The sequence below is a fragment of the Pseudomonas sp. p106 genome (genome assembly GCF_003936645.1).
In the GTDB taxonomy this organism is placed as follows: domain Bacteria; phylum Pseudomonadota; class Gammaproteobacteria; order Pseudomonadales; family Pseudomonadaceae; genus Aquipseudomonas; species Aquipseudomonas putida_E.
In genome coordinates this window covers 1-56,377 of record NZ_RHQR01000025.1, presented here as the reverse complement: position 1 = coordinate 56,377, position 56,377 = coordinate 1, and the positions used below count along the sequence as shown (strand labels likewise).

General features: G+C 61.5%; 50 protein-coding genes and 1 pseudogene. 23 read left to right on the top strand and 28 right to left on the bottom strand.

Translation table 11 applies throughout. The features are described from left to right. The first annotated feature begins 103 nt into the window (after window positions 1–103). The 4 genes and pseudogenes from EGJ09_RS23570 (at window position 104) to EGJ09_RS23560 (ending at window position 4,700) form a co-directional block, all read left to right on the top strand. Window positions 104–1,876, top strand: coding sequence for a GGDEF and EAL domain-containing protein (locus EGJ09_RS23570; protein ID WP_256658457.1), 1,773 nt, complete (start codon window positions 104–106; stop codon window positions 1,874–1,876). Between the two features lie 38 nt (window positions 1,877–1,914). After that, window positions 1,915–2,676: pseudogene (locus EGJ09_RS27100) on the top strand (PAS domain-containing protein); the annotation flags it as partial. 30 nt (window positions 2,677–2,706) lie between these two features. Beyond that, window positions 2,707–3,213 carry a methyl-accepting chemotaxis protein gene (locus EGJ09_RS27095; protein ID WP_256345758.1) on the top strand — a complete coding sequence of 169 codons (507 nt, stop codon included), beginning with the start codon at window positions 2,707–2,709 and terminating at the stop codon, window positions 3,211–3,213. 134 nt (window positions 3,214–3,347) lie between these two features. After that, window positions 3,348–4,700, top strand: coding sequence for an MFS transporter (locus tag EGJ09_RS23560; RefSeq protein WP_125924912.1), 1,353 nt, complete (start codon window positions 3,348–3,350; stop codon window positions 4,698–4,700). Window positions 4,701–4,804: 104 nt separating this feature from the next. Here the strand turns inward: EGJ09_RS23560 and EGJ09_RS23555 are convergent, their stop codons facing one another. The 10 genes from EGJ09_RS23555 to gloB form a co-directional block, all read right to left on the bottom strand. Next, complete coding sequence (locus EGJ09_RS23555) at window positions 4,805–7,282, bottom strand: TonB-dependent siderophore receptor (RefSeq protein ID WP_125924911.1); 2,478 nt, start codon at window positions 7,280–7,282, stop codon at window positions 4,805–4,807. Between the two features lie 88 nt (window positions 7,283–7,370). After that, entirely contained in the window at window positions 7,371–8,333 is a 963-nt protein-coding gene (locus tag EGJ09_RS23550; RefSeq protein ID WP_115274299.1) for a FecR domain-containing protein, read from the bottom strand. Continuing rightward, window positions 8,330–8,845 carry a sigma-70 family RNA polymerase sigma factor gene (locus EGJ09_RS23545; protein ID WP_115274300.1) on the bottom strand — a complete coding sequence of 172 codons (516 nt, stop codon included), beginning with the start codon at window positions 8,843–8,845 and terminating at the stop codon, window positions 8,330–8,332. The genes EGJ09_RS23550 and EGJ09_RS23545 overlap by 4 nt, the downstream gene beginning before the upstream one ends. A gap of 340 nt (window positions 8,846–9,185) precedes the next feature. Further along, a complete protein-coding gene (locus tag EGJ09_RS23540) occupies window positions 9,186–10,796 on the bottom strand; it encodes an ABC transporter ATP-binding protein (RefSeq protein ID WP_046785220.1) in 1,611 nt (536 codons plus the stop codon). A gap of 1 nt (window position 10,797) precedes the next feature. Then, the gene (locus EGJ09_RS23535; protein WP_046785219.1) at window positions 10,798–11,817 is read right to left on the bottom strand and encodes an ABC transporter permease; all 1,020 of its coding nucleotides are present in this window, start codon (window positions 11,815–11,817) and stop codon (window positions 10,798–10,800) included. 1 nt (window position 11,818) lies between these two features. After that, window positions 11,819–12,892, bottom strand: a complete 1,074-nt coding sequence (locus EGJ09_RS23530; protein WP_039603181.1) for a microcin C ABC transporter permease YejB — start codon at window positions 12,890–12,892, stop codon at window positions 11,819–11,821. Window position 12,893: 1 nt separating this feature from the next. Further along, the gene (locus EGJ09_RS23525) at window positions 12,894–14,729 is read right to left on the bottom strand and encodes an extracellular solute-binding protein (protein WP_119687470.1); all 1,836 of its coding nucleotides are present in this window, start codon (window positions 14,727–14,729) and stop codon (window positions 12,894–12,896) included. Continuing rightward, entirely contained in the window at window positions 14,726–16,555 is a 1,830-nt protein-coding gene (locus EGJ09_RS23520; RefSeq protein ID WP_218567560.1) for an extracellular solute-binding protein, read from the bottom strand. Before EGJ09_RS23520 ends, EGJ09_RS23525 begins: the two co-directional genes overlap by 4 nt. A gap of 120 nt (window positions 16,556–16,675) precedes the next feature. After that, the gene (locus EGJ09_RS23515) at window positions 16,676–18,097 is read right to left on the bottom strand and encodes a lytic transglycosylase domain-containing protein (RefSeq protein ID WP_046785216.1); all 1,422 of its coding nucleotides are present in this window, start codon (window positions 18,095–18,097) and stop codon (window positions 16,676–16,678) included. 100 nt (window positions 18,098–18,197) lie between these two features. Further along, window positions 18,198–18,977: a hydroxyacylglutathione hydrolase gene (gloB, locus tag EGJ09_RS23510; RefSeq protein WP_125924910.1), complete on the bottom strand. Its 780-nt coding sequence runs from the start codon at window positions 18,975–18,977 to the stop codon at window positions 18,198–18,200. Window positions 18,978–19,063: 86 nt separating this feature from the next. Here gloB and EGJ09_RS23505 point away from each other — a divergent pair, with 86 nt between their 5' ends. The 4 genes from EGJ09_RS23505 (at window position 19,064) to EGJ09_RS23490 (ending at window position 23,521) form a co-directional block, all read left to right on the top strand. Further along, window positions 19,064–19,837, top strand: a complete 774-nt coding sequence (locus EGJ09_RS23505) for a class I SAM-dependent methyltransferase (protein WP_046785214.1) — start codon at window positions 19,064–19,066, stop codon at window positions 19,835–19,837. Between the two features lie 13 nt (window positions 19,838–19,850). Beyond that, window positions 19,851–20,297, top strand: coding sequence for a ribonuclease HI (gene rnhA / locus EGJ09_RS23500; RefSeq protein WP_012315304.1), 447 nt, complete (start codon window positions 19,851–19,853; stop codon window positions 20,295–20,297). 51 nt (window positions 20,298–20,348) lie between these two features. Beyond that, window positions 20,349–21,107 (top strand): DNA polymerase III subunit epsilon, encoded by a 759-nt coding sequence (dnaQ, locus tag EGJ09_RS23495; protein WP_039602584.1) that lies wholly within the window; start codon window positions 20,349–20,351, stop codon window positions 21,105–21,107. A 164-nt stretch (window positions 21,108–21,271) separates the two neighbouring features. Next, entirely contained in the window at window positions 21,272–23,521 is a 2,250-nt protein-coding gene (locus tag EGJ09_RS23490; protein ID WP_125924909.1) for an Orn/Lys/Arg decarboxylase N-terminal domain-containing protein, read from the top strand. On the opposite strand, the gene EGJ09_RS23485 is transcribed toward EGJ09_RS23490, so the two are convergent. Further along, window positions 23,505–23,723, bottom strand: a complete 219-nt coding sequence (locus EGJ09_RS23485; protein WP_046785212.1) for a hypothetical protein — start codon at window positions 23,721–23,723, stop codon at window positions 23,505–23,507. The two genes, EGJ09_RS23490 and EGJ09_RS23485, sit on opposite strands and share 17 nt — an antisense overlap. 156 nt (window positions 23,724–23,879) lie before the next feature. On the opposite strand from EGJ09_RS23485, the gene EGJ09_RS23480 reads away from it, so the two are divergent. Beyond that, window positions 23,880–24,440 (top strand): NADPH-dependent FMN reductase, encoded by a 561-nt coding sequence (locus EGJ09_RS23480; RefSeq protein ID WP_046785211.1) that lies wholly within the window; start codon window positions 23,880–23,882, stop codon window positions 24,438–24,440. Between the two features lie 108 nt (window positions 24,441–24,548). Here EGJ09_RS23480 and phnX read toward each other — a convergent pair whose 3' ends face one another. Both phnX and EGJ09_RS23470 read right to left on the bottom strand, forming a co-directional pair. Further along, window positions 24,549–25,376: a phosphonoacetaldehyde hydrolase gene (gene phnX / locus EGJ09_RS23475; RefSeq protein WP_046785210.1), complete on the bottom strand. Its 828-nt coding sequence runs from the start codon at window positions 25,374–25,376 to the stop codon at window positions 24,549–24,551. A 34-nt stretch (window positions 25,377–25,410) separates the two neighbouring features. After that, the gene (locus EGJ09_RS23470) at window positions 25,411–26,517 is read right to left on the bottom strand and encodes a 2-aminoethylphosphonate--pyruvate transaminase (RefSeq protein ID WP_125924908.1); all 1,107 of its coding nucleotides are present in this window, start codon (window positions 26,515–26,517) and stop codon (window positions 25,411–25,413) included. Between the two features lie 134 nt (window positions 26,518–26,651). Here EGJ09_RS23470 and EGJ09_RS23465 point away from each other — a divergent pair, with 134 nt between their 5' ends. The 7 genes from EGJ09_RS23465 to EGJ09_RS23435 all read left to right on the top strand — a co-directional run bounded on the left by EGJ09_RS23465 (window position 26,652) and on the right by EGJ09_RS23435 (window position 34,322). Beyond that, a complete protein-coding gene (locus EGJ09_RS23465) occupies window positions 26,652–27,515 on the top strand; it encodes a LysR substrate-binding domain-containing protein (RefSeq protein ID WP_125924907.1) in 864 nt (287 codons plus the stop codon). Window positions 27,516–27,579: 64 nt separating this feature from the next. Beyond that, window positions 27,580–28,590 carry an AraC family transcriptional regulator gene (locus EGJ09_RS23460; RefSeq protein ID WP_125924906.1) on the top strand — a complete coding sequence of 337 codons (1,011 nt, stop codon included), beginning with the start codon at window positions 27,580–27,582 and terminating at the stop codon, window positions 28,588–28,590. Window positions 28,591–28,768: 178 nt separating this feature from the next. Further along, on the top strand, window positions 28,769–30,412 hold the full coding sequence (locus EGJ09_RS23455; protein WP_125924905.1) for an AMP-binding protein: 1,644 nt from the start codon (window positions 28,769–28,771) through the stop codon (window positions 30,410–30,412). Between the two features lie 13 nt (window positions 30,413–30,425). Further along, window positions 30,426–31,193: an SDR family NAD(P)-dependent oxidoreductase gene (locus tag EGJ09_RS23450; RefSeq protein WP_115274312.1), complete on the top strand. Its 768-nt coding sequence runs from the start codon at window positions 30,426–30,428 to the stop codon at window positions 31,191–31,193. Between the two features lie 12 nt (window positions 31,194–31,205). Next, window positions 31,206–32,399, top strand: a complete 1,194-nt coding sequence (locus tag EGJ09_RS23445) for an acetyl-CoA C-acyltransferase (protein ID WP_046785204.1) — start codon at window positions 31,206–31,208, stop codon at window positions 32,397–32,399. Window positions 32,400–32,407: 8 nt separating this feature from the next. Continuing rightward, window positions 32,408–33,535 (top strand): acyl-CoA dehydrogenase, encoded by a 1,128-nt coding sequence (locus EGJ09_RS23440; RefSeq protein ID WP_125924904.1) that lies wholly within the window; start codon window positions 32,408–32,410, stop codon window positions 33,533–33,535. 13 nt (window positions 33,536–33,548) lie between these two features. After that, entirely contained in the window at window positions 33,549–34,322 is a 774-nt protein-coding gene (locus tag EGJ09_RS23435; protein ID WP_115274315.1) for an enoyl-CoA hydratase, read from the top strand. Window positions 34,323–34,368: 46 nt separating this feature from the next. Here EGJ09_RS23435 and EGJ09_RS23430 read toward each other — a convergent pair whose 3' ends face one another. Next, entirely contained in the window at window positions 34,369–38,112 is a 3,744-nt protein-coding gene (locus tag EGJ09_RS23430; protein WP_125924903.1) for a DUF6543 domain-containing protein, read from the bottom strand. Between the two features lie 1,087 nt (window positions 38,113–39,199). On the opposite strand from EGJ09_RS23430, the gene EGJ09_RS23420 reads away from it, so the two are divergent. Both EGJ09_RS23420 and EGJ09_RS23415 read left to right on the top strand, forming a co-directional pair. Next, entirely contained in the window at window positions 39,200–39,604 is a 405-nt protein-coding gene (locus EGJ09_RS23420) for a TraR/DksA C4-type zinc finger protein (RefSeq protein WP_043213866.1), read from the top strand. A gap of 182 nt (window positions 39,605–39,786) precedes the next feature. After that, window positions 39,787–39,981: a hypothetical protein gene (locus tag EGJ09_RS23415; RefSeq protein WP_046785199.1), complete on the top strand. Its 195-nt coding sequence runs from the start codon at window positions 39,787–39,789 to the stop codon at window positions 39,979–39,981. Between the two features lie 7 nt (window positions 39,982–39,988). On the opposite strand, the gene EGJ09_RS27090 is transcribed toward EGJ09_RS23415, so the two are convergent. Then, window positions 39,989–40,174, bottom strand: coding sequence for a hypothetical protein (locus EGJ09_RS27090; protein WP_080952080.1), 186 nt, complete (start codon window positions 40,172–40,174; stop codon window positions 39,989–39,991). A 307-nt stretch (window positions 40,175–40,481) separates the two neighbouring features. On the opposite strand from EGJ09_RS27090, the gene EGJ09_RS23405 reads away from it, so the two are divergent. Both EGJ09_RS23405 and EGJ09_RS23400 read left to right on the top strand, forming a co-directional pair. Continuing rightward, window positions 40,482–40,952 (top strand): hypothetical protein, encoded by a 471-nt coding sequence (locus EGJ09_RS23405; protein WP_039602828.1) that lies wholly within the window; start codon window positions 40,482–40,484, stop codon window positions 40,950–40,952. Further along, the gene (locus tag EGJ09_RS23400) at window positions 40,949–41,161 is read left to right on the top strand and encodes a hypothetical protein (RefSeq protein WP_125924901.1); all 213 of its coding nucleotides are present in this window, start codon (window positions 40,949–40,951) and stop codon (window positions 41,159–41,161) included. The genes EGJ09_RS23405 and EGJ09_RS23400 overlap by 4 nt, the downstream gene beginning before the upstream one ends. A 12-nt stretch (window positions 41,162–41,173) precedes the next feature. Here the strand turns inward: EGJ09_RS23400 and EGJ09_RS23395 are convergent, their stop codons facing one another. The 7 genes from EGJ09_RS23395 to EGJ09_RS23365 all read right to left on the bottom strand — a co-directional run bounded on the left by EGJ09_RS23395 (window position 41,174) and on the right by EGJ09_RS23365 (window position 48,326). Continuing rightward, window positions 41,174–41,539 (bottom strand): Na+/H+ antiporter subunit G, encoded by a 366-nt coding sequence (locus tag EGJ09_RS23395; protein WP_046785197.1) that lies wholly within the window; start codon window positions 41,537–41,539, stop codon window positions 41,174–41,176. Then, window positions 41,536–41,814: a K+/H+ antiporter subunit F gene (locus tag EGJ09_RS23390; protein ID WP_012315284.1), complete on the bottom strand. Its 279-nt coding sequence runs from the start codon at window positions 41,812–41,814 to the stop codon at window positions 41,536–41,538. Before EGJ09_RS23390 ends, EGJ09_RS23395 begins: the two co-directional genes overlap by 4 nt. Next, entirely contained in the window at window positions 41,811–42,299 is a 489-nt protein-coding gene (locus tag EGJ09_RS23385) for a Na+/H+ antiporter subunit E (RefSeq protein WP_125924900.1), read from the bottom strand. The genes EGJ09_RS23390 and EGJ09_RS23385 overlap by 4 nt, the downstream gene beginning before the upstream one ends. After that, on the bottom strand, window positions 42,296–43,975 hold the full coding sequence (locus tag EGJ09_RS23380) for a monovalent cation/H+ antiporter subunit D (RefSeq protein ID WP_115274319.1): 1,680 nt from the start codon (window positions 43,973–43,975) through the stop codon (window positions 42,296–42,298). The genes EGJ09_RS23385 and EGJ09_RS23380 overlap by 4 nt, the downstream gene beginning before the upstream one ends. Continuing rightward, window positions 43,972–44,316: a Na+/H+ antiporter subunit C gene (locus EGJ09_RS23375; RefSeq protein ID WP_012315281.1), complete on the bottom strand. Its 345-nt coding sequence runs from the start codon at window positions 44,314–44,316 to the stop codon at window positions 43,972–43,974. The genes EGJ09_RS23380 and EGJ09_RS23375 overlap by 4 nt, the downstream gene beginning before the upstream one ends. Then, the gene (locus EGJ09_RS23370; RefSeq protein WP_125924899.1) at window positions 44,316–47,231 is read right to left on the bottom strand and encodes a monovalent cation/H+ antiporter subunit A; all 2,916 of its coding nucleotides are present in this window, start codon (window positions 47,229–47,231) and stop codon (window positions 44,316–44,318) included. The genes EGJ09_RS23375 and EGJ09_RS23370 overlap by 1 nt, the downstream gene beginning before the upstream one ends. Before the next feature lie 150 nt (window positions 47,232–47,381). Beyond that, the gene (locus EGJ09_RS23365) at window positions 47,382–48,326 is read right to left on the bottom strand and encodes a DMT family transporter (RefSeq protein ID WP_125924898.1); all 945 of its coding nucleotides are present in this window, start codon (window positions 48,324–48,326) and stop codon (window positions 47,382–47,384) included. A gap of 83 nt (window positions 48,327–48,409) precedes the next feature. Here EGJ09_RS23365 and EGJ09_RS23360 point away from each other — a divergent pair, with 83 nt between their 5' ends. Further along, the gene (locus tag EGJ09_RS23360) at window positions 48,410–48,973 is read left to right on the top strand and encodes a helix-turn-helix domain-containing protein (RefSeq protein WP_046785192.1); all 564 of its coding nucleotides are present in this window, start codon (window positions 48,410–48,412) and stop codon (window positions 48,971–48,973) included. Between the two features lie 4 nt (window positions 48,974–48,977). Here the strand turns inward: EGJ09_RS23360 and EGJ09_RS23355 are convergent, their stop codons facing one another. Continuing rightward, on the bottom strand, window positions 48,978–49,526 hold the full coding sequence (locus EGJ09_RS23355) for a cysteine hydrolase family protein (RefSeq protein ID WP_125924897.1): 549 nt from the start codon (window positions 49,524–49,526) through the stop codon (window positions 48,978–48,980). Between the two features lie 67 nt (window positions 49,527–49,593). Next, window positions 49,594–50,046 carry a redox-sensitive transcriptional activator SoxR gene (soxR, locus tag EGJ09_RS23350; RefSeq protein ID WP_046785190.1) on the bottom strand — a complete coding sequence of 151 codons (453 nt, stop codon included), beginning with the start codon at window positions 50,044–50,046 and terminating at the stop codon, window positions 49,594–49,596. Window positions 50,047–50,132: 86 nt separating this feature from the next. On the opposite strand from soxR, the gene EGJ09_RS23345 reads away from it, so the two are divergent. After that, window positions 50,133–50,513, top strand: coding sequence for an antibiotic biosynthesis monooxygenase (locus tag EGJ09_RS23345; protein ID WP_046785189.1), 381 nt, complete (start codon window positions 50,133–50,135; stop codon window positions 50,511–50,513). Here EGJ09_RS23345 and EGJ09_RS23340 read toward each other — a convergent pair. Both EGJ09_RS23340 and EGJ09_RS23335 read right to left on the bottom strand, forming a co-directional pair. Next, window positions 50,492–51,262, bottom strand: coding sequence for a S9 family peptidase (locus EGJ09_RS23340; RefSeq protein ID WP_046785188.1), 771 nt, complete (start codon window positions 51,260–51,262; stop codon window positions 50,492–50,494). The two genes, EGJ09_RS23345 and EGJ09_RS23340, sit on opposite strands and share 22 nt — an antisense overlap. Then, window positions 51,246–52,364, bottom strand: coding sequence for a DUF3182 family protein (locus tag EGJ09_RS23335; RefSeq protein WP_125924896.1), 1,119 nt, complete (start codon window positions 52,362–52,364; stop codon window positions 51,246–51,248). Before EGJ09_RS23335 ends, EGJ09_RS23340 begins: the two co-directional genes overlap by 17 nt. A 216-nt stretch (window positions 52,365–52,580) precedes the next feature. Between EGJ09_RS23335 and EGJ09_RS23330 the strand changes: the two genes are divergently transcribed. Next, window positions 52,581–54,389, top strand: coding sequence for an aminopeptidase P family protein (locus tag EGJ09_RS23330; RefSeq protein WP_115274325.1), 1,809 nt, complete (start codon window positions 52,581–52,583; stop codon window positions 54,387–54,389). A 56-nt stretch (window positions 54,390–54,445) separates the two neighbouring features. Here the strand turns inward: EGJ09_RS23330 and EGJ09_RS23325 are convergent, their stop codons facing one another. Both EGJ09_RS23325 and rhtA read right to left on the bottom strand, forming a co-directional pair. Further along, window positions 54,446–54,727, bottom strand: coding sequence for a hypothetical protein (locus tag EGJ09_RS23325; RefSeq protein WP_039602547.1), 282 nt, complete (start codon window positions 54,725–54,727; stop codon window positions 54,446–54,448). 190 nt (window positions 54,728–54,917) lie between these two features. Then, window positions 54,918–55,805, bottom strand: a complete 888-nt coding sequence (gene rhtA, locus EGJ09_RS23320) for a threonine/homoserine exporter RhtA (protein WP_046785186.1) — start codon at window positions 55,803–55,805, stop codon at window positions 54,918–54,920. Between the last annotated feature and the right edge of the window lie 572 nt (window positions 55,806–56,377).

The window sequence follows — 56,377 nt, the reverse complement described above, 5'->3', positions numbered from 1 at the left end:
TTTCCTCGCAGGAGCGCGGAACGTTCAAAGGAGTGATGAAGTCTCAGTAATGGCCCATAGCCATAACCTTGTTGCCATTCCGATAGGGGCAGGTGAAATGAACATGAATGTCGCCCCTATGCCGTCCAATGAAGAGCAGCGCTTGGCTGCGGTCGCTGAGTGGTGTGTTGCGCACCAGGACTGCAGCACCGAGCTGCGCACACTGGTCGAATGGGCCGGCCGTTACTTCAATGCGCCGATGTGCCTAATCTCGATCGTCAGCGAGTGCCAGCAGTGGTTCATGGCCAAGACCGCATTGGAGGCCGACAGCACGCCGCGGGATGTGGCGTTCTGTGCCCATACCATTCTTCAGGCGCAGCCGCTGGAAGTGCTGGATACGACGCTGGACCCGCGCTTTGCCGAAAACCCGCTGGTCACCGGTGCGCCCGGCATTCGCTACTATTGCGGCGCTCCGCTGTTGGTGGACAAGCAGGTCGCGATTGGCAGTTTCTGCATCATCGACACGGCCCCGCGTGAGGCCATGGATGATGCTCAGCGCGGGATGTTGCAGGCGTTCGCAGACATGGCAGTGCAGATCATTGCCGGTATACGCCGGCGAAATTTCTACGACCAGCCGACCGGGCTGTTCAATCGGGTAAAACTTGAATGCGACGTGCAGACGCGCCTTGAACGCCATGATGCCCTGACCGTGGTGGTGTTCGACATCATGCCGGCGCAGGTGCTTACGCACATGATCAAGGTGTTGGGCTACAACTTCGCCCACGACCTGACCCTTCAGGTGAAAGACCTGATCGTCAGCCAGCTTGACCCGGACCTTGCGTTGTACAAGATCAGCCCCACCCGGTTTGCCGTTATCGTGCACCAGCACCCTCTGGCAATGTGCGCGCGGGTAATCGGTGTGCTGAGCGACCCTGTGCAGTGTCATCAGATTCCCGTGCTCCTGGACGCCGCGGTCGGTATTTCGCCGGTCACCCGCTGCGACGACGATGGCAGCCTTGACTGGTTGCGCCGTGCGGTCGGCGCCGCTGACGCAGCCCGTGGCAACCCTGGCCGCTGCGCGCACTATCAGCCGGAGGTGGACGCAGCGCAGCGCAGGGCATTCTCCCTGTTGACCTCACTGGGGGCGGCGCTGCAGAGCGATGACGAGCTCAGCCTGCACCTGCAGCCGCGAGTCGAACTGCAAGGCCATACCTGCAACAGCGCTGAAGCGCTGTTGCGCTGGCGTCATCCGCAATTGGGGGATATTTCCCCTGCCGAGTTCATCGCCCTGGCCGAGAAAACCGCGCTGATAGCGTCGATCAGTCTGTGGGTGATGCGCGCGGTGTTGAACATCCTGCAACACGCTCAGGCGCCAGACTTGCGCATCAGCATGAATGTCACCGCGCGCGACCTGGAGAGCGCGGCATTCATGGACACCTTGCTTGCCGAGCTCCAGCACAGGGCCATCGCGCCGTGGCGCCTGCAACTGGAGTTCACCGAAAGCGTGCTTATCGAACATCCCGAAGAAGTACGGCGGCAATTGCTGCGTGCACGTCAGGCCGGGATCGACATCGCCATCGATGACTTTGGTACCGGTTATAGCAACTGGGCCTACCTCAGCCGCATTCCTGCCACGTTCGTGAAACTGGACCGCTCGTTGATCCAGAAGGCCACGCACAGTGCCAAGGACCTCCTCTTGGTGCAGTCGCTGGTGGGGTTGGCTAACCAGCTCGGTTACCAGGTGGTGGCCGAAGGCATCGAAACCGCCGAACAGCTTACCTGTGCCAAGGCCTGGGGTTGTGCTCAGGCCCAGGGCTATTACCTGGCCAGACCCATGCCGCTGGCCGCCTTCCAGACGTGGTACTGCAACAACCGGCTCCGCAGGTCGCAGTCCTGATTTGACTCATTCGTCGCTTATCCTCAGCAGGTGCCTGCATGTTCAACCGGCAATTGAAAAACACGCTCGCCGAGCGTGAACGCGAACTGGAAAGCCTTCGGCAATGCCTGGAGCAGATAGAGCAGGCCGGTTTTTTTCTGCGGCTCGACGGCGATTGGCGGATCGTCGACTGCAACGTCGCCAGCGCTGCTGCGTTCGGCGTCACTGTGGATGCCTTGGCCGGCACCTCTTTGGGACAGTGGCTGCCCGCCCAGACCGTGCGCGGGCTGGCCAGCGCGCTTGCCAATGGTGCGCCGCTGCACGATGACATGAACCTGAACACGGTCAATGGCAAGTCGGCATGGTGGCGCCTGGGCTGGTATCCGCGGCTGGATGCACAAGGGCGGGTATGCGAGGTGCGCGCATACGGGCGCGACGTGTCGAAAGAGGTCGGGCTGGCTCGAGAGAACCAGGCGCTGCTCGACGCGCTGTTGCGCTCCAGCGCGGTCATCCAGTTCGATCTGGCAGGGCATGTGCTGGCCGCCAATGACACCTTCCTGGCGGGCATGGGATACCGGCTCGATGAAGTGGTGGGTAAGCATCACCGGATGTTTTGCTGTGCAGAAGATACCGCCAGCCCGGCATATGCCGAATTCTGGCGAACGCTCAATACCGGCCGCTACGTCACCGGCCGCTTCCGCCGCCAGGACCGGCACGGGCACGAAGTGTGGCTGGAAGCGAGTTACAACCCGGTGAACGATGCCCAGGGGAAACTGGTGCGGGTGGTCAAGTTCGCCTCGGTGGTTACCGCACAGGTCCAGCGTGAAGAGGCCATCAAACAGGCCGCGCAGATGGCGCTTGAGGTGTCGCGCAATACCGTGGGCGGAGCGTCGCAGGGCGCGGCGGTGGTGCAGCAGGTGGAGCAGACCATGCAGGGTATGACCCGGCAACTGCAATCGGCCGGCACGACGATCACTGCACTGGGCGAGCAATCGGTGTTGATCAGTTCGATCGTCCAGACCATCGGCGGCATCGCTGCGCAAACCAACCTGCTCGCGCTCAATGCAGCCATCGAAGCGGCCCGCGCCGGCGAGCAGGGCAGGGGGTTTGCCGTGGTTGCCGACGAAGTGCGAAAGCTGGCGGCGCGCACCAGCACGGCTACCGATGAGATCGTCTCGGTGGTGGCACATAACCAGACGCTCGCCAGCCAGGCCGTTGGCGAGATAGAAACCAGCCGGGATCACGCCACGCAGAGCCTGCAGCTTGCTTCGCAGGCAGGTGAGGCGATTGGCGTGATCTTGCAGGGCGCGACGGGTGTGGTGAACGCTGTAGAGCGAGTGAGTCAGGATTTGCGTTGAACCGGGCCAGCGTACTGCTCACCGGGCATCGCTCGATATCAGCGCGGTCAATGGTGGCAGACGATGCGCAGTTCCCCCTCTAGATTCGTGTGGCGTGCTGGAAGCCCCGAACAACAATAACGAGGGACCTGACTATGCCGACCGCCATCCAAGCGAATAACGCCTGGCGCATCCTGTTCCTGCTGTTCCTGGCCAACCTGTTCAATTTCTTCGACCGCACCATACCCGCCATCATCATCGAACCGATTCGCCTGGAGTGGCACCTGAGCGACTTCCAGATCGGCCTGATCGGCACTGCCTTCACCCTGGTCTATGCCATCGCTGGCCTGCCGTTGGCACGGCTGGCCGACACCGGTTCGCGCAGCCGGCTTATGGGCTGGGGCCTGATGGCATGGAGCGGGCTGACGGCAGTCAACGGCATGGTTGGCAGCTTCTGGAGCTTTCTGCTGGTGCGCATGGGGGTGGGCATCGGTGAGGCCAGCTATGCGCCTGCCGCCAATTCGCTGATCGGAGACCTGTTCCCTGCCGAGCGGCGGGCAAGGGCGATGGGTATCTTCATGCTCGGCCTGCCGCTGGGCCTGTTGCTGGCCTTCTTCACCATCGGCGCCATGGTGCAGGCCTTCGGCAGCTGGCGCGCACCGTTCTTCATCGCCGCTGTGCCGGGTGTGGTGCTGGCACTGTTCCTGTTCCTGATCCGCGAACCCGCACGCGGTGCGGCAGAAACCGTAGCCGTCTCCCAGGTTCCACTGGACCGGCCGCTGCGCCGCGTGCTTAGCGTACCTACCTTCGCCTGGCTGGTGCTCGCCGGCCTTACGTTCAATTTTGCTTCGTACGCCTGCAACTCGTTCATGGTGCCCATGCTGCAGCGGTACTTCGAGCTGCAACTGCAACAAGCCGCAGTGGCCACCGGGGTCATAGTCGGTGTGACCGGCCTGGTAGGCCTGACCCTTGGTGGCTGGGTGGCCGACAAGGTGCATCAGCGCTTTGCCAACGGCCGGCTGATGTTCGCCGTGCTGAGCATGCTGGTCGCCACGCTTGCCACCGCCTGGGCGCTGCACGCCGGGCGGATCGAGCTGGGCCTGTTCGTGGCGTTGTTCGGCGTTGGCTGGCTGTTCTCGTACAACTTCTACACCTGCGTGTACACCGCCATCCAGGACGTGGTGCAGCCCCGCCTGCGCGCCACGGCCATGGCGCTGTATTTCGCTGGGCTGTATCTGCTTGGCGGTGGATTAGGGCCGGTGGTGGTGGGCGGTCTGTCGGACCATTTCGCCGTCGCTGCCATGGACGCAGCGGGAGAGGTGGTGATGAGCGAGGCGTTCAAGGCCCAGGGGTTGCACGACGCGATGTACCTGATACCGGTGGCACTGATGTTGACCATGGTGTTTCTGCTGGCCGCGTCGCGGTGTTTCAGCCGCGATGCGCAGCGCATGCGGGAGGGGATGGTGGCTGACAGCGAAGCACTGGAGGGCCGCGCTGTCCAAGCCTGAGTAACATTGGCCGCGATTGGTTTCTGAGGGTGGCCAACGCTCAGACGTGGCGCCACGTCTGAGCGGCAAGGCCGTTCCGAAAGGCTGTCATGACAGCGTCAGCATCAGAAACTGGCTTTGACCGATACCATGAAGTTGCGTGGCTCACCGTAATAGTTGCCGAAGGTTTCGGTGCCGATGCTGGCGTAGTAGCGCTTGTCGAACAGGTTGTTACCGTTGAGCGCTACCGACCAGGTGTCATCGATGCGATAACCGATACGCCCATTCCAGATCGCATAGCCTGCCTGGTCGATTTTTTCGCCACTGGCGGGCGAGACGCGGAAGTTGTCGCTTTGCGCGTTGACCCCGGCACCGATAGACAACCGCTCTAACGCGCCGCTCAGGGTGTACTCGCCCCACAGGCGCAACACATGCCGAGGCACGTAGCTGTTGAACGCCGCACCGTTCAGGCTGCTGTCGATGTCGTCCAGCGTCTTGGTCTGGGTGTAGGTGTATCCCGCAAGCAGTTGCAGGCGCTCGATGATTTCCCCGCTGAGCTGCGCCTCGAAACCTTGCGCACGTACCCTGCCGGCGTTGACGTAGCAGTAACCATCGGATGACGGGCATGACGAGTTGTAATCGGTCTGCGCCTGGTCTTTCTGAATAGTACGGAACAGGTTGAAGGCGCCGTTCAGTCGCCCCTCCAGCCAGGCCCCCTTGATCCCCAATTCATAGCTCTGGCCCACAAGCGGCTTGAGCGCGGAACCGTCTTCAGACCGGTAGTTGCCTTGCGGAGTGAAGATATCCGAGTAACTGGCGTAAGCGGTAAGGTTTTCGTTCAAGTCCAGCAGTACCCCGGCGAAGGGCGTGACCTGCCCGGTTTCGCGGGTGCTGGAATGCTCCGACGTACCGGTGTTGATAAAGTCGGAGTCGGTCGTGGAGGTGTACCGGCTCACCCGGCCGCCAACCACCAGGGTCAGTGGGTCGGCCAGTTTCAAGCGCAGGGTCGAGTAGAGGCCTTTTTGTGTAGTCTTGGACTTCACCGGCCCGCCGCGAGATGAGTTGTCGATGAAGTAGCTGTCGTCGGGCTCAGGGATGAACTTGTCGGGGTTGAATACATTCTGGCGCTGCGGCAGAAAGGCCACTGAGTAGAAGTCGTCCTTGTTCGAACGGCTCGCATTCATGCCCAGCACCAGTTCATGTTGTTGGCCAAACGCATCGAAGGTGCCATCGACGTAGGCGTCCAGGCCGTAATCGACCTGGTCGTAGTCATACATGCTGCCCAGCATGCCAGTGGTATTGGTACCGGGCGTCACTGCACCTGAGGCAAACGCGTACTTGATGTCCTGGGTGTTCTTCGTATAGACGCTGGCAACCTTGAGTTTCCAGTCTTCGTTAAGCTGATGGGACACATCACTGAACACGGTGGTGCGCTGGCTGCGCCAGGTGTTCCATGAGGGGTCCAGGCAGGTTGAGCGGCTCAGCTTCAAGTCGCTGCGATCGCGGTAGCGCGGCAGGCCACCCCAGCATGGGTTGGCATCCACGTCTTCATAGGCAACGCCCAGCCCCAGGGTGGTGTCGGCATTCAGATCGAAGTCGAGCGCACCGTAATACACCTGATCTTTGCGGTTGGCGTCGTCCACGAAATAGTGGCGGCTTTGTTCGGCGATCACTGCCCGGCCGCGCAGAGTGCCGGATGCGTTCAGCGGGCCGCCGGTGTCCAGTTGCCCGCGGTAGTTGTCCCAACTGCCGCCGGACAGGGTGATGTCGGTATGCGCAGCTGCCAGGCCGCGCTTGCGCACGAAATTCACCCCGCCGGCAGTGCCGCCGGAGCCTTTCATCATGCCCGCTGCGCCGCGCAGCACTTCGACCCGGTCGTAGTACGCCATGTCGCTGCTGAAACTGTCGGCCTGGACATAGAGGTTGCCCATGTCCAGCGGCACACCGTCGTACTGATACTGGCCCGACATGCGGAACCCGCGTGAATAGAAGTATTTGCCACCCATGGTCGAGTCGTACACGGTAATGCCGGGCGTCTTCTCCATGACCTGGTCGATGGTGTACAGGTTCTGGTCGTCCATCATCTTGCGGGTCATTACCGTCACCGACTGTGGCGTCTCTTTGAGCGAGTGCTCACCTTTGCCTATGGTGACCGCGCCCGTGGTGTACGAGCCGCTGTTCTCTGTCGTGGCGCCCAGCACCTGGCCGGTGATGTTGGTTGCACCAAGTTCCATTGCCGAACCAGCGGAAGGCACTTCCCGCAGTACATAGGTGCCGTTGGACTGCGCCTGGGCTTGCAGGCCGCTGCCGGCCAGAATCCGGCTAAAGCCTTCAATGACACCGAAGGTACCTTTGAGCCCCGAGGAGCTAAAGCCGTCTGTTTGCCTGGCATCAAACGAAATCGCCGCCCCCGCCGCGCTGGCGAAGTGGCCAAGGACTTCGGTCAGGCTGCCACCAGGGATGTCGAACGACCGCACTGCGCTGTGCTGGGCCGCCACGGCTGCCTCGACCGTTGCTGTGGACCAGGCTCCGACAGTGGTTACTGCCAGCAGCGCGACTTTTACCGTGGTCGCCAGACGACCACGCTTGAATACCTCAGACATCCTAATCCCCCCCTGAAAATGATCGATGACACCCAATGGGGGATGAGCCGAACGATGCGTAAGAAAAGTGCAAAAAAGAATTTTTTAATTACTGAGGCGGGACGACAGGAGGCGACACATTGACCCAGAAACGGCTGTAACGCGTGACGCGTAATGAAAGCCCGCTTTCCAGCGCAGCCAACGCCAGGTCGGTGTCATCGATTGGGAACGCGCCAGAGACCCTCAGTTGCGCAATACGCGGATCACAGCGCAGCACGCCGGTGCGGTAGCGCGACAGGTCGGAAAGAAGTTCGACCAGGGGGCGGTCAATGGCAATGATGCTGCCGTGTTGCCAGGCTCCCACCGTAGCGTCATTACGCCGTAGCTGCCCCACCGTGAGGTCGGTGAAGGCGATGGATTGCCCGGCCTCAACGCGCACTGTCAATGCGCTGCTGGACGCTCTGACTTCTACCGCTTTCTCCAGGACTGCCACCTCGCCGCCCAGCGCTTGTGTGCGAACGATAAAGCGCGTGCCCAGCGCCCGGACCTCGCCATGTGTGGTGCTTACCTTGAATGGCCGCTGTGCTGGGTCGTTAGCGGTCGACACCAGAATTTCACCGCGAAGCAGTTCCAGCACCCGTTGCTGGCCGTCGTACTTGAGGTTTACAGAGGTGTCGGTGTTCAGCAGCAGTGAACTGCCATCGGCCAAACGAAAGGTACGGCGCTCACCCACAGCGGTGCGGTAATCGGCAAAAAGTTGTTGCGAGCTGTTGCTACGCCACCCCAGCCAGCCCAGCGAGGTGGCTGGCACCAATACCAGTACGCTGCGTAACAGTTGCCGGCGGGAACGTGCGGCACCGCGCAGGGCGGGTGCGGCCAGCGCACCCGGCACGCTTGCCATCTGCTCACCCACAGCGGTCATCCGCTGCCAGGCTTGGCGATTGACCGGATCGGCAGCCAGCCAGTCGTTCCAGGCGCTGCGATCGGCGTCGGTGGCGATGCCAGACTGCAGCCGCGCGTACCAGCGGGCTGCTGCACTGATGGCCTGCAACTCGGCGGGCGAAAGGCTCATGCCAATTGCATCTGCATCAAACAGCAATGCTCCATTGCCTTTGCCATGTAGTTGTTGACGCTGCGCACGCTGATGTTCAGCTGCTCGGCAATTTGCGGGTAGGTCAGCCCGTCGAATTGCGACAGCATGAACACCTGCCTGACCTTCGGCCCCAGCCCTTGCAGCAGGCGATCGATTTCTACCAGTGCCTGCAACATGATCGCCTGCTCTTCCAGCGACGGGTGCTGTGCTTGCGGCAAGGCTGCCAAGGTTTCCAGGTATGCCTGTTCCAGTGAGCGCCGACGAAACAGGTCGATCAGCAAGCCCTTGGCGATCCTCGACAAGTACGGGCGCGGCTCGCGAATGTCCAGTGCGCTGCGTGCCTTGATCACCCGCACGAACGTATCCTGCGTCAGGTCAGCGGCATCGAATGCGTTGCCCAGCCTCTTGCGTAGCCAGCCATTGAGCCAGCTGTGGTGCTCGCAATACAGGTGATTGACGGCGCTACGCAGAGAGAGGTCGTTGGCGGGCATTTTGGATGGAATGGTTCGCGATTGGTAATGAATCTTATTGTCGTGCGTGGTGGGGGTGTTTGCAATAGCAAAGGTTTGCCCGAAGGCTACGCCTTTCGCGCCTTAGGCCCACGGGCGTTGTCGTAAATCATGACAAGCACCTGGGCCACCTTCCTGATTGCTTTGCCAGAGGCTTTTAGCTGGTAAAACAGCTCCTCCAGGGATTCGAACTCATGCATCAAGGCTATTATCAGAGCCCAGACGGGCGATCTAGGCGGCAGCGAAACAGCCTGCTGCTCCGTGCTCTGGGCGCACAACCTCTGCCTTGATACGGGTAAAACCATCAGGCCCTGGAAGGCAGTCACCGTTCAGTGTCATGACGCAAAAACGCCGCCTCCAGCAGTTGCTGCGTATAAGCATGCTGGGGTGAATGGAAGATCTGCTGAGCCTCGCCTTGCTCCACAACATGCCCCTGCTTGATCACCATCAGTTGGTGACTCAACGCTTTGACCACGGCAAGGTCATGGCTGATGAACAGGTAGGTGAGGTTGTACTTGTGCTGCAAGTTGCGCAGCAATTCCACCACCTGCCGCTGCACCGTACGATCCAGCGCAGACGTCGGCTCATCCAGCAGAATCAACGCCGGCTTGAGCACCAGCGCCCGGGCGATGGCGATACGTTGCCGTTGCCCACCCGAAAACTCATGCGGGTAGCGGTGGCGCGTGCGTGGGTCCAGGCCTACCTCTTCCAGCGCCGCGATAATCGCCGCTTCCTGTTCTGCGGCTGTACCAATCTTGTGAATCCGCAGCCCCTCACCAACGATATCCGCCACGCACATACGTGGGCTCAGGCTACCAAAGGGGTCCTGAAACACCACTTGCATCTCACGTCGCAGTGGCCGCACTTGCTTCTGGTTCAAGCCTTCCAGCGCCTGGCCATGGAAGCGGATGCCCCCCTGGCTCGAAATCAGGCGCAAGATCGCCAGCCCCAGCGTCGACTTGCCAGATCCCGACTCACCCACGATCCCCAGTGTCTGCCCTTGCGGCAAGCTGAAGTTGATCCCGTCCACCGCCTTCACATGGTCAACCGTCTTGCGCAGCAAGCCTTTCTTGATCGGGAACCATACCTTCAGGTCGTTCACTTCCAGCAGCGGTGCGCCAACCGGGTTATGTGCCGGCAAGCCGCTGGGCTCGGCATTGATCAGCATCTGTGTGTAATGGTGCTGCGGCGCACTGAACAGCGTCGCGCAATCGGCCTGCTCGACAATCTGCCCACGCTGCATCACGCAAACACGGTGGGCAATGCGCCTTACCAGGTTCAGGTCATGGCTGATCAACAGCAATGCCATGCCCAACCGCGCCTGCAGTTCCTTGAGCAGCTCCAGAATCTTCAACTGCACGGTCACGTCGAGCGCAGTGGTGGGTTCATCGGCAATCAGCAATTCCGGCTCATTGGCCAGCGCCATGGCGATCATCACCCGCTGCCGCTGGCCACCGGACAGCTCGTGGGGCAGGGCCTTCAGGCGCTTGCGCGGCTCGGGAATGCCCACCAGCTCCAGCAACTCCAGCGTGCGCGCAGTGGCTTGCTTGCCGGTGAGGCCCTTGTGCAGCAGCAGGATTTCGTTGATCTGCTTTTCGATGCAGTGCAGCGGGTTCAGCGAGGTCATCGGCTCCTGGAAGATCATCGCGATGCGGTTGCCGCGAATCTTCTGCATGGCCTTCTCACCTTGCTGCAGCAGGTCGTTGCCTTCATAGCCGATGCTGCCGCTAGGGTGGCGTGCCAGCGGGTAGGGCAGCAGGCGCAGAATCGAGTGGGCGGTAACGGACTTGCCCGAACCGCTCTCGCCGACCAGCGCTAGGGTCTCACCCTTGCGGATGTCGAAGCTGATGCCATCGACCACACGGTTGACCTGTTCGCCGGTAACGAACTCCACCGCCAGGTCGCGCACTTCGATCAGGTTCTGTTCACTCATCTCACTTCCTCGGGTCGAAGGCATCGCGGGCGGATTCGCCGATGAATACCAGCAGGCTCAGCATGATCGCCAATACGGCAAAGGCGCTGATGCCCAGCCATGGCGCCTGCAGGTTGGACTTGCCTTGGGCCACCAGTTCGCCCAGCGACGGCGCGCCCGGTGGCAGGCCGAAACCGAGGAAGTCCAGGGCGGTCAGGGTGCCGATGGCACCGGTGAGGATGAAGGGCATGAAGGTCATGGTCGAAATCATGGCGTTGGGCAGGATGTGCCGGTACATGATCGCGCCATTGCGCATCCCTAGGGCACGGGCGGCGCGCACGTACTCGAGGTTGCGCCCGCGCAGGAACTCGGCACGCACCACGTCGACCAGGCTCATCCACGAAAACAGCAGCATGATGCCCAGCAACCACCAGAAGTTGGGCTGCACGAAGCTGGCAAGGATGATCAGCAGGTACAGCACCGGCAAGCCGGACCAGATCTCCAGAAAGCGCTGGCCGGCAAGGTCCACCCAGCCACCGTAAAAGCCCTGCAGGGCACCGGCGATGACGCCGATGATGGAACTGAGGATGGTCAGGGTGAGGGCGAACAGCACCGAAATGCGGAAGCCGTAGATCACCCGCGCCAGTACATCGCGGCCCTGATCGTCGGTGCCCAGCAGGTTGTCCGCCGAGGGTGGCGCAGGGGCGGGTACGCGCAGGTCGTAATTGATGCTCTGGTAGCTGTACGGGATCGGGGCCCACAGCACGAAGCTGTCTTTTTTGGCCAGTAGCTCCCGGATATACGGGCTCTTGTAGTTGGCCTCCAGTGGGAACTCGCCGCCGAAGGTGGTTTCCGGGTAGCGCTTGAAGGCCGGGAAAAACCACTCGCCGTCGTAGCGCACGGCAATCGGTTTGTCGTTGGCGATCAGCTCGGCGCCCAGGCTCAGGCCGAACAGGATGAGGAACAGCCACAGCGACCACCAGCCGCGTCGGTTGGCCTTGAAGCGCTCGAAGCGCCGACGGTTGAGAGGGGACAAGGCCATGTCAGTGCTCCCGGCTGGCGAAGTCGATGCGCGGATCGACCAAGGTGTAGGTGAGGTCGCCGATCAGTTTCACCACCAGCCCGAGAAGGGTGAAGATGAACAGGGTGCCAAACACCACCGGGTAGTCGCGGTTGATGGCCGCCTCGAAACTCATCAGGCCCAGGCCGTCGAGGGAGAAAATCACCTCGATCAGCAGGGAGCCGGTGAAGAAGATGCCGATGAACGCCGAAGGGAAGCCCGCGATCACTAGCAGCATGGCGTTGCGGAACACGTGGCCGTACAGCACCCGCGAGCGGCTCAGGCCTTTGGCTTTGGCGGTGACCACGTATTGCTTGTTGATCTCGTCGAGGAAGCTGTTCTTGGTCAGCAGGGTCATGGTGGCGAAGTTGCCGATCACCAGGGCGGTGATCGGCAGCACCAGGTGCCAGAAGTAGTCGAGCACTTTGCCGGTGGTGGACAGCTCGTCGAAGTTGTTCGAGGTCAGGCCGCGCAGCGGGAACCAGTCGAAGTAGCTGCCGCCGGCGAACAGCACGATCAGCAGGATGGCGAACAGGAACGCCGGGATGGCATAGCCGACGATGATCGCCGAGCTGGTCCAGACGTCGAAGTGGCTGCCGTGGCGCACCGCCTTGGCGATACCCAGGGGGATCGACACCAGGTACATGATCAGCGTGCTCCACAGCCCGAGCGAAATCGACACCGGCATCTTCTCGGCGATCAGGTCGATGACCTTGGCATCGCGAAAGAAGCTCTCGCCGAAGTCCAGCTGGGCATAGTTCTTGACCATGATCCATAAACGCTCGGGGGGCGACTTGTCGAAGCCGTACATGCGCTCGATTTCGGCGATCAGCGCAGGGTCGAGGCCCTGGGCACCGCGGTAGTTGGAGCCGGCCACGGAGACTTCGGCGCCGCCGCCGGCAATCCGGCTGGTGGCACCCTCGAAGCCTTCGAGCTTGGCGATCATCTGTTCCACCGGGCCGCCGGGGGCGGCCTGGACGATGATGAAGTTGATCACCAGGATGCCGAACAGGGTCGGGATGATCAGCAGCAGGCGACGCAGGATGTAGGCCAGCATGTCAGTTGGCCTCTTGCGCAGGCGCTTCGGACACGGCTGGCGTCACCTCGGGCTTGATCCACCAGGTGTCGATGCCGATGTCGTACTTGGGCGAAACCTTGGGGTGGCCGATGTGGTTCCAGTAGGCCACGCGCCAGGTCTTGATGTGCCAGTTGGGGATCACGTAGTAACCCCACAGCAGCACGCGGTCCAGGGCGCGGGCGTGGTTGATCAGGCTCTGTCGGGAATCGGCGTTGATCAGCGCTTCGACCAGTTGGTCGATGGCCGGGTCCCGCAGGCCGATGAAGTTGCGGCTGCCGGGGTTGTCGGCAGCGGCACTGGACCAGAACTCGCGCTGCTCGTTGCCTGGGGAGCTGGACTGCGGATAGCCGCTGACGATCATGTCGAAGTCACGCGAGCGCAGGCGGGTGATGTACTGGGAAACGTCGACGCGCCGGATGTTCAGGTCGATGCCAAGGTCGGCCAGGTTGCGTTTGAACGGCAGCAGGATGCGCTCGAATTCGGTCTGGGCCAGCAGAAACTCGATGGACACCGGTTTGCCGTTCTTGTCGACCATCTTGTCGTCGACGATCTTCCAGCCAGCGTCCATCAACAGCTTGTAGGCCTGGCGCTGCTGTTCGCGGATCATGCCGCTGCCGTCGGTGACCGGGTTGTGGAAAGCCTCGCTGAACACCTGTTCGGGGACCTTGCCGCGCATAGGCTCAAGGATCTTCAGCTCGTCAGGCGAGGGCAGGCCCTGGGCGGCCATTTCGGAGTTTTCGAAGTAGCTGCCGGTGCGGGTGTAGGCGCCGTTGAACAACTGCTTGTTGGTCCACTCGAAGTCCAGCAGCAGGCTCAGTGCCTGGCGTACGCGGATGTCCTGAAACACCGGTTTACGCAGGTTGAAAATGAAACCCTGCATGCCGGTGGGGTTGCCGTTGGGCAGCTCTTCCTTGATCAGGCGGCCATCGCGTACGGCGGGAACGTTGTAGGCGGTGGCCCAGTTTTTCGCGCTGGTCTCAAGGCCATAGTCGAACTGGCCGGCCTTGAGTGCTTCCAGCGCGACGGTGTTGTCGCGGTAGGAGTCGAAGGTCATGGCGTCGAAGTTGAACTGGCCGCGGTTGAGCGGCAGGTCCTTGGCCCAGTAGTCCTTGACCCGCTCGTAGCGGATCGAGCGGCCGGGCTTGACCTCGGTGATCTTGTACGGGCCGCTGCCGAGCGGGATTTCCAGGTTGCCGCGGTTGAATTCGCGGCCTTCGTACCAGTGCTTGGGCAGCACGGGCAACTGGCCGAGGATCAGCGGCAACTCGCGGTTGTTCTTGTGCTTGAAGGTGAACAGCACGCGCAGCGGGTCTTCGGCGACGACTTGGGCGACATCGCCATAGTACTGGCGGTACAGCGGTGCGCCGTCCTTGATCAGGGCGTTGAAGGTGAACACCACGTCTTCGGCCCGCATCGGGTGGCCGTCGTGGAAGCGTGCCTCGGGGCGCAGGTAGAAGCGCACCCAGCTGTTGTCCGGGGCCTTTTCGATCTTGCCGGCAACCAGGCCGTACTCGGTGAACGGCTCGTCCAGGCTCTGGCGCATCAAGGTGTCGTAGATGGCGCTGACGTTTTCGGCGGCCACCCCTTTGTTGATGAACGGGTTGAGGCTGTCGAAACCGCCGAAACTTGACTGGCGGAAGGTGCCGCCCTTGGGCGCGTCGGGGTTGACGTAGTCGAAGTGCTTGAAGTCGGCCGGGTACTTCGGCGCTTCATCATAAAGGGTCAGTGCGTGTTGTGGCGCGGCCATGGCCGGTAGGCTCAGGCAGGCAAGCAGCAGGCTGCCTGCCAGCTGGCGCAGGCGGTATGTTGGCATCATTGGGCTTTCTCCGAAGTCTTTAGCCACCAGGTATTCAGCCCCAGGGTATAGGGCGGGGTGGTGACGAAACCGAACCGGTTGCGGTAGGCCAGGCGGTGGTTGTCGAGATACCAGTTGGGGATCATGTAGTACTGCCAGGACAGCACGCGGTCCAGGGCGCGAGCGGCGGCGACCTGATCATCGCGGGTGCGCGCGGCGAGCAAGGTGTCGAGCAGGTGGTCGACCACCGGATCCCTGACCCCAGCGTAATTCTTGCTGCCCTTGATCGCAGCCTGGCTGGAATGGAAGTACAGCCACTGCTCAAGGCCGGGGCTCAAGGTCTGGCTCAAGGTCATCAGAATCATGTCGAAGTCGAACTGGTCCAGGCGTTGTTTGTACTGGGCACGGTCCACGGTGCGCAAGCGCGCATCGATGCCGATGCTCGCCAGGTTTTCGACATAAGGTTGCAGGATGCGTTCGAGGTTGGGATTCACCAGCAGCAGCTCCATGCGCAATTGCTGGCCTTGTGCGTTCACCAGGCGCTGGCCGTCGAGCTTCCAGCCGGCGCGACCGAGCAGGCTCAGCGCCTGGCGCAGGCTCTGGCGGTCGATGCCGCGGCCATCGGTGTGGCTGACCTGATAGGGCTGGGTGAACAGCTTTTCCGGCAATTGGTCACGGAACGGCGCCAGCAGCAGCCACTCCTTGCCCGTGGGCAGGCCGCTGGCGGCAAACTCGCTGTTGGGGTAGTAGCTGGTCGAGCGCCGGTAGGCGCTGCTGAACAGGGCGCGGTTGGTCCACTGGAAGTCGAGCATCAGGCCCAGCGCCTGGCGTACCCTGGCGTCGCTGAAGGTGGCCCGGCGGCTGTTCATGAATAGCCCCTGGGTCTGGGTCGGGATGCGATGGGGGATCTGGGCCTTTATCACCTCGCCACGGCGCAGTGCCGGGAAGTTGTAGCCGTTGGCCCAGTTCTTTGCCTGATGCTCGATATAGATGTCGAACTCGCCTGCCTTGAAGGCTTCGAACGCGACTGTGGCGTCCCGATAGAACTCGTATTCGATGCGGTTGAAGTTGTACTTGCCGCGGTTTACCGCCAGGTCCTTGCCCCAGTAGTTCTTTACCCGCTCGAACACCAGGCGCCTGCCGGGCTGCACCGGAGTGATGCGGTAGGGGCCGCTGCCAAGCGGCGGCTCGAAGGTGGTGCCCTTGAAATCGCGGTTTTGCCAGTAGTGTTTGGGCAGCACCGGCATCTCGCCCAGGCGCAGGATCAGCAGCGGGTTGCCAGCGCGCTTGAACACGAAGCGGATGCGCAGCGGGCCAAGGATATCCACGCGCTGCACTTCCTGCAGGTTGGTGCGGTAGATCGGGTGGCCATCCTTGAGCAGCGTGCGGTAAGAGAAGGCGACGTCTGCAGAAGTGATCGGTTTGCCGTCATGCCAGCGCGCTTGCGGGCGCAGGTTGAACACCACCCAACTGCGGTCCTCGCTGTACTCCACCGAGCGGGCGATGAGGCCGTAACTGGAGGTGGGCTCGTCCCCGGAAGGGTCATACATGCCGGTGCCGACCATCAGTGTTTCGTTGAGCTCGTTGACACCGTACTGCAGGAAGTTCGGCGTTGTGACCGGGCTAGAACCCTTGAAGGTATAGGCGTTGAGCGTGTCGAAGGTGCCCAATGCCATGGCGCGCAAGGTGCCGCCCTTGGGCGCTTGCGGGTTGACCCAGTCGAAGTGGGTGAATGTGGCTGGGTACTTGAGCGTGCCGAACTGCGCGTATCCGTGGCTTTCGCTCACCATCGCGGCTGCGGGAAAGCTCAAGGCCAGGCTGAGTGACAGCAGGAGGGGACGTATCAAGTCGGCATCCGATCCAGAGGCGTTGGGCTTTGGTCGGGCTACAGTAACAGCTTGGCGGGGTTGGAAAAAGGGTGTGTCTGGAAGGAGATCAAGGGGCTGCGGAGCAGCCCCGGGTTGCCATCAGTGCCCCAGGTAGACGGTCAAGGTCTGGCCTGGCTTGAGGGCGTGCCCGCTGCGCGGATTCCAGCGCTTGAGGTGCTTCATCTCAACATTGAAACGTTTTGCCACCAGATACAGCGAGTCACCCTTGCGGACCTTGTACTGGGTAGAGCGCTTGGAGGATGCCGCCACCCGGTTGCCTGCCGCACTACCACCACGCAGTGCCAACACCTGGCCGGCCTTTACACGGCTACCCGATAGTTTGTTCCAGCGCTGGATATCCTTGACCGAAACCCGGTTGGCCCTGGCAATGGTGCTCAGGCTGTCGCCGCGCTTTACGCGGTAACTGCGCGCTCTGGCAGGTGCCTTGGCTTCGGCCACGGCGCGTGCGAACACGGCTTTGTTCGGCTGCAGGCTGACCAGTTGTTCAGGCTTGAGGTTGGACAGGCTGTCGGACAGCAGTTGCGCCTTGGCCGTCGGTACCAGCAATTGTTTGGGCCCATCCACGGTCATGCGCTTCTTGAATGCCGGGTTGAGCTGGATCAGTTCGTCTTCGTCGATGTTGGCGAAGGCGGCTACCCGCGACAGGTCCAGGCGGTCCTTGATGGCGACAGCTTCGAAGTAGGGCTCGTTGGCGATCGGGTTGAGGTTCACGCCGTAGGCTTCGGGGGTCAGGACCACCTGCGACAGGGCCAGCAGCTTGGGCACGTAGTCGCGCGTCTCCTGTGGCAGTGGCAGGTTCCAGTAATCGGTGGGCAGGCCGAGTTTCTCGTTGCGCTCGATCGCCCGGCTGACGGTGCCTTCACCGGCGTTGTAGGCAGCCAGTGCCAGCAGCCAGTCGCCGTTGAACATGTCGTGCAGGCGGCTCAGGTAATCCAGCGCGGCGTTGGTCGACGCGGTGATGTCGCGGCGACCATCGTAGAAATTGGTCTGGCGCAGGTTGAAGTGGCGCCCGGTAGAGGGGATGAACTGCCACATGCCTGCAGCATGGGCGCGCGAGTAGGCCATGGGGTTGTAGGCGCTTTCGATCGCCGGCAACAGGGCCAGTTCCAGCGGCATGTCGCGTTCTTCCAGGCGCTCGACGATGTAGTGCAGGTACAGGCTGCCGCGCTCACCGGCGTTTTCGAGGAACGAGGGGTTGCTGGCGAACCACAGCCGCTGCTGCTCGATGCGCGGGTTGACGTCGATGGTGTCTTGCAGGGCGAAGCCCTGGCGCATGCGCTCCCACACATCCTGCGGCGCCTGCTCGGCGGGTTTGACCGCGAGCGGAACGGGTTTGTGTTTGATCCGCGCCTGGTAGCTGTGCGCGCGAACGCTGTCGGATTCGTCGAGCTGACGGGTGCTCTGGCAGCCCACCAGGGTGGCGGCCAGCGCCAGCGCACTGATTTGGGCCAGGCGCGTCAGGGCGACTGAATGAGCGGTTCTGCGGCTACGGGAAGACATCGGCGGGGACGGGTATCCGGGCAAAAAATTTCGGCGATTCTAGAAACCGCATCCCGCCGGGTCAACCTTCGAGCACATGTTGCGATATATCTTCAGGTTATCAGAAGGTGTCCTTCCAAGACCTCAAGGCAGCAAAAACAGCGACATGCGTGGTGTTTGAATGTCCCTTCCATTCGTCAGCTTTTTGTTTAACTAATGTTTCAGAGGTACGCAGAAAGGGGTTGGTCAGCCGTTCCAGGCCGATGGTTGATGGCAATGTGATGCGATTTTCGGCGCGCAGCCGGGTAACATCATCGAAACGTTGCAGAACGTGCGGGTTTTGTGGCTCCACGGCCTTGGCGAAGCGCAAGTTGCTGAGGGTGTACTCGTGGGCGCAGTACACCTCGGTACGCTCCGGCAGCGCGGCCAACCTGGCGAGGGCAGGCTGCATCTGCTCTGGCGTGCCTTCGAACATCCGCCCGCAGCCAGCGGCGAACAACGTGTCGCCACTGAAGAGCAGCGGTGTCGCAGGTTGGTCGCTGAAGAAGGCGATATGACCCAGCGTGTGCCCCGGTACTGCCAGAACCTGGAAGGTCACGCCCACCGCGGTCACTTCGTCACCTTCGTCCAAGGCAAGGTCGCGGCACGGAATACGCTCGTTGGCCGGGCCGCTGACCCGCGCACCGGTCAGTTTTTTCAGCCGCTCGACACCGCCCACGTGGTCATTGTGGTGGTGGGTGACCAGAATATCCTCCAGCACCCAGTCGGGATTGGCGGCCAGCCATGCCTCCACGGGGGCGGCATCACCAGGATCGACCACCGCGCAGCGGCGTTTGGCAGTATCCTGTAACAACCAGATGTAGTTGTCGGAGAAAGCGGGGAGAGCATCGATCTGTATCATGGTGCGGATCCGTATCGCCTAGCGTGGCACATGAGGCCATCTTAGCCGCGATGGCGCGGTGCGAGAACCTTCGAGGGAGAGCGCAAATGACCGACCAACCCTTTGCCCAGGCCGACCCGGCCTGGATCGAGCTGATCAGCCTGGCCCGTGACTGGTTCCACGGCCCGCTCGGCCAGCTGATGCTCAAAGAAGAGGAAAAATTGTTGGAGGAGGAGCTCGGGCGCTTCTTCGGGGGTTACCTGGTGCATTACGGCCCCTGCGCCGAGGCTCCGCCCAGCGCCCCCCAGGTACAGCGCAACGTGCGTCTGGGCGCGCCGCTGCCGGGGGTGGAGATCGTCTGCGAGGAGCAGGCCTGGCCCTTGAGCGAGCACGCTGCCGACGTGGTGGTGCTGCAGCATGGCCTGGACTTCTGCCTGTCGCCCCATGGCTTGCTGCGCGAGGCCGCCAGTGCGGTACGCCCCGGCGGGCATCTGCTGATCGTCGGCATCAACCCCTGGAGCAGTTGGGGCATACGCCACTTCTTCAGCCACGGCGCGCTGCGCAAGGCCCGCTGCATCTCGCCGTCACGGGTCGGTGACTGGCTCAACCTGCTGGGCTTCGCGCTGGAGAAACGCCGCTTCGGGTGCTATCGTCCGCCGCTTGCCTCACCGGCCTGGCAACAACGCCTGGCGGGCTGGGAACGGGTGGCAGGCGGTTGGCAGAGCTCTGGTGGCGGGGTTTACCTGCTGGTGGCGCGCAAGATGGTGGTTGGCCTGAGGCCGCTGCGCCAGGAACGCCGCGAACCGATGGGCAAGTTGCTGCCTTTGCCATTGGCCAAGGTCAACCGCACCGTGGTCAGCCCGGATACCGAAAAGCACTGAACATGAGTGGTACATGAGCGATAGCGTCGAGTTGTATACCGATGGTGCCTGCAAGGGCAATCCAGGCCCTGGTGGCTGGGGTGTCCTGTTGATCTACAAGGGCGTCGAAAAGGAACTGTGGGGCGGCGAACGCGAAACCACCAACAACCGCATGGAACTGATGGCCGCGATTCAGGGCTTGATGGCGCTCAAGCGCGAATGCGAGGTGGTGTTGACCACCGACTCGCAGTACGTGATGAAGGGCATCAACGAGTGGATGGTCAACTGGAAGAAGCGCGGCTGGAAGACCGCCGCGAAGGAGCCAGTGAAGAACGCCGACCTGTGGCAGCAGCTCGACGAGCAGGTCAACCGCCACAAGGTCACCTGGAAGTGGGTGCGCGGGCACATCGGCCACCCCGGTAACGAGCGCGCTGACCAATTGGCCAACCGTGGCGTCGACGAGGTACGCGCCAAACGTTGAGCTGCGGTACAATCCTCGGCTTTGTAACTGATGCAAGTTGGAGCGCCCCGCGTGGAGCAGCAGCAAGATAAACGCCTGGTCATTCTCGATACCGAAACCACCGGCATGCCGGTCAGCGAAGGCCACCGGATCATCGAGATCGGCTGCGTCGAAGTCATTGGCCGGCGCCTGACCGGTCGGCATTTCCACGTCTATCTGCAACCGGACCGCGAGAGTGACGAGGGCGCGATCAATGTCCACGGCATCACCGACGCGTTCCTGGTCGGCAAGCCGCGCTTCGGCGATGTGGCCGAGGAATTCTTCGAATTCATTCAGGGCGCCACGCTGGTCATCCATAACGCGGCGTTCGACGTCGGCTTCATCAACAACGAGTTCGCCCTGCTCGGCCAGCGCGACCGCGCCGACATCTCGCAGCACTGCACCATCCTCGACACACTGCTGCTGGCCCGTGCCCGGCACCCGGGGCAGCGCAACAGCCTTGACGCGCTGTGCAAGCGTTACGATATCGACAACTCCGGCCGTGAACTGCACGGCGCGTTGCTCGACTCGGAGCTGCTGGCTGACGTCTACCTGGCAATGACCGGTGGCCAGACCAGCCTTTCGCTGGCTGGCAATGGGGCGGACGGCGACAATGAAGGGCAGGGCAGCGGTGGCAGCGAGATCCGCCGGATTACCGGGCGTGCGCCTGGGCGGGTGATCATGGCCACTGCCGAGGAACTGGAGGCGCATGCAGAGCGCCTGGCGGCTATCGCCAAGTCGGCGGGCGGGCCGTCGATGTGGCAGGTATTGACCGAAACGCCTGCCGGTTGATGCTGAGTCTGCCCTGGCCTTATCGCCGCAACCTGGCTCCCACAAGCTCTTTACTGAACTGCAAATTCGCGTAGGAACCGGCGTGCCAGCGACAGGGCCGTACTGACAGCACCAGGCTCTACTACCCTGTGAAAGACGCTCTGTCCTTCGGAGGTTGCAGCCTGATGTACAAGGACCTCAAGTTCCCCATCCTCATCGTCCACCGTGCCATCAAGGCCGACAGCGTTGCCGGCGAGCGCGTGCGGGGGATTGCCGAGGAACTGCGTCAGGACGGCTTCGCCATTCTCGCCGCGGCAGACAATGCCGAAGCCCGTCTGGTCGCGGCCACCCACCACGGCCTGGCCTGCATGCTGATCGCCGCCGAAGGCATTGGCGACAATACTCACCTGTTGCAGAACATGGCCGAGTTGATCCGCCTGGCCCGCCAGCGTGCTCCTGACCTGCCAATCTTCGCCCTGGGCGAACAGGTCACCTTGGAAAACGCTCCCGCCGAAGCGATGAGCGAGCTCAACCAGCTGCGCGGCATCCTATACCTGTTCGAGGACACCGTGCCGTTCCTCGCCCGCCAGGTAGCACGTGCCGCACACAACTACCTCGACGGCTTGCTGCCGCCTTTCTTCAAGGCTTTGGTACAGCACACCGCGCAGTCCAATTATTCCTGGCACACGCCCGGCCATGGCGGTGGCGTGGCCTACCGCAAAAGCCCGGTGGGACAAGCCTTCCATCAATTCTTCGGCGAGAATACCTTGCGCTCGGACTTGTCCGTCTCGGTGCCGGAACTGGGCTCGCTGCTCGATCACACCGGCCCTTTGGCAGCGGCCGAAGCCAGGGCGGCGCGCAACTTTGGCGCCGACCATACCTTCTTCGTGATCAATGGCACCTCCACCGCCAACAAGATTGTCTGGCATGCCATGGTCGGCCGTGATGACCTGGTGCTGGTGGACCGTAACTGCCACAAGTCGGTGGTCCATGCCATCATCATGACCGGCGCCATTCCCATCTACCTATGCCCCGAGCGCAACGAGCTGGGCATCATCGGGCCGATCCCGCTCAGCGAATTCAGCGCCGAGTCGATCCAGGCCAAGGTGCTGGCCAACCCCTTGGCCAAGGGGCGCGAACCGCGCATCAAGCTGGCGGTGGTGACCAACTCAACCTATGACGGGCTGTGCTACCACGCCGGGCTGATCAAGCAAGCTCTGGGCAGCAGCGCGCAGGTGCTGCACTTCGATGAAGCCTGGTTCGCTTACGCGGCGTTTCATGAGTTCTTCACGGGGCGCTATGCGATGGGTACGGCCTGCACCGAGGGCAGCCCGTTGGTGTTCAGCACGCACTCGACGCACAAGCTGCTGGCGGCCTTCAGCCAGGCGTCGATGATCCATGTACAGGACGGCGCCCAGCGGCAACTGGACCGAGATCGCTTCAATGAAGCCTTCATGATGCATATCTCGACGTCACCGCAGTACAGCATCCTGGCTTCTTTGGATGTGGCTTCGACCATGATGGAGGGGCCCGCGGGGCGTTCGCTGCTGCAAGAGATGTTTGACGAGGCACTGAGCTTTCGTCGCGCCCTGGCTAACCTGCGTGCACATATCGCGGCCACCGATTGGTGGTTCAGTATCTGGCAGCCGCCTGGGGCAGAAGGCGTCGATCAGCTCGCTGCGCAGGACTGGCTGCTGCAGCCTGGGGCGCAGTGGCATGGCTTTGGCGAATTGGCGGGCGATTATGTGCTGCTTGACCCGTTGAAGGTCACCCTGGTGATGCCGGGGTTGCGTGCCGACGGCGTGTTGGACGAGCAGGGCATTCCGGCGGCAGTGGTCAGCAAGTTTCTCTGGGAGCGCGGGTTGGTGGTGGAGAAGACCGGCCTTTACAGCTTCCTGGTGCTGTTCTCGATGGGCATTACCAAGGGCAAGTGGAGCACGCTGCTGACCGAGTTGCTGGAGTTCAAACGCCATCATGATGGCAATACGCCGCTAAGCCAGTGCCTGCCGAGCATCGTTGCAGTCGACACGGCACGCTACCACGGTATCGGCCTGCGCGACCTGTGCAACCAGCTGCATGACTGCTATCGCGTCAATGCCACGGCCAAGCAGCTCAAAGGGTTGTTCAGTCGCTTGCCGGAAGTGGCGCTCAGCCCGGCTCGGGCTTATGACCATATGGTGCGCGGTGAGGTGGAAGCGGTGCCGATAGAGGCATTGCTCGGCCGTGTCGCGGCAGTCATGCTGGTGCCCTATCCGCCGGGCATACCCTTGATCATGCCGGGGGAGCGGTTCACTGAAGCTACCCGCTCGATCCTCGACTACCTGGCGTTTGCCCGCGCCTTCAACAGCGGTTTTCCCGGCTTTGTCGCCGATGTGCACGGCCTGCAGAGCGAAGCCGGAAGCTATACGGTCGATTGCGTCAAGGAATGCGAATGATCTCGACGCCGGTCTGTACCAGTTCAAAACGGTCTTCACCCAAGTGGTTGACTCGGTCGCCGATGGCCAGGCGATAGGTGGTGACCGGTGCGCCCTGTACGCTGCCGTCGGTCTGCAGGGTGGACTCTTGGAACTCGTGGACGGGGTAGATACGGCCTTCGGCGTCACGGGCGTGGAATTGGCCGACCATTACTGCTGCCATTTAAGTGAAAACCTCTGAATTGCGTAGGAAATGTCTGCAGGAATAGACCGTGGATGGTACCTGGAAGTTTTCTGGTGGAGGAAAAAAACCTAAGCGCCGAGCAATGGTCATCTATAACTACAACGTCTCTTAACCCAGCAAAGGTTGGAAATCGCCATGAGCCAGGTGTATTCGGTAGCGGTCGTCGTCGGCAGCTTGCGCAAGGATTCGTACAACCGCAAGGTGGCCCGTGCACTTTCAGAGCTGGCACCGTCCAGTCTTGCCTTGAAAATCGTCGAAATCGGCGATCTGCCACTGTACAACGAGGATGTCGAGGCTGCGGGTGTGCCCGAGCCGTGGAGGCGCTTTCGCGACGAGATCCGGCGCAGCGACGCGGTGCTGTTCGTCACCCCGGAGTACAACCGTTCTGTACCGGGCTGCCTGAAAAATGCCATCGACGTGGGCTCACGTCCCTATGGGCAAAGCGCCTGGGGTGGCAAACCTACGGCGGTGGTGAGCGTCTCGCCCGGTGCCATTGGCGGGTTTGGGGCCAACCATGCCGTGCGCCAGTCGCTGGTGTTTCTCGACATGCCGTGCATGCAGATGCCCGAAGCTTATATCGGTGGGGCGGCCAGCCTTTTCGAGGACAGTGGCAAGCTCAATGACAAGACCCGGCCGTTTCTGCAGGGTTTCATCGACAAGTTTGCCTCTTGGGTGAAGCTGAACCGGGCGGTTTGAGCCGGCCTTGTCGTCGGTAAGCCGGCCCCACAGCTACCCCACCGTTCGTGAAAACGGCGGGGTAGCTGTGGAAGCCGGCTTGCGGGCGAAAGCTGCAACACAGATCGGTCAGAACGCCTGCGGCATCTCTCCCTTGGCCAACCGCCGGTTGATATCGGCGACCACCTCGGGCAGTTCATTGATGGTGTCGATCAGGTAGTGCGGGCGTGACCCTGCGAACAGCGCATGAATGCGCTTGCGCTCACTCTCCAGCTTCTCAGCGCTCAACGCCTGGTACCCTTCCCAGGTCAGCCCGAGCGCGTTGCCCGAGCACACCAGTGCCACAGTCCACATGCCGGCACGGCGGCCTTCGAGGATGCCCGGCACGGTGTCGTCGACCTTGACGCAGGCCGCCACGTCGTCGATGCCCAGGGCGATCACGTTGGCCAGTGCCTGTGCCGGCCACGGGCGGCCGTTCGGGGTTTCGTCGGTGGCCACCACATGGTCGGCGACATAGCCGTTCTGGGCCGCCAGCTCCACCACCTTGTCCATCACCACTTTCGGGTAGCCCGAGCATGAGCCGATTTTCAGGCCGTCCCGGCGCAAGCCGGTGAGGGTGTCCAGAGCACCGGGAATCAGCGCCGAATGCACGGCGATCTTCTCGATCTGCAGCGGCATGAAGCGGTTATAGATGGCAGTGACGTCATCGTCGGTCGGCGTGCGGCCGAACACGTTGCGATAGCGTTCGGCAATTTCCGGCACGTCACACAGGGTACGAATATGGTCCCACTTGCCCATGCCCATCGGGCCGCGGGCTTCTTCGATGGAAACCTGGACGTCGAACTCGGCGAAGGCTTCGACGAAGATCTGGGTCGGGGCGAAAGAGCCGAAGTCGACCACGGTGCCGGCCCAGTCGAGGATGGCGGCTTGCAGCTGGGTGGGGTTGCTGTAGTTCATGTGCGCTATTTCCTGAAATCGGATGGGCAGAGGGTCAGATGTCCAGTACTTCCATTTCCCGCAGCACGTCGGCCACGGCATTCACAGCAGCTTGCATGCCGTCCGGCCCGACCACGCCGATGCAGCCGACGCGGAAGGTCTCGACTTGGGTCAACTTGCCGGGGTAGAGGATGAAGCCCTTGGCCTTGACCCGTTCGTAGAAGTCCTTGAACTGGTAACGGGCGTCATTCGGGGCGTGGAAGGTGACGATGATCGGCGCCTGGATGTCGGCTGGCAGGAAGCTGCGCAGGCCGATGGCGGCCATGCCGTCGAGCAGGGTCTTGCAGTTGTCGGCGTAGCGCTGGTGGCGCGCCGGCAGGCCACCTTCTTCGGCGTACTGCTGTAGCGCCTCGTGCAGGGCGGCAACCACATGGGTGGGCGGGGTGAAGCGCCATTGGCCGGTCTTGGCCATGTAGGCGTGCTGGTCGTGCAGGTCCATGGCCAGCGAGTGGGCATTGCCCTCGGCGGCGGCCAGTGCGGTTTTCTCGGCGAAAACGAAGCCCATCCCGGGGACGCCTTCCAGGCATTTGCCGGACGCGGCGATCAGTGCCTCGAAGGGGATTTCGCGGGCGTCGATCGGCAGGGCGCCGAACGAGCTCATGGCATCGATGATCAGGCGCTTGCCGTGGCGCTTGATCACCTGAGCGATCTCGTGCAGCGGGTTGAGGATGCCGGTGCTGGTTTCGCAGTGGATCAGCGCCACGTGGGTCACGCTGGGGTCCGCCGCCAGCAGGCGGTCGACGTCGGCAGCGGTGGTCGGCTGGTCCTCGGCGGTTTCGAAGGTGCTGAAGTTGCGCCCCAGCACTTTGCAGATTTTCGCCAGGCGCTGGCCGTAAGCGCCGTTGATCAGTACCAGTACCTTGCCATCGCGCGGTACCAGGGTGCCGATGGCGGCCTCCACGGCGAAGGTGCCGCTGCCTTGCAGGGGAACGCAGTGGTGGCTGGCGCTGCCGTCGACGATCCCCAGCAGTTGCTCGCAGACGCTGGCGGTCAGTTGGTTGAAATCACGGTCCCAGGAGCCCCAGTCCACCAGCATGGCTTGTCGGGTGCGCAGGGAGGTGGTCAGTGGGCCGGGGGTCAGCAGGATCGGGGCGTTGCTCATTGCGTGGTTCCTCACAAGCTGCAGGTGGTCAGCCGAAAAAGCTGGCGCTGAAACTACGGGGGCTAGGTTGCAATTGACCAAGCTATCAATCAAATTGTTTGTTGTTATGCCAGCCATAAGTCAGGCCGATAAATATGAACCTGTTCCAGCTTCGCGCTTTCGACGCCGTCGCCCGTGAGGGCAGTTTCACCCGTGCCGCTGCGCGCTTGTTCATCAGCCAGCCGGCGGTGACCGGGCACGTCAAGGCGCTGGAAGAGCACTACCAGATCACCCTGTTACGGCGCACGGCGCGGCGGGTCGAGCTGACCGAGGAGGGTACCCGCCTGGCTGCCATCACCCGGGCGATGTTCGGCCTGGCCGAAGAGGCGCAGGCGATGCTCGAGGCCAATCGCCAACTGCTCACCGGCCGCCTGGAGGTGGCCGCAGATGGGCCGCACCGGGTCATGCCGATGCTGGCGCTATTGCGTGAACGCTACCCGGGCATCACCGTCAACCTGCGCCTGGGCAATGCCCAGGAGACCTTGGCCGCCTTGTTGTCAGAGCATGCCGACGTGGCCGTATTGACCGAAATCGAACCGCGCAAGGGCCTTTACTTGCAAAACCTCTGCGAGTCGCGTTTGTGCGCACTGCTGCCGGCAGGCCATGCCTGGGCCAGCGGGCAGGGTGACTTGCCACTGGCTGCTTTGCATGAGCAGATCATGGTGCTGCGCGAACCCAGTTCGACCACCCGGCGTACCTTCGACAAGGCGTGTGACCAAGCGTCGGTCAGGCCCAGGGTGCTGCTGGAGCTGGACAGCCGTGAGGCAGTCACCGAGGCAGTGGCATCGGAGCTTGGGATTGGTGTCGTTTCCTCGACCGAGGTGGCCAATGACCCACGTGTGGTGGCGCGGCCGCTGGCCGGGCAAGGTTTGCGCAACCAGCACCTGGTGGGGTGCCTGGAGCGGCGCCGCGAGCTGCGGCTGATCCAGGCGTTCCTGGCCCTGGCTGCCAGCCTGTAATCCAAGGCTGGTGTTTTTTCCATGCGGGCCTAACATGGGCGGCACGCAACAGCCAGGAGGGCCGATGAGCGAGAAAGACACCATTTCCATGCAACTGGTGCGCGAAGCCCTGTTGCAGACCTGCCCGGCGGGTGAGCCGGATGCCGGCCTGCTGGCGCAGGCCGGCATCGACATCGGTCAACTCGACCAGGCTGATGCGCGCGTCAGCGCCGAGGCCTACTCCCGGCTTTGGCGCTTGCTGGCGCAACGCTGCAACGATGAATTCTTCGCCATGGACCCGCGTGGGCTGCGTACCGGAAGCCTGGCATTCCTGTGTCGGGCAAGTATGGCCCAGCCCACCCTGCAGGCTAGCCTGGAAACGGCGTTGGCGTTTCTTTCGCTGATGCTGCAGGACCTGCAACCGGTACTGGTGCGCCAGAAAAGCCTGGCCGAAATCGTCATCGTTGAACCCAATGCTCAGCCTCGGCGTGCGTTCACCTATTTCACCTTCTGGATGATCGTCCACGGCGTCGCCTGCTGGTTGGCAGGGCGGCGTATTCCGATCCTTGCGATTGACTTGCGGTGCGCCGAGCCGCTTTTCTGTGATGACTACCGGGTGATGTTCTCGGAAAACCTGCAGTTCGAACGCCCCTTGACCCGCATGATCATCGCCGGGGACTGCCTTGACATGCCGATGCGCCGCAGCGAGGACGAGCTTCAGCGTTTTTTGGCAGAGGCACCTGGCAACATCCTGGTGAAGTATCGCGACCCGAACAGCCTGGCCCGCCGCATCCGCCAGACGCTGAGCCAGCAAACCCCCAGCCAGTGGCCTGCCGCCGAGCAACTGGCGGCAACGTTGTGCATGTCGGCGTCAACCTTGCGGCGCCGTTTGAGCGAGGAGGGCCAAAACTACCAGGCGCTCAAAGACAGCATTCGCCGCGAGTTGGCGATTGCCTGGCTGGCGCAGCCGCAGCTTGGGCTTGGCGAAATCGCCGAGAGGCTGGGCTTTGCCGACAGCAGTTCGTTCTACAAGGCGTTTCGCAAATGGTTCGGGTGCAATCCGGGGCATTACCGCAGTGTCTTCCTGCAGGTGTAAACCGGCCCTGCACCAGCAATGCTCCGGCGGGCGCTTGGCGCATCGCCAAGGCTGAGAAGCCACGCGGCCAAAACGCTCATTCAGATTGACAGCTTTGGCCATTGCCCAGGTAGGCAGGCGGCGCGAACATCGTCAGACCGATGGTGCACTCCAACAATAAGAACCCAGGAGTCTGACGATGCGCGAGTATGGCGACGCCGTCCTTTCATTCAATCATGCCGAGGCCGCAATGGGCCTGCACGGCAGTCTTGCAGCCCTCAATGCCTGCGTCGAATGCTGTGACCGCCATGTGGCCCAAGGTGGTATCGCCCTGGTCTACGAGGACCGCGAGGGCAATGGCAGGCTCTACACATTCGGGCAGATGCAAGCCATGGCGTCCCGCTTTGCCAATGTCCTGAGGGCCCAAGGCGTGCAGGCCGGTGACCGGGTAGCAGGGCTGATGCCACGCACCCCCGAGTTGCTGGTGACCATCCTCGCCACCTGGCGCCTGGGCGCTGTTTACCAGCCGTTGTTCACTGCCTTTGGCCCCAAAGCTATCGAGCACCGCCTGGAGCAGTCGCATGCCAAGGTAGTGGTCACCGACCGTGGCAACCGCGCCAAGCTGGACGATCTGGCCGCGTGCCCCGTGCCGATCATCGTCGGCGCTGAGGAGGGTGAACTGGACTTCCAGCGCCTGCTCGATGCCGCTCCTGCCGATTGCGAGCCAGTCATGCGCTCGGGCGACGATCCCTTCCTGCTGATGTTCACCTCGGGCACCACTGGCCCTGCCAAACCCCTGGAAGTGCCGCTACGCGCGATCGTCGCGTTCCAGGGCTACATGCGCGATGCCATTGGCCTGCAGCCACAAGACAACTTTTGGAACCTGGCCGACCCAGGGTGGGCCTATGGCCTTTACTACGCGGTCACCGGGCCGTTGTCGCTGGGCCACGCCACCACCTTCTACGATGGCCCGTTCAGTGTCGAAAGCTGCGCGCGGGTGATCGACAAGCTGGGCATCACCAACCTGGCAGGCTCGCCCACCGCATATCGCTTGCTGATCGCCGCTGGCAAGGCGTTCTCAACGCCGGTCCAGGGCCGCCTGCGGGTCGTCAGCAGTGCCGGTGAACCGCTCAACCCCGAGGTGATCCGCTGGTTCGCCGATGAGTTGGGCGTGACCATCCATGACCACTACGGCCAGACCGAGCTGGGCATGGTGCTGTGCAACCACCACGGCCTTGAGCATCCCGTGCGGGCAGGGTCTGCCGGCTTCGCCATCCCAGGCCACCGCATCGTGGTGCTGGACGAGCAGGGCGCCGAGTTGCCCGCCGGGCAGCCTGGCATTCTGGCAGTGGATCGGGAGCGGTCGCCGCTTTGCTGGTTCGGTGGCTATCACGGCCTGCCCACCAAGGCCTTCGTCGGCAAGTATTACCTGAGCGGCGATACCGTCGAGTTGAACACCGACGGCAGCATCAGCTTCGTCGGCCGCAGCGACGACGTGATCACCACCTCTGGCTACCGCGTCGGGCCGTTCGATGTGGAGAGCGCACTGATCGAGCACCCGGCGGTGATCGAAGCCGCAGTGATCGGCAAACCGGACCCGGAGCGCACCGAACTGATCAAGGCCTTTGTGGTGCTGGCCAGCGGTGTGCACGGTAGTGTCGAGCTGGAAGAGACCCTGCGCCAGCACGTTCGCCAGCGGTTGTATGCCCACGCCTATCCCAGGGAAATCGAATTCGTCAGCGAGCTGCCCAAGACCCCGAGCGGCAAGCTGCAACGCTTCATCCTGCGCAATCAGGAAGTTGCCAAACAACAAGCGCAACAGGCCACCCCTGCCCGCGCCTGAAAGGAACCCGATCATGCACATCGCCAACAAACACTTTATCGTCAGCGGCGCAGCTTCCGGGCTGGGGGCTGCCACCGCGCAGATGCTGGTCGAGGCCGGCGCCAAGGTCATGCTGGTTGACCTCAATGCCCAGGCCGTCGAGGCCAAGGCCCGCGAGCTGGGTGACAACGCCCGCTTTGCGGTCGCCGACATCAGCGACGAGCAAGCGGCCCAGGCCGCCGTCGATGCCGCTGTAACGGCTTTTGGCAGCCTGCACGGGCTGGTCAATTGTGCGGGCATCGTCGGTGCCGAAAAAGTGCTGGGCAAACAAGGGCCACACGGCCTGGCCAGTTTCGCCAAGGTCATCAACGTCAACCTGGTCGGTAGCTTCAACTTGCTGCGCTTGGCCGCTGCTGCGATGGCCGAAGGCGTTGCCGACGAAAGCGGCGAGCGCGGGGTGATCATCAATACCGCCTCGATCGCCGCCTATGACGGTCAGATAGGCCAGGCTGCCTACGCCGCCTCCAAGGGCGCCATCGCCAGCCTGACATTGCCGGTTGCCCGCGAGCTGGCGCGTTACGGCATTCGTGTGATGACCATCGCCCCCGGCATTTTCGAAACCCCGATGATGGCCGGCATGACCCAGGAAGTGCGCGACTCCCTGGCCGCCGGGGTGCCATTCCCGCCGCGTCTGGGGCGGCCAGGCGAATACGCGGCGTTGGCCCGCCACATCATCGAGAACAGCATGCTCAACGGCGAGGTGATCCGCCTCGACGGTGCACTGCGCATGGCTGCCAAGTAAGGAGAGACCCTAATGACCCTCGCCAATGATCCGATTGTCATCGTCAGCGCCGTGCGCACGCCCATGGGCGGCCTGCAAGGCGACCTGAAAAGCCTTACCGCGCCGCAATTGGGCGCTGCAGCGATTCGCGCTGCGGTCGAGCGTGCCGGGCTGGATGCCGCCAGTGTCGAGCAGGTGCTGTTCGGCTGTGTGTTGCCGGCAGGCCTGGGCCAGGCCCCCGCGCGCCAGGCTGCGCTGGGCGCCGGCCTGGGCAAGCACACCACGTGCACGACCCTCAACAAGATGTGCGGCTCTGGCATGCAGGCTGCGATCATGGCGCATGACCTGCTACTGGCCGGTACCGCCGATGTGGTCGTGGCGGGCGGGATGGAGAGCATGTCCAACGCGCCCTACCTGCTGGACAAAGCCCGTGGCGGCTACCGCATGGGCCACGGTAGGATCATCGACCACATGTTCATGGACGGCTTGGAAGATGCCTACGACAAGGGCCGCCTGATGGGCACCTTTGCCGAGGATTGCGCCCAGGCCGGCGGGTTCAGCCGCCAAGCCCAGGACCAGTTCGCCATCGCCTCGTTGACCCGCGCCCAAGAGGCGATCAGCAAAGGCCGCTTCAGCGCCGAGATCGTTCCGGTACAGGTCAGCGAAGGCAAGGAACAGCGCCTGGTCAAGGACGACGAGCAGCCTCCCAAGGCGCGCCTGGACAAGATCCCGCAACTCAAGCCGGCGTTCCGAGAGGGCGGCACCGTCACTGCCGCCAACGCCAGTTCGATCTCCGACGGCGCTGCGGCACTGGTGCTCATGCGCCGCTCCCAGGCGCAGCAGCGCGGCCTGACGCCCTTGGCTGTGATCCATGGGCACGCTGCCTTCGCCGACGCGCCAGCACTGTTCCCCACGGCGCCTATCGGCGCTATCGACAAACTGATGAAGCGCACTGGCTGGAATCTGGCCGAGGTCGACCTGTTCGAAATCAACGAAGCCTTTGCCGTGGTCACCTTGGCCGCCATGAAGCAACTCGACCTGCCTCACGAGAAGGTCAACATTCATGGCGGTGCCTGCGCCCTGGGGCACCCGATCGGCGCATCGGGCGCGCGGATCCTGGTAACCCTGCTGTCTGCCCTGCGCCAGAACAACCTGCGACGTGGCGTTGCGGCCATCTGCATCGGCGGTGGCGAGGCCACGGCCATGGCTGTCGAATGTCTGTATTGAGGTGAACCATGTTGGTAACTGACGAGCAACAACAGATCGTCGATGCGGTCCGGGCTTTTGCCCAGGAACGCCTCAAGCCTTTTGCCGAACAATGGGACAAGGAACACCGCTTCCCCTGGGAAGCGATCCAGGAGATGGCCGAACTCGGCCTGTTCGGCATGCTGGTACCCGAGCAGTATGGTGGCAGTGACACCGGCTACGTGGCCTATGCCATGGCCCTGGAAGAAATCGCTGCTGGCGATGGCGCCTGCTCGACCATCATGAGTGTGCACAATTCGGTAGGGTGCGTGCCCATCCTCAAGTTCGGCAGCGAGCTGCAAAAGCAGCAGTACCTTGCACCGCTGGCCAGCGGGTCGATGATCGGTGCATTCGCCCTCACCGAGCCCCAGGCCGGTTCCGATGCCAGCAGCCTGAAAACCCGTGCGCGGCTGGATGGCGACCACTATGTGCTCAACGGCAGCAAACAGTTCATTACCTCCGGGCAGAACGCCGGTGTGGTGATCGTTTTCGCTGTCACCGACCCAGAGGCAGGCAAGCGTGGTATCAGCGCCTTCATCGTGCCCACCGACTTGCCGGGTTACCAGGTGGCGCGGGTCGAAGACAAGCTCGGCCAGCACGCATCCGACACCTGCCAGATCGTTTTCGACAATGTGCGCGTTCCAGTTGCCAATCGTCTGGGCGAGGAGGGGCAGGGTTACAAGATCGCCTTGGCCAACCTTGAGGGCGGGCGCATCGGCATTGCCTCGCAGTCGGTGGGCATGGCCCGTGCTGCGTTCGAAGTGGCCCGTGACTACGCCAAGGAACGTTGCAGTTTCGGTAAACCCTTGATCGAGCACCAGGCGGTAGCCTTCCGCTTGGCGGACATGGCTACCAAAATCGCCGTGGCACGGCAGATGGTGCTGCACGCCGCAGCATTGCGCGATGCCGGGCGCCCTGCGCTGGTGGAAGCGTCGATGGCCAAGCTGTTCGCCTCGGAAATGGCCGAAAAGGTCTGTTCGGATGCCTTGCAGACATTAGGCGGTTATGGCTATCTGAGTGACTTCCCGCTGGAGCGGATCTACCGCGACGTGCGGGTTTGCCAGATCTACGAAGGCACCAGCGACATTCAGCGCATGGTCATTGCGCGCAATCTTTGAAGGAGCAGTCTGCATGGCATTCGAAACCATCCTGTTGGATATCCACGGCAAGGTAGGCCTGATTACCCTTAACCGGCCCCAGGCGCTCAATGCGCTCAACGCGCAGATCGTCAGTGAGATCAACCAGGCCCTGGACCAGCTCGAGCGTGACCCGAATATCGGCTGCGTGGTGCTGACCGGTTCTGCCAAAGCCTTTGCCGCCGGTGCCGATATCAAGGAAATGGCCGAGCTCAAATACCCGCAGATCTACGTCGATGACCTGTTCAGTGATGCCGATCGTATTGCCAATCGCCGCAAGCCGATCATCGCTGCGGTATCGGGTTTTGCGTTGGGCGGTGGTTGTGAGCTGGCGATGATGTGCGACTTCATTCTGGCGGCCGACAACGCAAAGTTCGGGCAGCCGGAAATCAATCTGGGCGTACTGCCGGGCATGGGTGGTACCCAGCGCCTTACCCGGGCCGTGGGCAAGGCCAAGGCCATGGAACTGTGCCTGACGGGGCGTCTGATGGGGGCTGAGGAGGCGGAGCGTGCAGGCCTGGTTGCGCGCGTGGTGCCACAGGCCGAACTGGTCGAGGAGGCATTGAAGGTGGCTGCCACCATTGCTGGCAAGTCGATCCCGGTGAGCATGATGGTCAAGGAAAGCGTCAACCGGGCCTTTGAAGTCACTCTCAGTGAAGGCGTGCGCTTCGAACGTCGGGTGTTTCATGCGGCGTTTGCAACTCAAGACCAGAAGGAAGGTATGTCTGCCTTCATTGCCAAGCGTGATGCGCAGTTCAAGGACTGCTGACCAGTGCCGGCAGGTGCAGCGAAACTGCCCCTGCCGGAGATCACGGCTAATGGTTGAAGAAGTACTGCTTGGCCGCAGCCAGGTCGATCGGGCTGCGGTACACCTCGACCGCAGGCCCGGACGCGTCCTTTATGAGGCGGCCCTGTGCATAGCGCTGTTCTGCCGCTTTCAGATGCCCGGCGGTGTAGGCGGTTCGCTCCGCATCAATGTCCGGATAATGGAAATGTGCGAACCAGAGGTCAGTGCCATCATGGCTGATGGCGTATTCTTGCAGGTAATCAGCAGGCCGCCCTGCAACCTTTGCCAGTTGCCGCCTAGGTCCAGTGCTACGGATTAGTACCTGATGATGTTCGAGCAAAAAGCTTAGCTCACCCATCCGTGGCTTTTGCAAAAGCGCTACACGTGTTCGCTGCTCGACCGCCTGCTTCGTCAGCGTAGCCGACACGTCTTCGATGTCTTTTATGATCAGTGCGGCATCTTCACCGTGAGTGCTTTCGTCAGTCTGGTTGTCGCGGGTCAAGCGCAGCTCGATCGCCGCGCGTTGACGGTCAAGTTCATCGCGATGCTGCAGTAGTATCTCCTCGATCTCCACTGGCAGGCAGGTGTCGGCCCTGATGCCTTGCATGACGGCCAGGCTCTTTCTGGCGCTGGCCAGGCGCTTGTTGCTTTCCTTGAACAGTGTTTTGAGCTTCCTGGGGGGCTGAGGCCCCGGCCTGTGCTGCTCTGCAGGAGTAGGCAGCCATTGCTCATTCTCTCGCTTGTAACTGCGTACAACCGCGCCGTCATCGCTGCCAGGAATATCGATGATGGTGTTGTCGTCGGTACGCGGTTGGCCCAGCAGCAACCCATCATCGCGGGTTTCGATAAGGCCGGGCAAATGCTGGCTGAGCTGCCTTACGGAGCTACTTTGGGGCAGCTCGGGGTATTCTGCGAGCTCGCTGACCGTGTTTGTGGTCAACTCCCTGATATCACTACGTAAAGTAATCAAGGCCGGGGGGATCGCAGGCTCGTCGAACTGACTTTGCAGGTTCAGCCCCTGGCGTTTGGCACTTTGCAGATGCTGTACGATATTTTCCAGCAAGCGACGCTTGGCTTCGTCACTGGCGTTGATCCGTTTGTTCAACTGCAACTGCTGGCCGATGGCCAACTCCAGGTTGCCCCATGTACGGTTGAGCCAGTATTGGCCCGCATCGTCCAGTGGCTCCAGCGCCAAGCGGTTGATACAGTTTTCGATGCGCATCAGGCGCCAGTGCAAGGGCGACGATCTGCCTTGCGGGGTTTGCTTCAACTGCTGCAGTTTTTCCACCATCTTCATTGCACTGGGTAGCGAAGGGCTGGCCAGCTGCCGTAGCTGTTCCAGGGTCAGATTGAACGCGGTGGCGTTGTCGAACAGGCTATCGATCAGTGGTGCCAAGTTACCCAGCCGCGTTGCAAGAATGGCCTGGTCCTGCGGTGTCTCCTTGCTTTTGTGCTCGATCATGTCCAACAGATGAGCTCGCTCGGGTTTGTATAGGCGCATTAGCACATCACTGACTTGCAGTTGGCAATTGAGGTGATGATAGAGCGTGCCGGCGCGCTTGGACTTGTAGTCGGCCACAGGCGCCAGTTCATTCAGTTGCTCAAAGCGCTGAATATGTTCATTTACCAACGTTTCAAAGGCCTGCAATTTGGCGAGGCAGTTTTGTAGCACCCTCCGTTCATCTGAACGCTTTGCCAGATCGCGCAATTTGTCCAGATAAGGCAATTGGTCTGCGATGCTCTTAGAGTCGTTCGCCACGCGTTCGATCATCTCCTGAGTCTTCTGTTTACGCGCTTCCCGAAGCTGGGCGATCCGCTTGGAAGGCGGCATGCCGCCACGCAGACGCAGGCGCAGGTCCAGTTGCCAGCGCCCCGCCTCGTCGCGTCTTAGCAATGGTCCTGGTTTCTCATCCTTCTCGCCGCCAACAATACGCAACTGGTCAAGCGTCGTGTCCAACTGAACCTTGAACACCGCGGCCTCGATCTGCACCAGGAGGTGACCGCCATGCACGTACAAGCCACGCATCGGTCCACTCGGAGTCGGCGAGCCGAGCGCCGTTGGTGATACAACTGAACGCAGGGCGGCAAGCGCTCGGGCCTGGTTGTTGTCAAGCCTGAGCGTGGGCTGAGCCCAACTGAAGTCGAGTTGTGCCGGAGTCGGGCGGGTAAGCACCACAGGAGCCGATACTGATACATCAGGTTGGCCAGGCGCATGAAGTGCGTCCAGCGGGTGATCCAGTTCCTGCCGCTTCATGGTATGGGTGAAGATCAGAAAAGCAACATTGACCAACAGTTGGATCCAGTCGCCCGTGTGGTTATCTGCCCCGGCTTGATCACTGGCAACAAACAGGCGAGCGAATGCAGTTTCCATCTGAGCCAGCCAGGCTGCTTCGGCCAGCGGCCCTTCGACAAACGGTAATACGGTGTTGAGCAGCAACCAGCCCAGTTCCTCCCAGCGCTGCCAGCGGGATTGCGCGCTGCTTGCCGATTGCGCCTTGAAGTTGCTCAGGGTCTCCAGCACGCAGGCCTGGTAAATGACACGCGCAGGATTGGCTATGGCGGCTTCGCGCGACAAGGTAACGGGTGCTGGCTTGCCCCACGGTACCGCCCAGTCATCGTCCAGAGGGTGGAACAGGCGTGGTTCCCTGAAGCCACCGTGGGCATAGATGCGCTGGTCCAGCTCAGGCAGGCGATGAAGCACATCATCCTGCAGCTCGCCGGCCTCCCCGATAGCCACCAGTAATGCGGTGCGGTCGGCGTATTCCACTACTGGCTCGCTGTGCAGGGGGCGGTACAGCAGGCAACGTGTGCATTTCAGGGAGTCATCCTCGATGAGCCAGGTGTTGAGCGGATGATCGGCGGCCGCGTCCATCGTTCGCAGCAGACCCAAGGGCCGCAATACCCACGTGCTGTGCTCGTTGGGCAGGGGCGCGAAGACCTGCTCCGTTGCCAGCACTGCCGTCGGCGTGGGCCGACCATGCTCAAGGTAACTGCTCATGATCTTTGTTGGCAGTTGTGTGCTCAGCTGTTTTGCGAACAGTCTTTCGCGGCTGGCGCGCGTCTTCACGTCATCGAGCAGCAGCGCGCGTAACCGCGCAGGGTAGGTGGCACCAATGTCCGCCTCGGTTATCAGGGCGCGCAGTGCCAGCGTGTCGAGCCAGCCAGGTATGGCTTGACCGTCTGTGGTTTCCAATGTGACTTCGCCAGGTCGGAGCAGCCCTAGATTGGCGATGGCCAGCTGTGCCAGGGTAAAGCTGACAGGTTTGATGGCCCCACCGTTGGATATTTCGCCAGGAAGCGGGATCCCGGTCGAGGTAACCTGATGATTGATCACGCGCACAGCTGCTGGAACCAAGGTGGACTCCGGGTGATCACGGCGGATCAGTTCGGCCAGGCGCTCGCAGGCAAACGCCTGTGCGTTTGGCACGCCGCTCAACCAAGTCCTGCCCTCGGCCTGGAAGGTGTTACGAGCGACATCCCTAAGCATCGAGCTATAAACGATCAAGGCCAGGGGCGCTGCATTCTGTATCCAGCGTGGCAACTGGTTGGCTAGCGCTTCCTGGCGGGCCTGGTCTTTGATGCTGCATATATGCGCCATGGAGGTGAGGCGATCCAGGGCGTCGGCAAGCTGCTGCGCGCTGCTTTGGTCATTGAAGGCAGAGGCGGCCAGGTCCATGCCTTCCAGTTGTTGCTGCAGCAGGTTTGCGGCTTGGGCGTGGAACAACTGCCCCTCGGGAGTGCCCAGGTGCACGGTTGGCGGCGACTTGGCCAAGACTGTTGGCCAGTGCCGAGCGATGCCCTCCAGCAACTGTGCGCGCGAAGAAAACGACAGTAGCCGCCCCACTGGGGTAAACAACAGGGTAAAGGGCTGTTGGCCAGGTGCCTCGGCACGTTCGATCAGCAGAGCGCTGGCGAGGAAGGGGTCTTGCTGCCAGTCGGCGGAAAAGTTGCATGCCAGTGTCTTGATGGAAATGCCTTGGCTGCTGGAAAGGGTGAGCAGGTCGGCAGGCCCGGCCGCTCCTTTGGACAAGGACTTGAGTGCTGGTTCTGCAGCGACCAGCCGGTCCTCGGCGCTGGCTTGTTCGGCGGCACTGCGCAGCAGCCCCTGCAGGTGCCGGGCGAGCCACAACCAAGGGGTTTCCCCTTGGTTGTCTGCGTCGCACCAGTAGTCAATGATCGCGCTGCGGTAGGTATCCAGTAGGATGGGCCCGCAGTCGTTCAAGAGCTTTTCGAGCGCATGTAGGTCAACCGGAACGGGGTGAGACGGGTCGACCATATGGTTGCGACAGAGTACGTCCTGCTTTGCAGTCAGGTTGAGTGTTTCGCGCTGGCAATAGCGCTCTACCAGCACCTGGTACAAAGGGCGTATGTAGGCTGTATCCTCCACCTGCCCGAAACTGGCCAATTGCAGGGACAATGGGTCGAGGCGGGTATCCAGGCCATAGTCATGCCAGTGCTCGACCAACAGTCGTGCAGCCACTTCGAACAGAGTGGGGCGGCTTGCGAACCTGTCGGCAACGGCGCAAGGCAATGTGGGGCTGCGTGGGAGTCTGATAGAGGGCGTCATGGCTGGGATCTTTGTGTGAGAAGGGCGCCATGAAACCGTCTGAGGGATGGGTCGGGGCTATACAGATGTACTGCCAGCAGTACCGCGAATCGGCAAACCGCCCCCGTCAGGCGCAAACCACGTCATTTCGCTCAATTACCCCGTCATTGGTGTTGCCCCTTGCGACGAGGGGCCTTAGACTGCCGCCCCCTGCAAAAGAGTGCCGATTGGCGCTTGAAGAATTCTGGTGCCGATGCCCAGGTGTCGGCGACACACGAATCGCCCAAATGCACATTTTTTCATAGAGAAATCGATGACCAAGGAACAGTTGCTGGCCATGTCGGCCGATGACTACATGAACGCTGAACAACTGGCCTTCTTCACTGGCCTGTTGCAGGCGATGAAAGTAGAAACCCATGAACGCATCGAGCTGAGCCGTGCCACTATCGAAAGCCTGGATACCCCGTCGGATCCTGCCGACGTGGCCTCGGTCGAAGAAGAACGTCACTGGCTGGTAAATGCCATCGAGCGTGACCAGCGCCTGCTACCGCAGTTGGAAATGGCCTTGGGCCGTATCGCTGACGAAAGCTTCGGCTGGTGTGACGACAGTGGTGAGCCGATCGGCCTGCAGCGCCTGCTGATCAGCCCGACCACCAAGTACTGCATCGAAGCCCAGGAGCGCCACGAGCAGCTCGATCGCCACCAGCGCCAGATCTGACCGAGCGTTGTGTGCCAGGCCCCACGGAGCGATCCTTGGGGCTTTTTGCGCTTGCTACCTTGTACCGGCCACTTTGTTGCTGCTGGCGCAATACTGCTGTACCAATGTTGGCTTTCTCCGGCGTGTTGGCGGGCGTATCATGGCTCTATCGTTAGGTTGCTAAGTAAATTCCGGAGGGAATGATGAATAGCCGAGTCGATGTGGCCGTGATGATTGGCTCAGGTGTGCCCGCTACCCTGCAGGCGCTGGGCCGCCGAGTATGTTGGGTGGTGCTGGTGAATGGCGAGCGTCGCGGCACTGCGTATGCAACACGTGGTGAGGCGCTGGAGTGTCAGGCGGCCTGGCTTAAACAGCTGGAGAAAGGCCGCGCTGCCTGACTGTGGTTCAGTTTTCGAGGCTACGGGCCAGTTCGCAGGCTTCATGGTGACGACGTCGAAACCCCTTTACTCTGCCGGTAGCGCTTTCAGTGACGTGGAAGAACTCGATGCCGGCAGGTATGACGACGTAACGCGGTATGGAGCGAGAATAAATGCGCTTTGCCTCTCGACGTGTTTCTGTGTTTTCGTGCATATTTCTTTCCCAGTAATGCGCTGATGGATTGCAGAGCCCGTTCTGCCGAAGGGCCTGGCGTTATCTATCGCATCTTTTCTGACGGAATAGTTGTAGGGCATTACGCTTCCCGGTTGGGGAATGTGCCTAAACCCGCCATTTGGGCAAAGTCTGGCAAGCAGGAGTAAAGTTTCCTCCATGCTGTATAGCCAGAAGGCACAGACGTTATGCACATCGCTTCATTACTCTTTTCGCCTATCGAAATGAAAGGGCCGTGCCTCACCGGTGGTGAGTGGGGGCGGATGTTACCGATTTGAGGATTACTTCATTGGCAGTCAGTACTCTGGATACCCACGCTTTGTTCGCCCTTGGCGATTTGCGCGGTAAGTTGGCCAAGCTGTTTCAGGGCCGCTTCGTTTATGTCACCGAGCAGAACCCCGAAGGCCTCTATATGGCCGAAATCGACACCGAGAGTGCGTTGGTGGTCGATGACAAGCAACGTTTGGAATTGAAGGTGGGTGACCACTTTCGCGCTGCCGTATTGCCCAGTCGTGAAGGCGGCAAGTTGGAAATGCGCTTTCGTGAGATCAAACTGAACGTCTACGGCGTGGGGGACTATGCCTTTGTCTCGGTGCCGGAGGGTGAAGGTATCGTGTTCCGTGAAGGCCAAGGCGTAATGCTGGTGTTCGCGGCTCAACAGCAAGTCCAAGAGGGCCTTGGCAAGCTGCTCAAGGCCGTGACCGGTAAGGTCGCAAAATGGCGCAAGGGCGAGTTGACCACGTTCAAGGCGAGTGAATGAACGCGGGGCAGGAGGCGGATGGCAGCCGTGCCGCGTTCCATCGACAACATAAGGCCATGGCCGTGGCTCAGGCAGAACGTTTGCTGGCGCGGCGCGATGAGATGCAGGCCGCCTGGTTGACTTGGGTGGCGGCCCAGCTCTATCAATCAGGCCCGCCTCCCTACGTCGCCATGGTGCGCCGGGAGTTGCAGCGGATCACCCAGGAATGAGCGTGCCGCACATCAATTGCCCCCCGCTTGGCCGCTACTGACTTCTTCGGGTACCGCTTCCCCGGACATGCGTTTGCGAAACAGTGCCGCCCTGGCCAATAGTAGCGTAGTGACCGGTAATGTGATCGACAGTAGAACTGGGATCAACCAAGCGTGCAGTACAGGGCCTTGCTTGAGCCATGAGAAGTAGATGATCGAGGCCAAGGCAACGCACCAGGCCCCGATGGTCGAGGCCAGCGCTGGTGGGTGCATGCGCTGGAAATAATCCTTGAGGCGCAGCAGGCCAATGGCCCCGATCAACGCGAACAGGCTGCCGAGCAGCAGCAGGGCAGCGGTAACTAGCTCGAGCCAGAGCGGTAGTTCAAGAACTTCGGTCATTCTATTACCTCACCACGCAGCAAGAACTTGGCCAGGGCAAACGAGCCGACAAAGCCGAAAAGCGCAATCAGCAGAGCACCTTCAAAGTAGGTATCGCTGGCATAGCGGATTCCCAGTACCAGCATCATGAGCATGGCCAGGATGTACAGGTAGTCCAGTGCCAGTACCCGGTCCTGGGCGGAGGGGCCGCGAAACAACCGGATCAGCGTCAGGCCCATGGCCAAGGCGAAGATGAACAAGCTGGCGAGCACTGCATAGGCTAGCAGGCCTGTCATTGGAAAATCTCCATCAGCGGTCGTTCATAGGTGTGTTTGAAGTGCTCGATAAAAGCGTTCTCATCCTTGAGGTCGAACACGTGCAGCAACAGGACGCTGCGGTCCAGGGCCAGTTCTGACCAGACGGTACCGGGCACTACGGTAGTGATCATCGATAGTGCCGCCAGGCCGTGGGCGTCGCGCAGGTCCAGCGGGATATGGACAAAGGCAGAGCAAGGCGGATGTTGCCCGGCGCGCAGCACGCGCAGGGCTACTTGCAGGTTGGACTGGATGACATCGATACCCACCCGGCCAATCAGGCTCGCTATCACCAGCGGCCTGCGCACATGGGCGTGCTGGGGGCGCAACGGTGCCATCAGCAGTGGCGCCAGAAAGCCAAGCGCGGCTGCGAGCAGCAGATTACCCGGGCTGACCGAGAGGTTCAGCAGCAACCACAGTATGAACAGTGCGACAGACAACAGCGGTGCGGGGAAAAGTCGGCTCATGGCTGCACCTGTGCGTCGAGCGTGGTCGGGCCAGGGATAGGCTGTACGGCCATTACGGCCCTGATGTAGGTGTCAGGGGTCTGCAGGCTGGCTGCAGTGTCCTGGGTGTAACGTAGCAGCGGCTCGGCTCTGAAGCTGAGCATGATGCACAGGCCCAGCAAAATGACGATCGGCAGGCATTCGTAGTGTCGCAGCGCGGGGGAGGGCCGCTCTTCAGGCTTCCAGAAGCGCTGGATGCCCACGCGGCCGAAAGCGATCAACGAGGCCATGCCGGACAGGATGAGCAGGGCTACCAGCGCCCAGCCGGCTGCTGACAGTGGTTGCTCGGCCGGCACGCCCAACCCCAGTGGGTTGAACAGCGCGCTGATCAAGCTGAGTTTGCCGACGAAGCCAGAGAGCGGTGGCATGCCGATGATCAGCAACGCACAGGCAATGAAGCTCAGGCCCAGGAACGCCATGGTCCAGGGAATGATCTGGCCTATGACTGCCTTCTGCTCATCGTCGAGGTTTATGCCTTTAGGTGGGTGCAACGACTCGAGTGGCGAGGGCATGCTGCCTTCTTCGTCCTCCAGTGGTGGCTCATTGGCCGAGCGAGAGCGCTCCACCAGCTCGGCGAGCAGGAACAGTGCACACAGTGCCAGGGTTGAATTGACCAGATAGAACAACGCTGCTCCGGTCAGGGCTGGCTGAGCAAAGCCGATCGCGCCAAGCAGGGTGCCTGCCGAAACCAGTATGCTCAGTGCTGCCATGCGCTCCAGGCGTTGTGCGGCAAGTATCGACACGGCTGCGATGGCAAGCGTGACCAAGCCCCCATAGATCAGCCATTGCCCGCCGAAATGCGCCGATGCACCGGCTTGACCCGAGAACAACAGGGACCAGAGCCGTAACACAGCGTACAGGCCAACCTTGGTCATGATGGCGAACAATGCGGCTACGGGTGCGCTGGCCGAGGCATAGGCCGGAACCAGCCAGAAATTCAGCGGCCAGATGCCGGCCTTTGCCAGGAAGGCTATGGCCAGGATTGCCGCGCCCGCGTGCAGCAAACCACGGTCGGCTTCGGGCACCAACGGTACTTTCAGCGCGAGGTCGGCCATGTTGAGGGTGCCGGTTACGCCGTAAAGCATCGCGGCGCCAATCAGAAACAGCGAAGAAGCGAACAGGTTGATGGCAATGTAGTGCAGGCCGGCCCGCACCCGCGCTCGCCCCGATCCGTGCAGCAGCAGGCCATAAGAGGCCGCTAGCAGCACTTCGAAAAAGACGAACAGGTTGAACAGATCGGCTGTCAGGAAGGCACCATACAGGCCCATCAGCTGGATCTGGAACAGTGCGTGGAAGCTGGCGCCGGCGCTGTCCCAGCGGGCGCGAGCGAACAGCAGGGCGCTGATGCCGATGACCCCGGTCAAAGTCAGCAGCAGCGCCGACAGGTGATCAACCACCAGCACGATGCCGAAAGGCGCGGGCCAGTTGCCCGGCAGGTACACACCGATCGATTCCGCCTGGCCCTGGACGCGCACCCACAGCAGCAGGCTGACGGCGATGACCAGGCCGCTGAAGGTGGACAGCAGGTTGAGGCGCGCCTTGAGCAGGCGGTGCTTCTCGCCCAGTATCAGCATCACTGCTGCGGTCAGCAACGGCAGCAGGATGGGGGCGATGATCAGTCGGCTCATCTCACTCATTCATCACGCTCCCGGCCATCCACGTGGTCGGTGCCGGTCAGGCCGCGAGATGCCAGCAGCACCACCAGAAACAGGGCGGTCATGGCAAAGCTGATGACGATGGCCGTCAGAACCAGCGCCTGGGGCAGTGGGTCGGTGTAGTGCAGCAGGTCCTGTGTCACGCCTTCCTTGATGATCGGCTCCTTGCCGATGAACAGGCTGCCCATACTGAAGATGAACAGGTTGACGCCATACGACAGCAGGCACAGGCCCATGATCACCTGATAGGTCCGTGGGCGCAGGATAAGCCACACGCCCGATGCTGCCAGTACGCCGATGGCGACTGCGATGACTTCTTCCATCAGGCGGCTCCTGCTTGGCTGGGTTTGGACGGATTACCCGGGCGGTAGGCTCGCACCGACTGGTGTGCCAGGGCTGTGAGGATCAGCAGGGTCGAGCCGACCACAACGGTGTACACGCCCACGTCGAAGAACAGCGCGCTGGCCACATGCACATCGCCCAGCACTGGCAGGTGCAGGTGGGCGGTATGCGTGGTCAGGAACGGGTAGCCCAGCAGCATGGCGCCGACCCCTGTCAGTGTTGCGCACAATAGCCCGGTGCCCATCCAGCGCAGTGGGCGCAGGCTCATCTGGGCTTCGACCCATTGGGTCCCTGCGACCATGTACTGGAGGATGAATGCCACCGACATCACCAGGCCTGCGACAAAGCCACCGCCAGGCTGGTTGTGGCCCCGCATGAACAGGTACATCGAGATCAGCAGGGCGATCGGCAGCAGCAGTCGTACCAGCACCGCAGGCACCATCATGAAGCCCAAAGCTGTGTCGGTGGCATGGCGCGGGTTGATCAGGTCGGTGACCACGTCGGGTGCAAGCTGGCGCTGCTGAGCTGGCAGCTGCATGCTCTCCTTGGGTGGGCGGAAGCGGCGCAGCAGGGCGAATACGGTCAGGGCGACGGCCACCAGCACGGTGATCTCGCCCAGGGTGTCGAAGCCGCGGAAGTCAACCAGCATCACGTTGACCACGTTGGTACCGCCACCTTGTGGCAAGGCTCGGCTCAGGTAGAACGAGGAAATGTCGTTCGGCGTTGGTCGTGTCAGCATGGCGTAGGACAGCAGCGCCATGCCGCCGCCGACCAGGATTGCCAGCAGCAGGTCGCGCACGCGCCGCATGCGGGCACGGTCGAGGCTGCCGGGCAGCGGCGAGACGCCCTCGATACGCCGCGGCAGCCAGCGCAGGCCGAGCAGGATCAGAACCGTCGTGACAACCTCGACGACCAGTTGAGTCAGGGCCAGATCAGGTGCTGAGAACCAGACGAAAGTGATGCAGGTCATCAGGCCGCAGACGCCAACCATGATCAAGGCGGCCAAGCGGTGATACTTGGCTTGGTAGGCGGCGCCAATGGCGCAGGCGATAGCGATCAGCCAAAGGGCGACGAACACGCCTGAGCCCGGTATTTTAGGGCGGTCACCCCAGCTCAGGCCGCTGTACAGCATTGGTGTGAGCCCCGCGAGGAAGGCGGCAAGCACCAGCATGAACAGTTGTGCCTGCAGGCGGCGAGTGGTCAGCAGCCCCTCGATGCGCCGGGCCAGTAACATCAGGTGCACCTGGCCGTGCTCGAACAGGCGCTTGCCATTGAAACGCTCGATCAGGGGGGGATACGGGAACCGGCCTTGGCGCAACTGGTTGCGCAGCAGCAGATAGAGCACGATACCGCCGCTCATGGCCACCAGGCTCATGATCAGCGGGGCATTCCAGCCGTGCCAGATGGCCAGGCTGTACTCCGGCAGAGTACCACCCACCACTGGAAGGGCTGCAGCGGCCAGCAACGGGCCGACCGACTGGGCAGGGAAAATGCCCACCACCAGGCAGGTAAGCACCAGCAGTTCGACTGGCGCGCGCATCCAGCGTGGTGGTTCGTGAGGTGTGTGAGGCAGGTCTTGGGCGGCAGGGCCAAAGAACACGTCAACGGTGAAGCGCAAAGCGTAGGCAACGCTGAAAGTGCCGGCCAAGGTGGCTATTACCGGCAGCGCGGCCTCGACCCAGGCGGTGGAGCTGATGAACACGGTTTCGGCGAAGAACATTTCCTTGGACAGGAAACCGTTCATCAATGGCACGCCGGCCATCGAGGCGCTCGCCACCATCGCCAGGGTCGCGGTGTAGGGCACCAGACGGATCAGCCCGCTGAGGCGGCGGATGTCACGGGTGCCGCTTTCGTGGTCGATGATGCCGGCGGCCATGAACAGCGAAGCTTTGAAAGTGGCATGGTTGAGTATGTGAAACACGGCGGCCACTGCGGCGAGTGGACTGTTCAAACCCAATAGAAGCGTGATCAGCCCAAGGTGGCTGATGGTCGAGTAAGCCAGCAGGCCCTTGAGATCATTCTGGAACATCGCTGCGAAGGCCCCCAGCAGCAGGGTTATGGCCCCCGCGCCACCGACGATCCAGAACCACTCCTCGCTGCCCGAAAGCACCGGCCACAACCGGGCCAGTAAAAACACCCCGGCCTTCACCATGGTTGCCGAGTGCAGATAAGCTGAAACCGGGGTCGGTGCTGCCATGGCATGAGGTAGCCAGAACTGGAAGGGGAACTGCGCGCTCTTGCTCAATGCTCCGACCAGGATCAGGGGCAGCAGCACTGGATACAGCGCGTGCTGGCGAATGGTCTCGCCGGCAGCCAGCACTTTGTCCAGGTCATAGCTGCCCACTACATGGCCAAGCAACAGGGCGCCGACCAACAGGCACAGGCCGCCGGCGCCGGTAACCATCAACGCCATGTAGGCGCCGCGTCGGGCGTCGGCGCGGTGGTGCCAGTAGCCGATCAGCAGGAACGAGAACAGGCTGGTCAGCTCCCAGAAAAACACCAGCTGGATCAGGTTGCCCGAGATCACCAGGCCGAGCATGGCGCCCATGAACGCCAGAAAGAAGGCAAAGAAGCGTGGTACCGGGTCCTGTGGCGACATGTAGTAGCGCGCGTACAGCGACACCAGGGTGCCTATGCCCAGTACCAGCAGCGAGAACAGCCAGGCGAAGCCGTCCATGCGCAGGACCAGGTTGAGGCCCAGGCTGGGCAGCCAGAGAAACTCCTCGCGGATGACACCGCCGTGGGCAACCTGGGGGTACAGCAGTGCTACCTGGACGGTGCCGACCAGGGCCACGAGCCCAGCCAGGATGGACTCGGCGTTACGTGCGTTGTGCGGCAGCACAGCTGCCAGGCAACTGCCCAAGAACGGCAGAAGCAGTAGCACTATCAAGGACATAGCGTTCTATTCTGGAAAGGTTTGCCAAGGATCATACGTGCCGTGCAGTTGATCACCAACACGCAAGCTGTCGCAGAATCATACAAACAGGGTGTGACAAGCTGTTTTTTTATAACAGTTTTTTACAGAGCATAGCTGCCGTTCACTACTTTACAGCCCGCCTTCGCGTTCGCCCTCTACCTCAAGCTCTTCGCTTTCATTGCGTAGGCGTCGAACTTTAAGTTCGCTGACCACCACGGCGATGACGATCATCAGGCCGCCTATGAGCGCCACACCGGGCAGACGCTCGCCTGCGATGCGGCCGACGATGCCAGCCCACACCGGCTCGCCGGCGTAGATGAGTGTGGCGCGGGTTGGCGATACCGATTTCTGCGCCCAGTTCATCGCCACCTGGATCACTGCGCTCATGGCACCCAAACCCAGTGCACTGAGCAACAATAGCCAGGAGAAGTCGGGGAGGTGCTCCTGAGTCGGTACGATCATCAGGAACGACAGCAGCGAGGCGGTGGCCAGTTGCACTACGGTGACGCGGCGCACATCGACCTGCCCGGCATACCGGCTGATCAGAATGATCTCGGCGGCAATGGCCACGGCGCTTACCAGGGTCACGACTTCGCCTTCGCTGAAACGCAGGGTACCGCCCTCGGGGCCAGCGAGCAGCATCAGGCCGAGGAACGCCAGGCAGATTCCCAGGCTTGGCATCAGCCCTGGCCGACGGCCAAGCACCAGCCACTGCAACAGCGGTACGAAGGGCACATACAGTGCAGTAATAAAGGCCGACTGGCTGCTGCTGATGGTTTGCAGGCCCATGGTTTGCAAACCATAACCGAGCATGATGGTCGCACCAATCAGCGCGCCGGCCTTCAATTCGGTGAATGTCAGCCCGGGCAGCGCGCGTATCGAGACCAGGCCGACGAACAAGGCGGCTGCAGCAAACCTCAGGCCGACGAAGAACATCGGGCCACTCACGGTCATGACGTTGTGCACCAGCAGGAAGGTGCCGCCCCACAGCATGGTGATGAACACCAGTAGCACCTCGGCCTTGCTCAGGCGCAAGGATACGGTGGTCTGCTGGCGGTTGATCGGTTGGCTCATGGTCTTGCTTACTCGGAAGTGGCAGCGCACAATCGCCGCAAAGTGGGCAGTATACTGCGCAACCTTTAAAAGTGAGCAATATAGTGCACAAAGATTCCGCGCACCGTGCTTCGGTGCTCCAGCATGTGAGCCTCAACGTTCGTGGTCTGCGCAATGCAGTGGGGATGAGCCAGAGTGCCTTGGCCGAGCGCTCAGGTGTCAGCCGGCGCATGCTGGTGGCGATCGAGGCTGGTGAGAAGAACGTCAGCCTGACTACGCTCGACCTTATAGCTGAAGCGTTGGGGGTTGCCTTCAGCCGGCTGATCCAGGCGCCCGACCAGCGCGATACCAGCCGCATCGACGAACTGGCCTGGGCCGGTGAGCATCCCCAGAGCAAGGCGGTGCTGCTGGCCAGCAGCACCGCTCGGCGAGAGGTGGAGATCTGGGAGTGGACCCTGGCGCCGGGTGAGTGTTACACCAGTGAAGCCGATGCCGAGGGCTGGAGCGAGCAGATCTATGTGGCTGAAGGGCAACTGACGCTGATCATCGAGCAGATCGAGCACTGCCTGCACGTCGGTCAGTTCCATGTATTTCCCAGTAACTGCCGCTATGCCTACCGCAACGATGGTGCCGTGCCGACGCGCTTCGTACGCAACGTGGTAATTTGAACGGTCAGTTTTTCAGAAGCTCATCGGTCTTCACCACTTTGGCGTACGCAAAAGCGAGTGCAGCCATCACCGAATCGTGCACCTGGGCTGCCGGTATTTGCTTGCCATTGAACTCAAGAGGCAGGGTGGCGCAGGCATCGTGCGCCACCGTGACATCGTAGCCAAAGTCAGCTGCTGCTCGCGTGGCGGCATCGACGCACATGTGGCTCATGCTGCCGACGATGGTGAGTGTTTTTACACCTTGGTCATCGAGCGTGCGCTTGAGATCGGTATCAAGAAATGCATTCACCTTGTGCTTGAGCACGACGGGCTCGTCTTCCAGCGGCTGGACTTTTGCGTGAATCGCAGCGCCTTGGGTGTCGGGAGTGAAGAACGGCGCGTCTTCGCTTTCGAACTCATGCCGCACATGCACCACAAGGTCGCCTCGCTGGCGTGCCGCGGCCAGCAGCTTTGCCGCATTGTCGGCCGCCGGGTTGGCGCCTTCCAGGGGCCACTTGCCTCCGGGGAAATAGTCGTTCTGGATGTCGATGATGATCAGCGCCTGCTTGCTCATGTTGCCTCCTGGGTCAGTAGCATCGGGTGCCATTAGTTATAGGCGGTGCGCGGGATGAATGCGTAGTTCAGGGCAGATGCGGCCCGGGTCCCTCGCCGGCGAGGTGATCCTGGCGGTTGCGAAGCGGGCAGTCCTTCAGCGACATGCAGCCGCAGCCGATGCAGCCGTCAAGTTGATCGCGCAGCAGGATCATTTCGCCAATGCGCCGATCGAGGTCTTCGCGCCAGCCTTCGGACAATCGTCGCCAGTCCTCGGCGGTAGGAATGTGATCATTTGGTAGCGTCGCCAGGGCCCTGGCGATGTTGGCCAGCGGGATGCCCAAGCGCTGAGCCATCTTGATCACCGCCACGCGGCGCAGCATCGCCCGTGGGTAACGGCGCTGGTTGCCGGCGTTGCGGGAACTCTGGATCAGGCCTTTGGTTTCATAAAAGTGCAGAGCGGTTACCGCCACCCCGCTGCGCGCGGCCAGTTGGCCGACACTGAGCAGCTTTTCGTGGGTGGTCGGCGTATGTCTGGGCATGCGAAAAAGCTCTTGACCTTGAGTTAACTGGAGGTTTTACCCTGCCGATCATCGCGCTGCAAGCGTCCGGAGCAAGGAGACTGCCCATGTTGGCCATGCCGCAACCGCTGTGGTTCACCCAGATGATCGAATATGAAGTGCCTGCCACCCGCCAGGAGGCACTTGCCCACGCATTGGTAATTCGCGCTGAGGAGCTGGCCTCGCGTTTTGAGGGACTGCAAGAAGTCAGTATCCAGGCCAGCGATGACGGTAGCCGCGTATTGCAGTGTCTACAGTGGCAATCACGACAGGCTTGGGTAGCGGCAACTGCGTCTTTTGTCGAAGAGCCCTTCCTCGATATTGTGCGTCGACATCAGGCGCGCAGCGTCAACTTTGCCGCTTATCAGGCGTTACGAAGCCTGGCGCGGGGTGTCGACGGTGGCCTGCACTGCCAGGTCGGCGCGCCTCAGGCATACCAAGGGGCATAGTGGGGATAGCGGTCCAGGCGCGCGCCTATCACCATCTCGCTGATCCACGATGCGAGGATCGAACTGTAGGCTTTCTGGCTTTGCTCGCTCGATAGTGCGTGGTCGGCGCCGTCGACGATGCGGTGGGTAAGCGAGTGGGCGCTGACGAAAGCCGAACGGTAGCTCATCAGCGTGGTGTGCGGCACATAGTCGTCCTGTTCCGACTCGACCAGCAGCACATCGCCAGCGAACTCCGCGCAGGCAGCCAGGGCGCGATTGTCACCTGGGCCAAGCAGGCGCTGGCGGTAGGCTTTCAGGCGCTGACGGTCCAGGGTCTGTTTGGGCTTGTCCCATTCGTCGTCCCAGTACATCGCAGGTACGCGCAGAGCCAGCCACTTCACTGGGCGGTGCAGGGTCAGCAAGGTGGCGAGGTAGCCGCCATAGCTGCTGCCGATGATGGCGATGGCACTACTGTCCACCGCGGGGTGGCTGACCAGGCGGTCATAAGCAGCCAGCAAATCTTTGAGGTTCTGCTCGCGTGTAACCGTAAGGCGCTGGCTTTCGGTTTTTTCGTGGCCCCGCAGGTCAAAGGTCATGCACACGCAACCGAGCCCTGTGATATGCCGGGCCCGTGCAAGGTCGCGTTGCTGGCTACCGCCCCAGCCATGTACGAAAAGGATCCCGGGCATCTTGCTTCCGGGGCTGACCAAGGTACCGGCGATGCTGTCGTCGTCGACCTGCAGTTCGACGGTTTCACTCTGAATGGCCATACTCGCGAATCCGCGCGTACTTGCAGAATTGTCCGAGTTCACTGTCGTTTCCTTGATAGAAGAGGGTGGCGTCAGTGGGAAGGTTGGGTGTACCGAATATTTCATGGGTAGAGGCTCGCACCCGTTGCAGTGCCGGGTCATCGGCAAAGGCCTGCAGGGCCAGCAGCTCAGCGCTGCTGGCCCCACCCAAACGCCAGGATTGTTCAAGTACGCCACTGCGCAGGTGGCCCTCAGGGTTTTTGCCGCGGGCGATGTCGTAGTTGCGCCGGGAGGCGATGAAGCCTGGGAAGTGCTGCTCGGCTGCATGCTCATAGGTCAGGGCCTGGTTGATGGCAAGGCGCAGGTGGTCCTCCAGTGGCAGTTGCAACAAGGCCTGGTAGTCGCCGCGCACCACCAGCAGGTCGGAGCCTCCGTATACCTCGGTACCTTGGTGGTCCTGGGTCAACTGCTGGGTGCCGAGGTAGCTGCAGGTCAGGCCGGCGACACGCACTTGGCCAACGCTGAAGGTTTCCACTTCACTGAGGTCCTCCTCCAGCACCAACCCCCACAAGGCCAGGCCCTGATCATCAATGTTGGCCAACAATGGTTCCAGTTCATCCAGTTGAACGATCACCTGTTGCCCACGCCCCGCGCATGCCAGCACCGGCTTGAGCCGTACTGCGCCATCGCGCAGCAGTAACTGCGCGGCCCGCCGGGCATCGGCTTTGCTGAATACGGTGTAACCGCACAGCAAGGCATCGCTGGCCTGGCGGGCGAAGTCGTCAGTCCAGCCTGGGGGGAAGGTGGCATTGGCAGGCAGCGGGTGGGAGATCGCTTTGGTTGCCATATAAGGATGACTGACCAAGCCCCCGAACAGGTCATGTTCCGTTCGGATGCCGAGGTGGGCATAACGTTGCGGGTCGATGAGAGTTTCAGTGGGTAGGTAGTAATAGTGGTCGGCGGCTTTGGGTGGCAGATCAGGGGTTGCTCGCGCGCACCCTAGAAGCTCGGCCAGGCCATCAGCCAGCTTCAGGTGCACTGCGTGTTCGTGCTCAGGGGTGTGATCGCGAGCATCGAGGAGGACGACCCCCGCTTTTGATTCGCTGGTGCTGGGCATGGGCATCAGCCTGTCTGCAATGAATGTACTGATTGTGAAGCCCATGGTTTGGGGAAGTTCAGGTGGAAGCGATCGATGGTTCGTAGTGGCAGGAACCGCTGTTCCTTTGCACGCGCAACGATGGCTTGCAGGCCGCGAGTCAGTCGTCGCGATTGCAGGGTGAGGTTGGCTGTTCCATTATCGTGCATCTGGATCAACCAAGATGTTACCGCAGGAGTGCGAATGAACGTTCATACCACCCGTGAGCAGAGGGTTCCCGAGCGCCTGATGCGTGTGCGCGAGGTAATGGCCAGGGAGGGGGTCGATGCCCTGCTGGTGCCCTCAGCCGACCCTCATCTTTCTGAGTACCTGCCGGGCTATTGGCAGGGGCGGCGGTGGCTGTCGGGCTTCGATGGTTCGGTGGGTACGTTGGTGGTCACTGCAAATTTTGCAGGGGTGTGGGCCGATAGCCGTTACTGGGAGCAAGCTATCAAGGAGTTGGCGGGTAGCGGCATCGAACTCATGAAGCTGCAGCCGGGTAAGCCGGGTGCGCTGGAATGGCTGGGCGACAATGTCCCGGCCAAAGGAACAGTGGCCGTGGATGGGGCGGTCATGGCGCTGGCGTCTGCGCGCCAGCTCGAGGAGCGCCTCAGGGGGCGCGGCATTCGCTTGGTAACCAGCCAGGATTTGCTTGCCGAGGTTTGGGAAGAGCGCCCTGCGCTGCCGAGTAACCCTGTGTATCAGCACCTGCCGCCTCACGCCACAGTCAGTCGGTCGGAAAAGCTTGCCCAGTTGCGCCGCACCATGGAAGAGAAGGGCGCAGACTGGCACTTCATTGCGACCCTGGATGACATCGCCTGGCTGTTCAATTTGCGCGGTAGTGATGTCTCCTACAACCCGGTATTCGTTTCCTTTGCGTTGATCAGCCAGCGGCGCGCCGCTTTATTCGTTGGCGCTGGAAAGCTTGACGCGCATTTGCGCCATGTACTGGAAGCCGATGGTATCGAGGTGCGTGATTATTCGGAGATCGGCGAAGCGCTGTCACAGGTACCTGCCGGCGGCCGGCTTTTGGTCGATCCTGCGCGCGTGACCTGTGGCCTGCTCAAGAACCTAGGCCCCCAGGTTTCGCTGATTGAAGGGCCGAACCCGACCACATTGAGCAAATCACGCAAGGGTGAAGATGAGCTGGTCCATATACGCCACACCATGGAGCAGGATGGCGCAGCTCTGTGTGAGTTCTTCGCCTGGTTTGAGGCGAGTCAAGGTAAGGAACCCATCACGGAACTGACCATCGATGAACAACTGAGTGCTGCGCGTGCACGGCGCCCCGGCTTCGTCTCGCTGAGTTTCTCGACCATTGCAGCTTTCAATGCCAATGGTGCAATGCCCCATTACCGTGCCACCGAGCAATCTCACGCGGTCATTGAAGGCAATGGCTTGCTGCTTATCGACTCGGGAGGGCAGTATCTGGGCGGAACCACCGACATCACGCGGATGGTTCCGGTGGGCACTCCGACGTTTGAGCAGAAGCAGGATTGCACTCGGGTGCTCAAGGGTATGATCGCTCTGTCACGCGCCACATTCCCGCGCGGTATTCTTTCGCCCTTGCTCGATGCTATCGCGAGGGCGCCGATTTGGGCGGATCAGGTCGACTATGGCCATGGTACCGGGCACGGTGTCGGCTATTTCATGAATGTGCATGAAGGGCCGCAGGTCATTGCCTATCAGGCTGCTACCGCGCCGCAGACCGCTATGCAGGAAGGGATGATCAGTTCCATCGAGCCAGGGACCTATCGCCCTGGCGCTTGGGGGGTGCGCATCGAGAACCTGGTGGTCAACCGGGCATCGGGCAAAAGTGAGTTCGGTGATTTCCTCGATTTCGAGACCCTGACGTTATGCCCTATCGATGCACGCTGCCTGCTCACCGAGTGCCTCACCAAGGATGAACTGGCGTGGCTCAACGGCTACCACGCGACGGTTCGCGAGCGCCTTGCTCCCCTGCTGTCAGGCGACGCATTGGCTTGGCTTGAAGCTCGCACAGCAGCATTGTGAGCAGTCGGGGTGGGCAGTAGATAAAAGAAGGGCAGCTCACGAGCTGCCCTTTCTGTTTACTTGCAGATGACGATCATGCTGCGGCTGGTATACCCGGCTGGGTTGATGCCGAAGAGGTAATCACCCGGCTCTTCGTCGGTGTCTCCCGAACGGGCGATGACCTTGTAACCGCGTGTGCTGCAGGCCGTGGCGGCCTTGCTGTAGCACTTGTCCCAGGATGAGGAGAGGCCGGAGCAGTTGATGTGCAGGCCCTTCTTCCCTTTTTTGACCTCAGTCTTGGCCGTTGCGGCACATCCGGCAATGGCCAAGACGGCCAGGATGAGCAAAATACGTTTCATTCCTGTCCTTAAATGCAGGGTTGATCAGTTGTCTGACCCTGTCGTTATCGCTTCGGTTCTTCCTGAATAGCCTTTGACATCCGTGTGCATGCAAGTAGATAGCGTAAAGATTATGGTTTTGTGACAGCTTAATCAGCAGGACTGCGCGCTACAATGGCCAATTCCGGGTCAAATGAAAATATTTCTCAAATCAGTCGGCTGCAACAGGGGGCTTCGCGTCGCGGCGCATGGACAGCGTGGCACCCACTGATGCGGCAATGATGGCGAGAATGGCCAGCCACTGGGTTACGCTCAGCAACTCGCCCAGGAACAATAAACCGGAAAGGGCACCAATGGCCGGTTCTATGCTCATCAGAGTGCCGAATGTGCGGGCTGGCATGCGGGTCAGGGCGACCATTTCCAGGCTATAGGGCAGGGCGGTCGAGAGTATTGCGACCCCTAGGGCCAGTGGTATGAGCGCAGGTGTCAACAGTGCGGTGCCGGCATGAACGATACCGATCGGCGCAACAAATATCGCCGCGACCACTACACCCAGTGCTGCGCTCTGAATCCCGTGTTCTGCTCCGGCGCGTTGGCCAAAGAGGATATAAAGGGCCCAGCACACGCCGGCACCCAGTGCATAGGCGGCTCCCGTGAGGTCGAGGGGCTGGCCGCCATGGCCGACCGGGATCAGCAGCAGCAGGCCGCTGACTGCCAGTGCAATCCACAGGAAGTCAATGGCGCGCCGCGACGCGAAAAGCGCTACGGCCAATGGGCCGGTGAACTCGAGGGCTACGGCGATGCCCAGTGGTGTTGTCTGCAGTGCCATATAAAAGAGGAAATTCATCCCGCCCAGGGCCATGCCGTAGATGATCACATTGCGCAGCGTCTTGGTGGTCATCCGTACGCGCCAGGGGCGCAGAATTAGAAGCATGATGATGCTGGCGAAGATCAGGCGCAGGGTTGTGGTGCCTTGTGCGCCGATGATCGGGAACATGCTTTTGGCCAGGGAGGCACCGGACTGTATCGATGCCATGGCGATAAGCAGCAGGCCTATAGGAAACAGCATGGTGGCCAAGCTGCGGGGCTGGGTGTTCATTTGTGCGCGGCAATCCTTTTAATGATGGGTGTGGGTGTGCAATATAGTGCGCAATTGCAAGGGTGAGGTGCAAGGTGCCCGCCAAAACACCTTCTTGCATGTATGTTCAGTGATTTGAAATAAAGCCTTGACGCCCTCTTGAATTCCCTTATAATTCGCCCCACTTCCAGCGTAGTCGGAACGAGAAACTCCCTTAAATTCAAAGAGTTGCTTAATCCAGGTAGTGCTGGTGGTGCTTCGATCGCCTGATCGATAGCGGTTGAAATGGTGGTTGACAGCGCTTCTAAACGCTGTATGATTCGCCTCCCGCTACGAGAGATCGAAGCGAGTTAAGTGTCTGAAGTTAAACGAGTTTCTCGCAAAAAACTTCAAAATAAACGCTTGACAGGCTCTGAGGAAAGCGTAGAATGCGCGCCTCGGTTGAGACGAAAAGCTCTTAACCAAACGCTCTTTAACAAATCGAATCAAGCAATTCGTGTGGGTGCTTGTGAGTATGGACTGATAGTCAGAAAGATTATCAGCATCACAAGTGACCATGCGAGAAATCACATAGTCATTTGAGATTGCTGAGC

Coding starts and splice junctions, on each gene's coding strand:
- EGJ09_RS23570 (WP_256658457.1), top strand. CDS start 104: ATGAATGTCGCCCCTATGCCGTCCAATGAAGAGCAGCGCTTGGCTGCG.
- EGJ09_RS27095 (WP_256345758.1), top strand. CDS start 2,707: ATGGCGCTTGAGGTGTCGCGCAATACCGTGGGCGGAGCGTCGCAGGGC.
- EGJ09_RS23560 (WP_125924912.1), top strand. CDS start 3,348: ATGCCGACCGCCATCCAAGCGAATAACGCCTGGCGCATCCTGTTCCTG.
- EGJ09_RS23555 (WP_125924911.1), bottom strand. CDS start 7,282: ATGTCTGAGGTATTCAAGCGTGGTCGTCTGGCGACCACGGTAAAAGTC.
- EGJ09_RS23550 (WP_115274299.1), bottom strand. CDS start 8,333: ATGAGCCTTTCGCCCGCCGAGTTGCAGGCCATCAGTGCAGCAGCCCGC.
- EGJ09_RS23545 (WP_115274300.1), bottom strand. CDS start 8,845: ATGCCCGCCAACGACCTCTCTCTGCGTAGCGCCGTCAATCACCTGTAT.
- EGJ09_RS23540 (WP_046785220.1), bottom strand. CDS start 10,796: ATGAGTGAACAGAACCTGATCGAAGTGCGCGACCTGGCGGTGGAGTTC.
- EGJ09_RS23535 (WP_046785219.1), bottom strand. CDS start 11,817: ATGGCCTTGTCCCCTCTCAACCGTCGGCGCTTCGAGCGCTTCAAGGCC.
- EGJ09_RS23530 (WP_039603181.1), bottom strand. CDS start 12,892: ATGCTGGCCTACATCCTGCGTCGCCTGCTGCTGATCATCCCGACCCTG.
- EGJ09_RS23525 (WP_119687470.1), bottom strand. CDS start 14,729: ATGATGCCAACATACCGCCTGCGCCAGCTGGCAGGCAGCCTGCTGCTT.
- EGJ09_RS23515 (WP_046785216.1), bottom strand. CDS start 18,097: ATGTCTTCCCGTAGCCGCAGAACCGCTCATTCAGTCGCCCTGACGCGC.
- gloB (WP_125924910.1), bottom strand. CDS start 18,977: ATGATACAGATCGATGCTCTCCCCGCTTTCTCCGACAACTACATCTGG.
- EGJ09_RS23505 (WP_046785214.1), top strand. CDS start 19,064: ATGACCGACCAACCCTTTGCCCAGGCCGACCCGGCCTGGATCGAGCTG.
- rnhA (WP_012315304.1), top strand. CDS start 19,851: ATGAGCGATAGCGTCGAGTTGTATACCGATGGTGCCTGCAAGGGCAAT.
- EGJ09_RS23490 (WP_125924909.1), top strand. CDS start 21,272: ATGTACAAGGACCTCAAGTTCCCCATCCTCATCGTCCACCGTGCCATC.
- EGJ09_RS23485 (WP_046785212.1), bottom strand. CDS start 23,723: ATGGCAGCAGTAATGGTCGGCCAATTCCACGCCCGTGACGCCGAAGGC.
- EGJ09_RS23480 (WP_046785211.1), top strand. CDS start 23,880: ATGAGCCAGGTGTATTCGGTAGCGGTCGTCGTCGGCAGCTTGCGCAAG.
- phnX (WP_046785210.1), bottom strand. CDS start 25,376: ATGAACTACAGCAACCCCACCCAGCTGCAAGCCGCCATCCTCGACTGG.
- EGJ09_RS23470 (WP_125924908.1), bottom strand. CDS start 26,517: ATGAGCAACGCCCCGATCCTGCTGACCCCCGGCCCACTGACCACCTCC.
- EGJ09_RS23465 (WP_125924907.1), top strand. CDS start 26,652: ATGAACCTGTTCCAGCTTCGCGCTTTCGACGCCGTCGCCCGTGAGGGC.
- EGJ09_RS23460 (WP_125924906.1), top strand. CDS start 27,580: ATGAGCGAGAAAGACACCATTTCCATGCAACTGGTGCGCGAAGCCCTG.
- EGJ09_RS23455 (WP_125924905.1), top strand. CDS start 28,769: ATGCGCGAGTATGGCGACGCCGTCCTTTCATTCAATCATGCCGAGGCC.
- EGJ09_RS23450 (WP_115274312.1), top strand. CDS start 30,426: ATGCACATCGCCAACAAACACTTTATCGTCAGCGGCGCAGCTTCCGGG.
- EGJ09_RS23445 (WP_046785204.1), top strand. CDS start 31,206: ATGACCCTCGCCAATGATCCGATTGTCATCGTCAGCGCCGTGCGCACG.
- EGJ09_RS23440 (WP_125924904.1), top strand. CDS start 32,408: ATGTTGGTAACTGACGAGCAACAACAGATCGTCGATGCGGTCCGGGCT.
- EGJ09_RS23435 (WP_115274315.1), top strand. CDS start 33,549: ATGGCATTCGAAACCATCCTGTTGGATATCCACGGCAAGGTAGGCCTG.
- EGJ09_RS23420 (WP_043213866.1), top strand. CDS start 39,200: ATGACCAAGGAACAGTTGCTGGCCATGTCGGCCGATGACTACATGAAC.
- EGJ09_RS23415 (WP_046785199.1), top strand. CDS start 39,787: ATGAATAGCCGAGTCGATGTGGCCGTGATGATTGGCTCAGGTGTGCCC.
- EGJ09_RS27090 (WP_080952080.1), bottom strand. CDS start 40,174: ATGCACGAAAACACAGAAACACGTCGAGAGGCAAAGCGCATTTATTCT.
- EGJ09_RS23400 (WP_125924901.1), top strand. CDS start 40,949: ATGAACGCGGGGCAGGAGGCGGATGGCAGCCGTGCCGCGTTCCATCGA.
- EGJ09_RS23395 (WP_046785197.1), bottom strand. CDS start 41,539: ATGACCGAAGTTCTTGAACTACCGCTCTGGCTCGAGCTAGTTACCGCT.
- EGJ09_RS23390 (WP_012315284.1), bottom strand. CDS start 41,814: ATGACAGGCCTGCTAGCCTATGCAGTGCTCGCCAGCTTGTTCATCTTC.
- EGJ09_RS23385 (WP_125924900.1), bottom strand. CDS start 42,299: ATGAGCCGACTTTTCCCCGCACCGCTGTTGTCTGTCGCACTGTTCATA.
- EGJ09_RS23380 (WP_115274319.1), bottom strand. CDS start 43,975: ATGAGTGAGATGAGCCGACTGATCATCGCCCCCATCCTGCTGCCGTTG.
- EGJ09_RS23375 (WP_012315281.1), bottom strand. CDS start 44,316: ATGGAAGAAGTCATCGCAGTCGCCATCGGCGTACTGGCAGCATCGGGC.
- EGJ09_RS23370 (WP_125924899.1), bottom strand. CDS start 47,231: ATGTCCTTGATAGTGCTACTGCTTCTGCCGTTCTTGGGCAGTTGCCTG.
- EGJ09_RS23365 (WP_125924898.1), bottom strand. CDS start 48,326: ATGAGCCAACCGATCAACCGCCAGCAGACCACCGTATCCTTGCGCCTG.
- EGJ09_RS23355 (WP_125924897.1), bottom strand. CDS start 49,526: ATGAGCAAGCAGGCGCTGATCATCATCGACATCCAGAACGACTATTTC.
- soxR (WP_046785190.1), bottom strand. CDS start 50,046: ATGCCCAGACATACGCCGACCACCCACGAAAAGCTGCTCAGTGTCGGC.
- EGJ09_RS23345 (WP_046785189.1), top strand. CDS start 50,133: ATGTTGGCCATGCCGCAACCGCTGTGGTTCACCCAGATGATCGAATAT.
- EGJ09_RS23340 (WP_046785188.1), bottom strand. CDS start 51,262: ATGGCCATTCAGAGTGAAACCGTCGAACTGCAGGTCGACGACGACAGC.
- EGJ09_RS23335 (WP_125924896.1), bottom strand. CDS start 52,364: ATGCCCATGCCCAGCACCAGCGAATCAAAAGCGGGGGTCGTCCTCCTC.
- EGJ09_RS23330 (WP_115274325.1), top strand. CDS start 52,581: ATGAACGTTCATACCACCCGTGAGCAGAGGGTTCCCGAGCGCCTGATG.
- EGJ09_RS23325 (WP_039602547.1), bottom strand. CDS start 54,727: ATGAAACGTATTTTGCTCATCCTGGCCGTCTTGGCCATTGCCGGATGT.
- rhtA (WP_046785186.1), bottom strand. CDS start 55,805: ATGAACACCCAGCCCCGCAGCTTGGCCACCATGCTGTTTCCTATAGGC.